General features: G+C 34.2%; 57 protein-coding genes, 4 pseudogenes, 1 riboswitch and 1 other annotated feature. Of the genes and pseudogenes, 19 read left to right on the plus strand and 42 right to left on the minus strand.

The features are described from left to right. From BM203_RS07110 to ulaG, 6 genes are all read right to left on the minus strand, one after another. A partial coding sequence (locus BM203_RS07110; RefSeq protein WP_143453051.1) for a TIM barrel protein occupies nucleotides 1-399 on the minus strand: 399 nt, incomplete at its 3' end. A gap of 87 nt (nucleotides 400-486) precedes the next feature. Further along, nucleotides 487-1,125 (minus strand): 3-dehydro-L-gulonate-6-phosphate decarboxylase, encoded by a 639-nt coding sequence (locus BM203_RS07115; protein WP_090093891.1) that lies wholly within the window; start codon nucleotides 1,123-1,125, stop codon nucleotides 487-489. Nucleotides 1,126-1,134: 9 nt separating this feature from the next. Beyond that, entirely contained in the window at nucleotides 1,135-1,440 is a 306-nt protein-coding gene (locus BM203_RS07120) for a PTS sugar transporter subunit IIB (protein ID WP_090093892.1), read from the minus strand. A gap of 15 nt (nucleotides 1,441-1,455) precedes the next feature. Then, complete coding sequence (locus BM203_RS07125) at nucleotides 1,456-2,946, minus strand: PTS ascorbate transporter subunit IIC (RefSeq protein ID WP_090093894.1); 1,491 nt, start codon at nucleotides 2,944-2,946, stop codon at nucleotides 1,456-1,458. 2 nt (nucleotides 2,947-2,948) lie between these two features. Next, on the minus strand, nucleotides 2,949-3,425 hold the full coding sequence (locus tag BM203_RS07130) for a PTS sugar transporter subunit IIA (protein ID WP_090093895.1): 477 nt from the start codon (nucleotides 3,423-3,425) through the stop codon (nucleotides 2,949-2,951). A gap of 24 nt (nucleotides 3,426-3,449) precedes the next feature. Beyond that, entirely contained in the window at nucleotides 3,450-4,523 is a 1,074-nt protein-coding gene (ulaG, locus tag BM203_RS07135) for an L-ascorbate 6-phosphate lactonase (RefSeq protein ID WP_090093897.1), read from the minus strand. A gap of 196 nt (nucleotides 4,524-4,719) precedes the next feature. On the opposite strand from ulaG, the gene BM203_RS07140 reads away from it, so the two are divergent. Then, nucleotides 4,720-5,481, plus strand: coding sequence for a DeoR/GlpR family DNA-binding transcription regulator (locus BM203_RS07140; protein ID WP_090093899.1), 762 nt, complete (start codon nucleotides 4,720-4,722; stop codon nucleotides 5,479-5,481). A 64-nt stretch (nucleotides 5,482-5,545) separates the two neighbouring features. On the opposite strand, the gene BM203_RS07145 is transcribed toward BM203_RS07140, so the two are convergent. After that, complete coding sequence (locus tag BM203_RS07145) at nucleotides 5,546-5,890, minus strand: hypothetical protein (protein ID WP_090093901.1); 345 nt, start codon at nucleotides 5,888-5,890, stop codon at nucleotides 5,546-5,548. A gap of 557 nt (nucleotides 5,891-6,447) precedes the next feature. On the opposite strand from BM203_RS07145, the gene BM203_RS07150 reads away from it, so the two are divergent. Then, entirely contained in the window at nucleotides 6,448-7,455 is a 1,008-nt protein-coding gene (locus BM203_RS07150) for an SLAP domain-containing protein (RefSeq protein ID WP_090093902.1), read from the plus strand. A 76-nt stretch (nucleotides 7,456-7,531) separates the two neighbouring features. Here BM203_RS07150 and BM203_RS07155 read toward each other — a convergent pair. From BM203_RS07155 to helD, 8 genes and pseudogenes are all read right to left on the minus strand, one after another. After that, nucleotides 7,532-8,245: pseudogene (locus tag BM203_RS07155) on the minus strand (IS3 family transposase); the annotation flags it as partial. Between the two features lie 163 nt (nucleotides 8,246-8,408). Next, nucleotides 8,409-8,579, minus strand: a complete 171-nt coding sequence (locus BM203_RS08615; RefSeq protein ID WP_228150124.1) for a hypothetical protein — start codon at nucleotides 8,577-8,579, stop codon at nucleotides 8,409-8,411. A 15-nt stretch (nucleotides 8,580-8,594) separates the two neighbouring features. Then, nucleotides 8,595-8,867, minus strand: a pseudogene (locus tag BM203_RS08730) (helix-turn-helix domain-containing protein); the annotation flags it as partial. A 138-nt stretch (nucleotides 8,868-9,005) separates the two neighbouring features. Beyond that, a complete protein-coding gene (efp, locus tag BM203_RS07165) occupies nucleotides 9,006-9,578 on the minus strand; it encodes an elongation factor P (RefSeq protein WP_090093905.1) in 573 nt (190 codons plus the stop codon). Nucleotides 9,579-9,783: 205 nt separating this feature from the next. Then, entirely contained in the window at nucleotides 9,784-10,770 is a 987-nt protein-coding gene (locus BM203_RS07170; protein WP_090093907.1) for an ornithine cyclodeaminase family protein, read from the minus strand. Nucleotides 10,771-10,801: 31 nt separating this feature from the next. Beyond that, nucleotides 10,802-11,716, minus strand: coding sequence for a type I pantothenate kinase (gene coaA / locus BM203_RS07175; protein ID WP_090093908.1), 915 nt, complete (start codon nucleotides 11,714-11,716; stop codon nucleotides 10,802-10,804). Nucleotides 11,717-11,864: 148 nt separating this feature from the next. After that, nucleotides 11,865-12,314, minus strand: a complete 450-nt coding sequence (locus BM203_RS07180) for a GNAT family N-acetyltransferase (protein WP_090093910.1) — start codon at nucleotides 12,312-12,314, stop codon at nucleotides 11,865-11,867. A gap of 9 nt (nucleotides 12,315-12,323) precedes the next feature. Beyond that, nucleotides 12,324-14,614, minus strand: a pseudogene (gene helD, locus BM203_RS07185) (RNA polymerase recycling motor HelD). A gap of 222 nt (nucleotides 14,615-14,836) precedes the next feature. On the opposite strand from helD, the gene BM203_RS07190 reads away from it, so the two are divergent. Both BM203_RS07190 and BM203_RS07195 read left to right on the plus strand, forming a co-directional pair. Next, nucleotides 14,837-15,424 carry a matrixin family metalloprotease gene (locus tag BM203_RS07190; RefSeq protein WP_208856624.1) on the plus strand — a complete coding sequence of 196 codons (588 nt, stop codon included), beginning with the start codon at nucleotides 14,837-14,839 and terminating at the stop codon, nucleotides 15,422-15,424. 22 nt (nucleotides 15,425-15,446) lie between these two features. Next, nucleotides 15,447-16,091, plus strand: coding sequence for a histidine phosphatase family protein (locus BM203_RS07195; protein WP_090093914.1), 645 nt, complete (start codon nucleotides 15,447-15,449; stop codon nucleotides 16,089-16,091). Nucleotides 16,092-16,149: 58 nt separating this feature from the next. On the opposite strand, the gene BM203_RS07200 is transcribed toward BM203_RS07195, so the two are convergent. The 9 genes and pseudogenes from BM203_RS07200 to BM203_RS07235 form a co-directional block, all read right to left on the minus strand. Next, nucleotides 16,150-16,854, minus strand: coding sequence for an ABC transporter ATP-binding protein (locus tag BM203_RS07200; protein WP_090093973.1), 705 nt, complete (start codon nucleotides 16,852-16,854; stop codon nucleotides 16,150-16,152). A gap of 6 nt (nucleotides 16,855-16,860) precedes the next feature. Beyond that, nucleotides 16,861-17,643 (minus strand): ABC transporter ATP-binding protein, encoded by a 783-nt coding sequence (locus tag BM203_RS07205; protein ID WP_090093916.1) that lies wholly within the window; start codon nucleotides 17,641-17,643, stop codon nucleotides 16,861-16,863. A 3-nt stretch (nucleotides 17,644-17,646) separates the two neighbouring features. Continuing rightward, on the minus strand, nucleotides 17,647-18,600 hold the full coding sequence (locus tag BM203_RS07210; protein ID WP_090093918.1) for a branched-chain amino acid ABC transporter permease: 954 nt from the start codon (nucleotides 18,598-18,600) through the stop codon (nucleotides 17,647-17,649). 8 nt (nucleotides 18,601-18,608) lie between these two features. Further along, entirely contained in the window at nucleotides 18,609-19,487 is an 879-nt protein-coding gene (locus BM203_RS07215; protein ID WP_090093920.1) for a branched-chain amino acid ABC transporter permease, read from the minus strand. Between the two features lie 30 nt (nucleotides 19,488-19,517). Beyond that, on the minus strand, nucleotides 19,518-20,705 hold the full coding sequence (locus BM203_RS07220; protein WP_090093921.1) for an ABC transporter substrate-binding protein: 1,188 nt from the start codon (nucleotides 20,703-20,705) through the stop codon (nucleotides 19,518-19,520). Between the two features lie 379 nt (nucleotides 20,706-21,084). Beyond that, nucleotides 21,085-21,678: a hypothetical protein gene (locus tag BM203_RS07225; protein WP_090093922.1), complete on the minus strand. Its 594-nt coding sequence runs from the start codon at nucleotides 21,676-21,678 to the stop codon at nucleotides 21,085-21,087. 176 nt (nucleotides 21,679-21,854) lie between these two features. Beyond that, a pseudogene (locus tag BM203_RS08735) lies at nucleotides 21,855-22,255 on the minus strand (P-loop NTPase family protein); the annotation flags it as partial. A gap of 83 nt (nucleotides 22,256-22,338) precedes the next feature. Next, on the minus strand, nucleotides 22,339-22,953 hold the full coding sequence (locus BM203_RS07230; RefSeq protein ID WP_090093924.1) for an ECF transporter S component: 615 nt from the start codon (nucleotides 22,951-22,953) through the stop codon (nucleotides 22,339-22,341). Between the two features lie 95 nt (nucleotides 22,954-23,048). Continuing rightward, nucleotides 23,049-23,840, minus strand: coding sequence for a DUF4931 domain-containing protein (locus BM203_RS07235; RefSeq protein WP_090093926.1), 792 nt, complete (start codon nucleotides 23,838-23,840; stop codon nucleotides 23,049-23,051). Between the two features lie 93 nt (nucleotides 23,841-23,933). Here BM203_RS07235 and BM203_RS07240 point away from each other — a divergent pair, with 93 nt between their 5' ends. Beyond that, nucleotides 23,934-25,145 carry a L,D-transpeptidase gene (locus BM203_RS07240; RefSeq protein WP_090093927.1) on the plus strand — a complete coding sequence of 404 codons (1,212 nt, stop codon included), beginning with the start codon at nucleotides 23,934-23,936 and terminating at the stop codon, nucleotides 25,143-25,145. Between the two features lie 59 nt (nucleotides 25,146-25,204). Here BM203_RS07240 and BM203_RS07245 read toward each other — a convergent pair whose 3' ends face one another. Further along, nucleotides 25,205-27,736 (minus strand): M1 family metallopeptidase, encoded by a 2,532-nt coding sequence (locus BM203_RS07245; RefSeq protein ID WP_090093929.1) that lies wholly within the window; start codon nucleotides 27,734-27,736, stop codon nucleotides 25,205-25,207. A gap of 191 nt (nucleotides 27,737-27,927) precedes the next feature. Here BM203_RS07245 and BM203_RS07250 point away from each other — a divergent pair, with 191 nt between their 5' ends. Further along, nucleotides 27,928-28,263, plus strand: a complete 336-nt coding sequence (locus BM203_RS07250) for an aggregation-promoting factor C-terminal-like domain-containing protein (RefSeq protein ID WP_090093974.1) — start codon at nucleotides 27,928-27,930, stop codon at nucleotides 28,261-28,263. A gap of 124 nt (nucleotides 28,264-28,387) precedes the next feature. Here the strand turns inward: BM203_RS07250 and BM203_RS07255 are convergent, their stop codons facing one another. The 12 genes from BM203_RS07255 to BM203_RS07310 form a co-directional block, all read right to left on the minus strand. Next, nucleotides 28,388-28,636, minus strand: a complete 249-nt coding sequence (locus tag BM203_RS07255) for a hypothetical protein (RefSeq protein ID WP_090093931.1) — start codon at nucleotides 28,634-28,636, stop codon at nucleotides 28,388-28,390. Nucleotides 28,637-28,754: 118 nt separating this feature from the next. Then, nucleotides 28,755-29,579, minus strand: a complete 825-nt coding sequence (locus tag BM203_RS07260) for an alpha/beta hydrolase (RefSeq protein WP_090093933.1) — start codon at nucleotides 29,577-29,579, stop codon at nucleotides 28,755-28,757. Beyond that, entirely contained in the window at nucleotides 29,566-30,336 is a 771-nt protein-coding gene (locus BM203_RS07265; RefSeq protein ID WP_090093935.1) for a YibE/F family protein, read from the minus strand. Before BM203_RS07265 ends, BM203_RS07260 begins: the two co-directional genes overlap by 14 nt. Continuing rightward, nucleotides 30,336-31,457 carry a YibE/F family protein gene (locus tag BM203_RS07270; protein WP_407656042.1) on the minus strand — a complete coding sequence of 374 codons (1,122 nt, stop codon included), beginning with the start codon at nucleotides 31,455-31,457 and terminating at the stop codon, nucleotides 30,336-30,338. The genes BM203_RS07265 and BM203_RS07270 overlap by 1 nt, the downstream gene beginning before the upstream one ends. Before the next feature lie 56 nt (nucleotides 31,458-31,513). Further along, nucleotides 31,514-32,242, minus strand: coding sequence for a transcriptional regulator (locus BM203_RS07275; protein ID WP_090093937.1), 729 nt, complete (start codon nucleotides 32,240-32,242; stop codon nucleotides 31,514-31,516). A gap of 29 nt (nucleotides 32,243-32,271) precedes the next feature. After that, on the minus strand, nucleotides 32,272-33,357 hold the full coding sequence (locus BM203_RS07280; RefSeq protein ID WP_090093939.1) for a D-alanine--D-alanine ligase family protein: 1,086 nt from the start codon (nucleotides 33,355-33,357) through the stop codon (nucleotides 32,272-32,274). 343 nt (nucleotides 33,358-33,700) lie between these two features. Beyond that, nucleotides 33,701-34,183 (minus strand): nucleoside 2-deoxyribosyltransferase, encoded by a 483-nt coding sequence (locus BM203_RS07285; RefSeq protein WP_165777867.1) that lies wholly within the window; start codon nucleotides 34,181-34,183, stop codon nucleotides 33,701-33,703. A 62-nt stretch (nucleotides 34,184-34,245) separates the two neighbouring features. Continuing rightward, nucleotides 34,246-35,076, minus strand: a complete 831-nt coding sequence (locus tag BM203_RS07290; RefSeq protein ID WP_090093943.1) for a hypothetical protein — start codon at nucleotides 35,074-35,076, stop codon at nucleotides 34,246-34,248. A gap of 11 nt (nucleotides 35,077-35,087) precedes the next feature. Next, nucleotides 35,088-35,774, minus strand: coding sequence for a TetR/AcrR family transcriptional regulator (locus BM203_RS07295; protein ID WP_090093945.1), 687 nt, complete (start codon nucleotides 35,772-35,774; stop codon nucleotides 35,088-35,090). Between the two features lie 131 nt (nucleotides 35,775-35,905). Next, nucleotides 35,906-36,886 (minus strand): ribose-phosphate diphosphokinase, encoded by a 981-nt coding sequence (locus BM203_RS07300; protein WP_090093946.1) that lies wholly within the window; start codon nucleotides 36,884-36,886, stop codon nucleotides 35,906-35,908. 121 nt (nucleotides 36,887-37,007) lie between these two features. Beyond that, on the minus strand, nucleotides 37,008-37,673 hold the full coding sequence (locus BM203_RS07305) for an alpha/beta fold hydrolase (RefSeq protein ID WP_090093948.1): 666 nt from the start codon (nucleotides 37,671-37,673) through the stop codon (nucleotides 37,008-37,010). Beyond that, complete coding sequence (locus BM203_RS07310) at nucleotides 37,670-38,515, minus strand: glycosyltransferase family A protein (RefSeq protein WP_090093949.1); 846 nt, start codon at nucleotides 38,513-38,515, stop codon at nucleotides 37,670-37,672. Before BM203_RS07310 ends, BM203_RS07305 begins: the two co-directional genes overlap by 4 nt. Before the next feature lie 209 nt (nucleotides 38,516-38,724). Here BM203_RS07310 and BM203_RS07315 point away from each other — a divergent pair, with 209 nt between their 5' ends. Then, on the plus strand, nucleotides 38,725-39,627 hold the full coding sequence (locus BM203_RS07315; protein WP_407656043.1) for a DUF1002 domain-containing protein: 903 nt from the start codon (nucleotides 38,725-38,727) through the stop codon (nucleotides 39,625-39,627). On the opposite strand, the gene BM203_RS07320 is transcribed toward BM203_RS07315, so the two are convergent. After that, on the minus strand, nucleotides 39,628-40,392 hold the full coding sequence (locus BM203_RS07320; RefSeq protein ID WP_090093952.1) for a ribonuclease H family protein: 765 nt from the start codon (nucleotides 40,390-40,392) through the stop codon (nucleotides 39,628-39,630). A 71-nt stretch (nucleotides 40,393-40,463) separates the two neighbouring features. On the opposite strand from BM203_RS07320, the gene BM203_RS07325 reads away from it, so the two are divergent. Together BM203_RS07325 and cls are read left to right on the plus strand one after the other, a co-directional pair. Continuing rightward, nucleotides 40,464-41,396, plus strand: a complete 933-nt coding sequence (locus BM203_RS07325; protein ID WP_090093954.1) for an alpha/beta hydrolase — start codon at nucleotides 40,464-40,466, stop codon at nucleotides 41,394-41,396. Between the two features lie 23 nt (nucleotides 41,397-41,419). Beyond that, nucleotides 41,420-42,877 carry a cardiolipin synthase gene (cls, locus tag BM203_RS07330; RefSeq protein ID WP_090093955.1) on the plus strand — a complete coding sequence of 486 codons (1,458 nt, stop codon included), beginning with the start codon at nucleotides 41,420-41,422 and terminating at the stop codon, nucleotides 42,875-42,877. A 32-nt stretch (nucleotides 42,878-42,909) separates the two neighbouring features. On the opposite strand, the gene BM203_RS07335 is transcribed toward cls, so the two are convergent. Then, on the minus strand, nucleotides 42,910-43,386 hold the full coding sequence (locus BM203_RS07335; protein ID WP_090093957.1) for a hypothetical protein: 477 nt from the start codon (nucleotides 43,384-43,386) through the stop codon (nucleotides 42,910-42,912). A 128-nt stretch (nucleotides 43,387-43,514) separates the two neighbouring features. Continuing rightward, nucleotides 43,515-43,753: a binding site (T-box leader), on the plus strand. Between the two features lie 57 nt (nucleotides 43,754-43,810). Between BM203_RS07335 and asnA the strand changes: the two genes are divergently transcribed. From asnA to BM203_RS07365, 6 genes are all read left to right on the plus strand, one after another. Next, nucleotides 43,811-44,824, plus strand: coding sequence for an aspartate--ammonia ligase (gene asnA, locus BM203_RS07340; protein WP_090093958.1), 1,014 nt, complete (start codon nucleotides 43,811-43,813; stop codon nucleotides 44,822-44,824). A 114-nt stretch (nucleotides 44,825-44,938) separates the two neighbouring features. Further along, nucleotides 44,939-45,643 (plus strand): NAD-dependent protein deacylase, encoded by a 705-nt coding sequence (locus BM203_RS07345; protein ID WP_090093960.1) that lies wholly within the window; start codon nucleotides 44,939-44,941, stop codon nucleotides 45,641-45,643. 124 nt (nucleotides 45,644-45,767) lie between these two features. Beyond that, nucleotides 45,768-46,532 carry a TerC family protein gene (locus BM203_RS07350; RefSeq protein WP_090093961.1) on the plus strand — a complete coding sequence of 255 codons (765 nt, stop codon included), beginning with the start codon at nucleotides 45,768-45,770 and terminating at the stop codon, nucleotides 46,530-46,532. Nucleotides 46,533-46,665: 133 nt separating this feature from the next. Further along, entirely contained in the window at nucleotides 46,666-47,307 is a 642-nt protein-coding gene (locus tag BM203_RS07355) for a DNA-3-methyladenine glycosylase (protein ID WP_090093963.1), read from the plus strand. Nucleotides 47,308-47,396: 89 nt separating this feature from the next. Next, a riboswitch (Lysine riboswitch) is annotated at nucleotides 47,397-47,573 on the plus strand. 111 nt (nucleotides 47,574-47,684) lie between these two features. Then, on the plus strand, nucleotides 47,685-49,304 hold the full coding sequence (locus BM203_RS07360; RefSeq protein ID WP_090093964.1) for an ABC transporter substrate-binding protein/permease: 1,620 nt from the start codon (nucleotides 47,685-47,687) through the stop codon (nucleotides 49,302-49,304). Next, on the plus strand, nucleotides 49,304-50,053 hold the full coding sequence (locus BM203_RS07365; protein WP_090093966.1) for an amino acid ABC transporter ATP-binding protein: 750 nt from the start codon (nucleotides 49,304-49,306) through the stop codon (nucleotides 50,051-50,053). The genes BM203_RS07360 and BM203_RS07365 overlap by 1 nt, the downstream gene beginning before the upstream one ends. Before the next feature lie 468 nt (nucleotides 50,054-50,521). Here BM203_RS07365 and BM203_RS08440 read toward each other — a convergent pair whose 3' ends face one another. Continuing rightward, complete coding sequence (locus BM203_RS08440) at nucleotides 50,522-50,677, minus strand: hypothetical protein (RefSeq protein ID WP_159428292.1); 156 nt, start codon at nucleotides 50,675-50,677, stop codon at nucleotides 50,522-50,524. Nucleotides 50,678-51,113: 436 nt separating this feature from the next. Further along, nucleotides 51,114-51,608 carry a thioredoxin family protein gene (locus BM203_RS07370; protein ID WP_090093968.1) on the minus strand — a complete coding sequence of 165 codons (495 nt, stop codon included), beginning with the start codon at nucleotides 51,606-51,608 and terminating at the stop codon, nucleotides 51,114-51,116. A gap of 110 nt (nucleotides 51,609-51,718) precedes the next feature. Here BM203_RS07370 and BM203_RS07375 point away from each other — a divergent pair, with 110 nt between their 5' ends. The 3 genes from BM203_RS07375 to BM203_RS08445 all read left to right on the plus strand — a co-directional run bounded on the left by BM203_RS07375 (nucleotide 51,719) and on the right by BM203_RS08445 (nucleotide 52,528). Beyond that, nucleotides 51,719-52,006: a hypothetical protein gene (locus BM203_RS07375; RefSeq protein WP_090093970.1), complete on the plus strand. Its 288-nt coding sequence runs from the start codon at nucleotides 51,719-51,721 to the stop codon at nucleotides 52,004-52,006. A gap of 84 nt (nucleotides 52,007-52,090) precedes the next feature. Then, nucleotides 52,091-52,225, plus strand: coding sequence for a hypothetical protein (locus tag BM203_RS08680; protein ID WP_265734461.1), 135 nt, complete (start codon nucleotides 52,091-52,093; stop codon nucleotides 52,223-52,225). 156 nt (nucleotides 52,226-52,381) lie between these two features. Then, a complete protein-coding gene (locus BM203_RS08445) occupies nucleotides 52,382-52,528 on the plus strand; it encodes a hypothetical protein (RefSeq protein ID WP_159428293.1) in 147 nt (48 codons plus the stop codon). Nucleotides 52,529-53,122: 594 nt separating this feature from the next. On the opposite strand, the gene BM203_RS08450 is transcribed toward BM203_RS08445, so the two are convergent. Then, on the minus strand, nucleotides 53,123-53,284 hold the full coding sequence (locus BM203_RS08450; RefSeq protein WP_159428294.1) for a hypothetical protein: 162 nt from the start codon (nucleotides 53,282-53,284) through the stop codon (nucleotides 53,123-53,125). Between BM203_RS08450 and BM203_RS08330 the strand changes: the two genes are divergently transcribed. After that, nucleotides 53,284-53,463, plus strand: coding sequence for a hypothetical protein (locus tag BM203_RS08330; RefSeq protein WP_133158296.1), 180 nt, complete (start codon nucleotides 53,284-53,286; stop codon nucleotides 53,461-53,463). The two genes, BM203_RS08450 and BM203_RS08330, sit on opposite strands and share 1 nt — an antisense overlap. Nucleotides 53,464-53,676 lie beyond the last annotated feature (213 nt).

Raw genomic sequence — 53,676 nt, forward strand, 5'->3', positions numbered from 1 at the left:
TACAAAATATTCACGCGAAGAAGCCGTCTTTTCTTCATAATAAACATCATAACCCGCCATTTGAATGTTATGAATGCCTAAGTCAACACACAAATCGATTGCCTTTTGCATCATCGTTAATGCCTGCTGGCGAATTTGGGGGTTGGCTGAACCCAAAGGAAAGCGGCGGTGACCAGAGAGCATTAAGTTATTAATGCGTGTCTTAGTAGCCCACATTAGGTCACGAAATTCCTGGCGTTGCTGGCGTGTCCAATCAAGCCGCGCCAACCGTTGATCACTTTCATCAATCGAAAATTCTAAAAAATTAAAACCTAAGTCATGTGTTAATTCAAACGTTTCCCGCCAGGATAGATCTTGTGGTAAAGCTTTTTCGTAAATTCCGAGTGCATTAGTTGTCATGATGCACATTCAACTCCTTTTTTAACTTGCTTAAATTAAAAAGGGTGTTAACGAACATCGCCGTTAACACCCTCCTTTTTTACTAAATTAACCCCAAATTTTATTAATTTCATCCTTAAATTTTTTGGCTTGTTCATGTGGATCGGCAGCTTCTCTAATATCACGTCCAGCAATAAATGTATAAACTGGTACTCCTGCAAATAGCTGTAGTACTTCTGGATGAACACCACCAGTAACTGAAACTTTAAAGCCCAGCTTGATTAAATTTTTAACATTAGCAACATCTTTTTCAGACCACTTTTGTCCTGCAAATTTAGCATCACGACTTTGGTGGTAGACAACTTGATGAATGCCATGATCAAGCCATTCTTGCATTCTATTTTCGTCTTCCCAACCTTCATATAATTCCACTTGGACTTCAATTTCTTTTTGTGCATTGCTCATAGTTGGTACTGTTGCCGCATTAATGCACGTCATCCAATCTGCACCAGCTTGCTTGCATGACTGACCACACTTAGTCCCAGCGTCAGCACACTTAACATCAGCTAATACAATTTTTTCAGGAGCCATTGCTCGCAAAGCAGAAACTGCACTTAAACCATCGCGATAAATTAAAATTGTACCAGTTTCAACGACATCAATTTCATCTTTTACTTGGCGTAAAACATTAATTGCTTGAGCAGTATTATCACAATCTAAAGCCACTTGTAATTTTGGTAAATCCATAATTGTCTCCTAATTCTTCTTAAACTTAGTAGGAATAGCTGAAGCCTTTATTTTTTCTTCAACCTCAGCAGCAGAAATAACATTCTTGATACCAATTACTTCACCACCACGTTTTTTTACTTCATCAAACATATTAATGAAGGGAACTGAAGTAAATACCACATCATAGTTGCGAGCAATTCCCTTAGCTTCAGAAACAGACGTATGATCAGCCTGTGTAATTTGATACCCCAACTTTTCCAATGTTTTCTTGACAGTTCTCATTAACATCAAACTAGTACCTGAACCGTTGGCACATGCCGTTAAAATTTTCATACTATACCTTTCTTTCTAATCTTTTTTATTTAAATTTTGCCATGCGGAATAATCCTCAGTAATTAAGAAGTACCCTTCTGGATCGGCCCGATATTGCAATTGCGGAATAGCCAACAGTAGCAAAATAATCACAACTACACCTATCAAACCTAGATATTTCATAATAACTGTAAAGAATGGCCAAACCGTTGCCCAATCAAACATTCCAAGATAACCACCATATTTGGCCATACCAATCCAAGTTGCTATCAGTGCCGACCCAGCCACTTGAATCAAACCAGAAATAAAAGGCATAATCATGGCACACTTATAGCCCCCTCGATTATTTGAATATAAGCCAATTACAGCGTTATCAAAGAATAAAGGAATAAACCCTGCAATGACTAAGGTTGGCGAGTGGAACAACAATAATAAAATAATCATAGTAAATTGACCTAGAGCACCGAACATAAAGCCAATTGTTTGTGCATTCTGTGAACCAAAGCCCAAGGTTGCAGCCACATCAATTCCTGGAACCGCACCTGGCAACCAACGATCAGAAATTCCTGTAAAGGATTCCGTTAATTCATTAACAAAAGTCCTAACTCCCAACTGTAAAATTGCTAAGTAAACAGAGAATTGCAGGGCAGTTTGCAAAATATAAAAAAGAAAACTTTGCCCTTTTTGCATAAAATGCGCCTTAATTAGATAATCAGGTCCTAAAACAACTAAAATGGCACCAATGAAGATCAACATTAAGATTGAAGTGGAAACCATGTTATCGTTAAAAATAGACATAAAGCTTGGCAATTTGATATCTTCTAAGCGCTTACTTTTATTTTTATTAGTTTTGATTGAGTGTTTTTCAATTATTTCTGAAATTTTTGCAAAGAAATAAATACCAAACATTTGCTGATGAGCAACAGCAAATCCAGCACCTTCAGTCAACTCTTGCGTAATGCCAACAGTCAAATTAGAGCCAACGGCCCAATATAAACCTAAAATCAGACTCATAATAGCTAAAATAGATAATCGGTTTAAATTTGGAAAACAAAATAGTATTAACCAAAAAGCAGTTGCTGCCTGCTGAACTTGGACATTACCCGTAGTAAAGACCGCCCGTAATTTTGTATATTTTGAAAATCTAACCAATAAAATATTAATTACATATGCAAATAATAGCAATAACATAGTATCGGCAAACGAGCGCCCAAAGCGTTGCATAATTCCTGCATTAACCGCATTTTGTCCAAAATATGGATCAATTATCATCGCATTTAAATGAAAACGTTCCTTTAAACCGACTAGAATCGGCCTAAAAGTATTAACTAGTCCACCTGAACCAGCTACCAAAATAAAGTAACCGACAGTTGCTTTTAAAAAGCCTGACAAAACGTCATACCATTTTTTATGTTCTAAAATATAACCAATTAGAACAATAAAACCTATCATAAAGGCTGGCTGATTTAAAATATTAGTAGCAAAATAGCTCCAAACAGCCAATAAAGCATTCAAAATATTCTGCATTTTTATTTGCTCTTTTCTTTATTTGAATCATGTTTTTGAATAACTTTGCGATAATCTGCTAAATTTTTTACCTGACACAAATCTTCAATCATTCCTTCTTCCATTAGTAGATTAGATAGATTAGCAATATTTTTCATATGTGTTGCATTATCTTTTGCTGCTAACATAAAAAATAATTGTGCATCTTTTTCAGAATCATTATGATCGAAGGAAACTTTTTCGGGGAATATTGTTAACCCAATTCCGGTTCCTAGAACATCCAAACTGTCTGCTTGTGAATGTGGCATAGCAACTCCAGGTACGATAACAATATATGGACCATATTGTTTAATATCAGCAATTACCTGGTCAATATATTTATCGGTTACCAGATTATTCTTTTTCATTATTTCCCCGGAAATTCGAATCGCTTCTTGCCAGTCTTTAGGATGCTGTGAACTAATATTGATTAGATTATTTTCTAAAAAATAAGGTAACATGATTTCCTCCTGCCATTAATACAATTATAATAATTCAGGGAATGGCAAGTCAGGATCATTTTTGAATGCATCATGGAAGCCGCGATCATACATATATTCATATTTATCTTTATCTTGTGGGAAATTAAATTCACCGCCTACTTGCCAAATATAAGGTTTAAATCCGTATTGCAAACGATATCGCTTTCTATCCCATAAAGCTAAAATATCTTTAGGATCACTATAAAAATTAGACCAAATATCATAGTGCATTGGAATAATAACTTGGGTATTCAACGCTTCAGCCATCCGTAAAACTTGTGAATCATCTAACTTATCTGTGATACCACGCGGATTTTCGCCATAAGCACATAAGGCAACATCAATTTTATTTTCATTACCATGTTTAACAAAAGTGTTAGAATAATGGGAGTCACCAGAATGATATAAATTTCCACCTGATGTTTTAACTAAATAGTTAACCGCTACCTTATCCATTTCAATCGGCATGGTGCCCGCTAATTTTACATTAGGGTCATCCTCAGTAACTAATTCGGTACGATCAAAAGCTTCCAAAGCTTTTATTGTTGCTGCGCCAACTTTAACTTCATCTCCTGGCTTAACAACAGTAATTTTTTCTTTAGGAATACCCCAGTCAATCCATTCATCTGCTACCCCTTGTGGGCCGATAAATTTTGCATTTGGGCAATATTTATTAACACAAGCAGCAGTATAGATATCTAAATGATCATGGTGAGTATGTGTAACGCAAAGCGCATCTAAATCTTTAATTGCAAATGGGTCAATTACATAAGGTTTATTACGCATATTGGGTTGCATAGTCTCTGCACCAGTCATTCTCATCATTTGATGACCCTGACGCATTTTGCCATCACCATGTGTGTGTTTACCAGTACCATTCCACATGTCAATAGCAACATTGGTACCCTCATGTGTTTTTAGCCATGTTCCCATGCAGCCTAACCACCAAATTGCAAAAGATTTTTCTGGTACCTCTTTATTTGCAATTTGTTCGTTTAAGAAAGTTCCCCATTCAGGAAAATTATTTTCCGCAAATACAGCTGGTGTAACATCATTAATATTTTTAGGTTGAGCCATTTTGTTCCTCCTGTAAGACAATCTTGGTTTGTTTTCACGGTAAATTATATTGTTTATTGGTATCGCTTTCAATCGTATTTTATGATATTTATCTTTTTTTATGATATTTTTTCAAATAAAAGTCGTTAATATTGATATTTTTTCATATTTTATGATAAAAATAGAGCGATAAAAAATTTATTGAGGAAATCTGCTAATGAAAAATTCATATCAAGAAATAAAAAATAGACGAAAACAAATTATTAATTTGCTCAATCATCAAAAGACGCTTTCTCTTAATGCACTTAGCGATAAATTAAATGTTTCAATAATGACCATGCGCAGAGATTGTAGTTATCTTGCTAATCAAGGTAAAGTTATACAAGACAAAGGACTGATAACTTTAGTTAAGCCAGAAGAAATACCATTAACAGATTCAGTCAGTTATATCAAACAATGCCTTGGCAAAGAAGCTGCAGCCCATATTGAAAAACATAGTTGGATTTTTATTAATTCAAGCACAACTGCCTTTGAAGCAATTCCTTATTTGCTTAAAAAAGATGTTAATATTTTGACTAACAACGGCTATGCCGGAAACTTAGATATTCGAAAAAGTAATAGTAAAATAATCTTAAGTGGTGGTAATATCAGCCGCAAACTGATTATGAGTGGTGAATGGGCCGTGGATGCCTTTTTGAAAATTTATGCGGATTGGGCAATAATTGGTTGTGCTGGAATAAGCTTAACTCGTGGTATTTCTACGCCATTTATGGAAGAAGCAAAGGTCAATAAAGCTATTATTAAGCAAGCTAAAAAGCTGATTGTTGTTGCAGATTATAGTAAATTTAATCAATTTTCTAATTTTACAATTGGACAGATATCAGATATTGATTTATTGATTACCGATACTTTTACACCTAAAAAAACAATAGAAAAATTTAGTAAAGCGGGAGTGCAAGTAATTCAAGTTAAACTATAAAAAAACGAGCATAAAAAGTCTTACCTTTTTATGCTCGTTTTTCAATTTGATTATTAAATAGCTATTATTCACTTAAAAACGCTAATATTTCTTGAATAGCATCATTCTTTTGACTTGATGACATTTTATCATCTTTAATAATTTCAATTGCATGCCGAACAACCGAAAGTAATTGCTGATCATTCTCATCATCGCTGGCTAAATAAGCAATTTTAAAATATGATTCTAAACTTTTAGTATTATTATCTCTTAAAGAACCTTCAATTAATTTTTTGAAGATAAGTTTCATATTGCGATTATTTTTTCGCTTTTCACGAACTTTTTCAAAATACGGTAAAAATAACGCAACACAAACTGCAGCAATTTCAGCAATTGCAGTAACCCACTCTGACAGTGGTCCAATTTCCATAATCTCACCTCTATATTTATTATACTAGGAATAATAAAGCTGGTAAATTTTTTATTTTAGGTATTAGCTAAAATTTAATTGCAGGACAAGAAGCTTTCGCCTCTGGATTAGCAGAACTCCGTCAAAAAATAAATATTTATTGCATTAATACTGAAAGTACGGCTAGTGATCATTTTTTGAACGAGGAACGCAAAAAATATAAGGTTGAAAGTATTCCAACATTAATAAAAATTAAAGATAAAAAATATTTTAAAGTGCTGAATCGTATGAAAGGGACTTTAAACTAATTTTTGACAAAGTATTATTAATGCATGTGCTTTTTTATGATTAGCTTGACCAAGAGCTATATTTATCTAAAATAATTTCAATTGATCTAATTGTGCAATTGGCTAGCCACGAAAAAAGGAAAGACTGAACTGACAGTCTTTCCTTTTGCTGTAGGGGGGAAAATTCATAAAGTGTTTTAACAAGCTTTTTTGTCTGGAAACGTACTACTTTGAAGTATAAACTATAATTTAGTAAATATATTATTTCTTTTTTATTATGAGGTATAAAAAATGAAAAAAAGTAAAAAATTAATAGTTAGTTTAGCGGCAGTTGCTTTGGCAACTGTGCCAGTAATTACCACTAGTCTTAATCAAGCTCATGCAGCACAAATCACTGACCAAACGCAAAATAAAATTGCAACAGACGGTACCTTAACATTAAACCACAATACCCGTATTTATAATAAAAAAGGTCAAAAATTATATTCTTACCAGAGAAGTAATGGGTTACTTAAAAAAGGTGCAACGGTTAGCTATGTTGATAAACCACAAACAATAGCTGATCCAGATACAGTAAGATATTCATTCCATGATGATGACTGGAATTGGTTCTATTTGCCATATAAGACAATCAAGGGACAAGAATATTACAGCATTGGTCATGGTGGTTATGTGAAAGCTGCAAATGTTGAAAAAATCAACGGTAATGATTTATATACAAATCAAGCTACAGGAACAATTAAGGCATTAAAATATTCTAGAAAACCAGGTCAAGAAGTAATTCTTGATAGCAATGGTAAGCAAACTAAAAGCTATATGAAAGTTGGTCAAAAAGTAACTTTGGATCGACAGTCTAATTATCATGATCTTGATAATAGTGATCCTGACAATAATGGTGGAACTACAGAATTGTATGGTGTTAAAGACCAAAAAGACCAGTATCTGTGGAGTAATGCTATTAATATTAATTGTAGACAAGCTTTACTTCCATACAGTAATTACATGCATGTCTATGTAACAAATGATACTAATATTTACAATAATAGTGGCGAACAATATATTCCTAAAACCAATTCAAATGAAATTATACTTGGTAATAAGAATGTTTCTGTTATTCCATCTAAAGAGCCGCAAATATTACTTAAAGGAACTATTGAAAGCGTAATCAAAGAAACTTATATTAAGCTTCCAAACGAGAGTAAACCTGAATTGTTTTATCAGTTGCAATCTAGTAATGATTCGGTAGATAAATTTATTAAGGCTTCTGATACTAAGTATATGTATGGTAAGCAGCTATAATAAACTTAAGTTTATTAGGATATAAATATCATATTAAGAAGCATTTGAAGCTAACCCCTAAAACTGGACGTTAGTTTTATATCATTTTACTTAAGGCTTGATTCCGATATTGAATCGGAGTTAAGCCTTTTAGTTTGTGCCGAATTCTATCTTCATTGTAATAACTTATCCATTCTTTCATCGCCTTAACCAATTGTTTCTTAGTATCAAAGTGATGTGTAAAATAATTCATTTCAACTTTCATAATGTGAAAGAAACTTTCCATAGCTGCATTATCATGACATGTAGCTCTTCGTGACATGCTTTGAAATACTTTATGTTTTCGTAAAGCATGTCGATATGGATTAGATTGATATTGAATTCCTTGATCACTATGGATTGTCATTCGATAATTTAATAGCTTTGGTCTTGCAGTAAACACTCCCCCTAATCCTTCTAGAACATATCTTGTTAATGGACGATCGGTGATCTTATAACTAATAATTTCCCCGCTGAATAAGTCCTTAAATGGCGATAAATATACACAACCATGGATAGTCATGTTCCCATATCTAAATTCACTAATATCAGTTACGACCTTTTGATATGGTCTATCAGTCTTAAACTTTTGATGGAACCGATTCTTAGCTTTCTTATTTTGTGGACCCTTTGAAGAATCATATTTACCGGCTCTCAGATTATATTTATTAGCTCCTAAATTGTTCTCACGCATTAAGCGTTGAATACGTTTATGGTTAACCATTAGGTGATAAGTCATCCTCAGAGTATCAGTTATAGGCCAGTATCCATAACTGGCATATGCTTCTTTATCATTTTGATAATTGAAACAAGTGCTTTATCACTGATTAGCTTCTTTTTTGGATGAGGATGGTACTCGAATGTACTTTTAGACAAACTTGTTTAGGGTAATATTTCTTTTAATTTAAAGCCAAATTCTTGCCTTAGTTCATTAACTATAGATCTTTCTTCAGCCGATGTCCGCGTTTCTGAACTAAGGCATCTAGTTTTTTTAGATATTCATTTTCTACATGTAATGCACGATTCTCTAAACGTAAACGTTCAAGTTCAGTTAACTCTTGAGAAGTATATTTATGCTTCTTTGCTTTAATTTTCTTTTTATGCATTAATGGTCGTCCTTGCTTAATAAATAAAGCATCAACACCGCCTTCATTTAATTTTCTTTGCCAATTCGCAATAGTGGAATGTTGTTTAATATTAAAATGATTGGCAGTAATTTGATAGCTGGCACTATGTTCTTTTCTCCAGTTTAAGACTTCTAATTTAAATTGACCACTATATCTTGTCTTAGAAAAGCTTTTTTCCAGGCCTCTGTTACCATACTGTTGATAATTATTGATCCAACCATCAATAGATCTACGTGATGTGATATGTAATTGCTCTTGAATTTCTTTTGTACTAAATCCTCATTGATACAAATCTACTGCTTCTAATTTTGTTTTTAGTAAATATTTAGACATAAGAAAACCCTCGAATTGGAATCTTTGTCCAATTCCGGGGGTTAACTTCATCAGTGTTGCGGTTTTTTGATTTTACTTATTTCCTTCAGCTCTTGACTTATATACACCTTCAGCCGTATTAATTACCAATTCTTCTCCATCTTTAATAAAATCAGGAACTTGCACAACTAGACCAGTTTCCATAGTTGCTGGTTTACCTGTACCAGTGACTGTGGCACCCTTAATTCCAGGCTCTGTATGTACTACCTTCATTACTACTGTTGCTGGAAGTTCGACCCCTAGAAGGTTACTATCGTTAGCAAATTCAAGTTGCACTTGAATATTAGGAATTAAGTAAAGCTTGTCGTCACCCAATTTTTCACTAGTAACTTCATACTGTTCGTAAGTTTCTGAATCCATAAAGGTATAAGTATCCCCTTCATTATACAAAAACTGGGCATTTTTCTTAGTAATATCAATTAATTCAACCTTTTCTGTCGGTCGCATTGTTTTATGAACTACTGCTCCACTTTCAATATTACGCAAATCCATTTGCATAACGGTATTTCCTTTACCTGGTTTATGATGGTTAGCTTTTAAGACCCGTATCAACTTACCATCCTGACTAAAAACCATACCCTTTTTCAAATTAATTGCCTGTACCAATTTTTTACTCCTTAAATGCTTAATTAGAAATGACTAAAAATAACTAAGTCCTCACTAGAGGCAATGTGAGTTTTTTAATCAATCATAAATAAATCTTATTCATCTAATTAATTATAGCAAACTTGTCCTTCTCGCTACAAAAATAGTTAAATTATGGCAGACATTAACTACTTTACTTTTTACTATTTTTATTTCTTTAATATAATCAATTTTGCTTACTACCAATTTTTTGCTCAACAGCTTTTTGATAAATTGTTTTAGCCGTCATTAAATCTTGCGCAGCTATTCCTACTGTTTCAAAGAAAATTACTTCTTGATCATTTTCACGTCCCACAAGTTCGCCACTAATTACACGGCCGATTTCGCCAGTAAGCTTGGCTTGCGAAATTAACCCCTTATTTAAAGGAATAATCAAGTCACCAGATTCCGCTAAAACTGCCGCTTGCGAATCAAAATAAATTTTATCAGCCCTAGTTACTAACTCCGCTGGAGTTTCCTCCATCTGTGGCTGATAAGAACCTACACCGCAAATAGTTGCGCCTGCTTTAATATAACTAGCATCATAAACCGGTGTAGTTGAAAGCGTCACTGAAATAATAACATCAGCTTCTTTAATTGCAGTATTAGCTGATTCAACCGCCATAATTTTAGTCTGATATTTAGCAAATTTTTGCTGCATTTCTTGTGCAAATCTTGTTGCTCTTACAAAATCTAAATCACTAACTTGAACTAACGCTGGCTTACAAATAAGCAACATTGCTTCTAACTGCGTAGCAGCTTGACCACCCGTCCCAATTAAGGCTCCCTTATGGCAATCTTTTTTAGCAAGGTATTTTAGAGCCACACCAGATGCAGCGCCCGTTCGTAATTGTGTCACATAATTACCATCCAAAATTGCATTAATTTCGCCAGTTTGAGTATCAATATTTAATACTTGGGCATTTATCGAGGGTCTACCCTTATTAATATTTTCGGGAAACATGTTCAGAACTTTTACACAAGCAGCATTATATGCTTCACAAAAAGCGGGCATACATAAAAAACTATCTTTACCGTTACTTTTAACAATTTGGGTTCTTAGCGGAACATCAACCTTACCTGCAGAAAAATATTCAAAGGCATCCTGTACTGCACTGATACAATCTTCTATTGAATAACACATTTCAATATCATTTTTTGTCAAAATTAACATTATTTTCTCCTTGATAATTAAACTTCATAAGCTAGATTTGTTTAAGATAAATTTGATCAATAATATGACCAGCTGTTTTATGTAAAATTAAGCCTGCACGCTGTTTAGTCGGAGCTATATATTCGCGCAAATTAACCAAATTGACCATCTGCCATGTATCTTGTGCCAGTTGCAAAGCATCTTGCCGTGGACCGTTGGCCATTTTGTAATAAAAATTATCTGGATTATTTTTATTGAGTTCTAACACCCGAATAAACCTCTGCATAAACCATTTTTCAATTAATTCTTCTTGTGCATCAACATAAATCGAAAAGTCGAAAAAATCACTGGTTACAATTTGACCATTAGTTGGTAATTGCAAAGTATTAATACCTTCAATAATCAGAATATTAGGTCGTTTTACATGACCATACTTACCTGGAACAATATCACTTAACTCTTGCGAATACAATGGGTAAGCTATTTCCTTTTTTCCACCTAATACATCTTGCAGAAAATCACTAAGTAGGTTCATATCATAGCTTTCGGGAAAACCCTTGCGTTCAAACAAATTACGTCTTTTTAATTCGCGATTAGAGTAAATAAAACCATCTGTCGTCATTAAGTGTACCTTTAAACTAGGATACGTTCGGCTTAAGAGCATCTGTAAAAGGCGAGCTATAGTGGATTTACCAACCGCAACTGATCCAGAAATACCAATAATAAACGGTGCAGCATCCACCTTTTGCAATAAAAATTCCCGTTGCTTTTGCTGTAAGGAACATTTTTCTTGATACATTAAATAAAGATATGAAACTAATGTACTATAAATTTCTTGAACATCAGTTAAATTGATAACGTCACCTAAGGATTTGATTTTTGTAAGTTCTTCCGGTGTGACTTGGACTTTGCTTTCAGGGGATAATGCCGCCCATTCGTCCCGCTTAAAACGTAAATAATTTTTCATTAATATGCTTCCCTAAATTTATTTTATTCTATTATAAATCAAAAATAGCACCCCATTCTAAAAGGCTAAAACATTAACTAAAATTGAATAGTCTTATAGAATAGTTTCTCTCCAAAATAAAAACTCGTATCAATATACGAGTTTTTATTTATAAATTGTAATACATCATAATATGTTTTACACCAGCTTCATCAAATACATCACCTTGTGCCTGATAGCCCAAAGAATCATAAAAAGGCTTAGCCTGCAGCTGTGCATGACAATATAATTGGCTTATCCCCTTTTGTCTTAAGTATTTATGTACTTGCGCCATCATTTCTGCACCAAGATGTTGCCCACGTAAATTACTATCAACAGCAACTCGACCTAGCATCCACTTATTATTTTCTACAAAAATACGACAAACCGCTAACGCCTTAGTTTGTTTTTGATTCAAAAGAAAAACATGAATTGCCTCTAGGTCCTGATCGTCAAGCTCGGGATCAATAATTTTTTGTTCACAAACAAATGTATCTGCGCGTAAACGTTCAATACAAAACATTTCACGTCCAGACATATCAGCAATTTTTTTAAATGAAAAATCTTTCCTATCTATCATTTATGCTACCTACTTTTCAATATAAGTATGTTGATCAACATCGAGCAAGGGACTTTTTTCACCCGTATAAATAATATCAAGCTTGTACATTGCCCGTGACGTTATTGTATAAACTAGTTGTGTTTCATCAAGCTTATGATAATTATTCTTTGAAGCATCCCACATAATTACGGCATCAAATTCTAAGCCCTTGGCCAGATAGGATGGAATGACTAACGTACCATCAACTAATCGCTGATTTGCTGTAGCAATCAAAACTGCTTTAGTTCCATTGGCTTTTAATTTTTGAGCAACAACTTGCGCACTAGCTAAATCTTTCGTAATAATTGCCGTAGTCAGTTTATCTATGTTATTTTGCTTAAGAATTTCGGTTAAGACATGGATAGCTTCACTATCTGACCTTTGCCACAGAGTAGGTTTTGGTCCTTGTCGATTAAACGATTCAATTTTCTCACCTTGACGCAGAACTTGCTTAGTAAAGTCCGTTAATTGTTTGGTTGATCGATATGACTTAGTCAGCTGCACCACAGTGGTTTTTTAGGATCAAATAAATTACTAATTTGTTTCAGCAAGGTGCTGCTCTCATCTTTAGTAAAAATAGCCTGATTCAGATCACCCAACATAGTAAATTTGGCCCGTGGGAAATTATATTTCAAATAACATAATTGGAAGGGAGTATAATCTTGAATCTCATCAATAAAAGCATAGCGCATTTCATAGTCAACATGTCGTCCCGTTAACAAATCATATAAGTAAAGATATGCTGAAACATCATTCATATGGATATAATGCTTAGTAAAACTTTCTTTTACACTTAGAATATGCTTAGACCAATCGGCTAAACTAATTCCCCACTTGGATAAATCAGTCATTTTAGGGACCGCCCGTAAGAAATTGAGATATTGTAAACGCATGTTAATAAAATTATTGCGCTTAATCTGCTGAAACACCGTATTTAAGGACTTAATTACAATTTTTCGGCTTAAGAATTTTTCTTCTTTTTCTTCTGATTCAAATTCTTGATCTGGATGATCGTATAATTGCATTAATTGTTCACGACTTAAATTTTGAATTTCTTCGGCCACCCAATTTTTCTTAGCTTCAGTATTAATCTTTCGATTAAGAAGCTTAATTAATTCTTCACGTGTTGCGTCAATTCGATTACTTAAATTATAATTTTCGTTGAATGAATAATAAAGTTCACCGATTTTTTCTTTATCAAAAAAAGGACGCTTTTGATTACGAAAATAGATATTTTTAAAAACGACCCCATGCTGATTAAGGTATTTAGCATAATGAGTCATCAGCTTAAAAAAGTGCGTCGAATCTTTCAAACGACTAATTGCCGAATCAGCAACCTGATCTTCAAACTGGTCAAATAAATTCTCTACCTCCATGCCTGGTAAGCGTCTAGCCACAAATTGCCAATAGGTCATTTGAACCATATTTTGCTCACCCATTTCGGGTAATACGTTTTTAATATAGTCATTGAACAACTGATTAGGGCTAAACATAATGACATCGCTACTTTTCAAATTACCACGATAACGATATAGCAAATAGGCAATTCTTTGTAAAATAGCTGATGTTTTACCTGAACCAGCTGCTCCTTGAACAAAAAGTAAATCCGCGCTAGTATTTCTGATAATTTTGTTTTGTTCGCGCTGAATTGTTGTAACAATTGATTTCATTTGCGTACTAGATTTTTCCCCTAGTACCTCTAAAAGCATCTGATCACCAATTGATTCATCGGTATCAAACATGTTGATAATCTTGCCGTTTTCAATCATAAACTGACGTTTTTTACTCATTTCAACTGTAATTTCACCTTCAGGTGACATGTAAGAAACCTGCCCCAACTTGCCATCATAATAAATTGAAGAAATTGGTGCACGCCAGTCATAAATCAAAAAATGGTTGTCCTTATCTGCAAATGAACTCAATCCAATATAAATAGTCTCTAATTGTTGGCCATTTTCTTTAAAATCTACGCGCGCAAAATAAGGTCGCTTCTCTAGCTTTTGCACAATTCCCAACTGTTTAGCCGCATGTTGCCAAGCGTTTTCACGTTCATCAAGCAATTGCTGCTGCTGATGAATAGACAAGGCTGTTTCCATTGACGTAGAATAACCATCATAATCTAATTTTACATCATCATAAAAGTGAGAATTAAGTTCCTTAGCTTCTCCCGCAGCAGATTTTATTGATGAAGACAATTCAGACTTTTTAGCTCTAATCATTTTTAAAATTTGTTTGAGATGATTTTGTTCAAACTCTTTATCATCCATCGCATTTGTCATAAGGTCACCTATTTTCTCAAAACTTGCATATTATTTTAACATGAAATCGGATTAATATATAATTCTTTAGTTTATTTGTAAAAAATATGAAAAATCATGAAAGTTAATCTAATTATGTTTATAATTTGATTAATAGCATTGGCATTTTTTATTTAAAGTAAATTGGAGTTGAGTAATATGAAAAGTTTTAACTATTTTCTAGTCAAATTAACTTGTGCGCTCATGACTGTGATAATTTTGCGCAATTTTATTTTTGATGAAAGTTTATCGATTATTAAATGCAATAGCCAGGTTGTTTATGCGCGAAAGTCAAAGCAGACTAGTAAAAATAGTAAAACTAAAGCCGTTACCGGCAATCACTGGCGTTGGCAAAAGCCTAGAGCCAAAGTTTACATCGATTTAAATGATAATCCAGACATGATTTCTGCCACTAATGATGCAATTAGTGCATGGAATAGAACTAGAGTCTTTACATTCAGTAAAACTAAAAATAAGAAAAAGGCCGACATTACAATTAGTCAGGTCTATCATCCCTATACTAATTATGCTGGTTTTACCACCTTTCAATATTATCTTAAAACTGGCTTTTTATATGAGGCAGCTGTTAACTTAAATATCTACTATTTACAAAATTTTTCTAATTACTATTACAATTATGAGCGGATCGTCAATACGGTTGAGCACGAACTAGGTCATGCAATTGGTCTTAAACATAACAATATAAAAAAATCAGTGATGTATCCTGCTCAATCACTTTATCCCATCGAGCCAATTGATATTGCCAATGCCAAAAAACTCTATCATAAATAATTAAAAGTACAAGGAAAGAATCATGAAAAGAATCTACATTATACGCCACGGTCAAACTTATATAAATCGTTATAATAAAATGCAGGGATGGTGTGATACACCGCTAACCGAAACAGGTATTGCAACAGCGGAACATGTAGGTGAAATACTTCAAAATATCCCCTTTGATATTGCCTTATCTAGTGATTTAAAACGAGCTAATGATACCTGCGATTTTATTATTAAGCACAATATTAACCGCGACGAAATTCAACATCTAGCAACACCCTTATTTCGTGAACAATTTTATGGCTATTTCGAAGGCATGGATACAGATATGGCTTGGCAAATGATTGGTGGTCCACATGGTTATCAGAATCATTATGACATTTTTAAAAACGAATCGATTGACACCATTAAAGATTGGATTAAGGAAGCTGATCCCTTTCACGAAGCAGAAAATGCTAAAGAATATTGGTCAAGACTTGATCAGGGCTTTAAACTAATCCATCAACTTGATGGTGCAGAAAATATTTTACTGGTTACCCATGGTTTTACAATTCGCAGTATTGCCGCACGCTTTGGGGATTATGATATTAGTGTCGGACCACGCAACGCATCAATTACCATCATGCATATGACTGATTCAAATCAAAAAGTTATTTCATATAATAAAATGAAAATCTAAAAAGCCAGGGACCTAATTGCCCTGGTTTTTTAGATTATTGGGCTATTTGCAAAAATAACTAGCCGCCAAAGTAAACTTTTTGTACTTCAGGATTAGTAAGTAGTTCCTGCCCCGTTCCAGACAACTGAATCGTGCCCGTAGCCAAAACATACCCGCGATCAGCAATCGCTAAAGCTTGCTTAGCATTTTGCTCGATCAATAAAATTGTCGTTCCTTTCTCATTTAATTCCTTAATAATTGCAAAAATTTTTTGAATAAACAAAGGGGATAACCCCATTGAAGGTTCATCTAGTAAGAGTAGCTTAGGCTTAACCATTAACGCGCGCCCAATTGCTAACATCTGCTGCTCGCCACCAGATAATGTTGCTGCATCTTGATTACGTCTTTTTTTCAAAATAGGAAACTTTTGAAAAATTTCAGCATAACTATGTTCAATTTCGGCGCGATTTTTTTGTAAGAAAGCACCCAGCTGTAAATTTTCCATTACGGTCATGCCAGCAAAAATATGACGACCTTCCGCAACTTGTGAAATACCAGCTTGGACAATTTGGGGGGCTTTATTACGTTGAATTTCATTTCCTTGATAAATAATTCCCCCACTTTTGGGCTTTAACAAACCAGAAATAGTCTTAACTATGGTCGTTTTTCCTGCACCATTTGCCCCAATCAGGGTCACAATTTCACCTTGATTAATATTAAAGCTAACTCCTTTAACAGCTTGAATGACACCATAGTTTACAGATAAGTTTTGAACTTCTAACATTGCCATCTAATCAGCACCTTCTCCCAAATATGCCTTAATCACTTGAGGATTTGCTTTAATTTGCGCCGGCTCTCCAGATGCTAAAACTTTTCCTTGATCAAGCACATAAATTCTTTGTGCTAAATTCATTACCAATGACATATCATGTTCAATTAACAATACAGTAATTTTGAACTGCTCTTGGATATATTTAATCAAATCGGTTAAATCTGCTGTTTCTTCTGGATTCATTCCAGCTGCTGGCTCATCTAAAAAGAGAATTTGGGGATGTGTTGCCAGAGCACGAACTATTTCTAGACGCCGTTGTATCCCATAAGGTAAATTTTTAGCTAACGTTTGTTCCTCAGCGGATAAGTTAAAAATTTCCAATAATTGGTGCGCTTCACTCTTCATTTCTTGTTCGGTTCTGTAAAAACTAGGCAAGCGTAAAACAGCTGTCATGAACCCTTCTTTATACTTACTAGTCATCGCTGTTAAAACATTTTCCATTACTGATAAATTTTTAAATAGTCTAATATTTTGAAAAGTACGCGACAAGCCTAAATCAGCAATTTGCATTGCATTTTTATGAGTCAAATCATATTTTTGCTTATTAGTTTGTAAATCTATAACGCCACTAGTTGCTGGAACCATACCCGTCAATAAATTAAATAAGGTGGTCTTACCGGCACCATTAGGTCCAATTAGCGCAACCAATTCATGTTCATTCAGATAAAGCGATACATCATCAACAGCTGTTAATCCGCCAAATTTACGAACCACATGCTCAACTTGCAATAAGTGTTCCATGCCCTAGTCCCTCTCTTTCTTATTAGTCGGTATAATTTTTTTAAAAGAAAATTCCCAGTTACCTAAAAGTCCAGATGGCTTAAAGAGCATAATTAAAATAAGGGCAATAGCATAAATAACCATCCGAAGTGCACCAAAATTTTGTAAAACTGTATCCAAAATTCCTAAAACAATCGCGGCTAAAAATGTTCCCGTCATACTGCCTACACCACCTAGAACAACGATTACTAGAATTGAAATAGATTCCATAATACCAAAATTAGAAGGAGAAATTGTTTGAACGTATGCAGCTTGCATACTGCCAGCAATCGCTGCTGTAGCTCCGCCTAGAATAAAGGCTTCCACTTTCCACTTTGTTGTATTAATTCCCATTGCTTCGGCAGCAAGTTCATCTTCACGTACCGCTTTAATTGCTCGACCATTTCGCGAACGAATGAAGTTTAATAAAACAATTGTTGTTAAACAAACCATGATATAAACGGTTGGCCATGAACTTAGTGGGGGAATATTGAACATCCCAGCTGAACCACCAGTAATTTTCAAATTATTAATTATATTACGAATAATTTCCGCCACACCTAAAGTAGCGATTGCTAAATAATCACCTTTGAGTCGAATAAAAGTTGCTGTACCTACAATTAGGGCAATGATACTTGCTAATACTATTCCCACGATAAGCGAGATAATAAAACCCAATTCACTGTCAAAATGTTGCGTAATAATTGCAGTAGTATAAGCACCAATTGCCATAAAGCCGGCGTGCCCCAGTGAAAATTGCCCACTAAAACCAATAATTAAGTTAAGTCCAGTCGCTAAGATAATATTAATACCAATCATTACCAGCATATTCTCAATAAAACTATCAATCACGCCAACCATAATTAAGATATTAATTAAGTAAAAACCGGCAATTATCATTATTAGCCATGATAATATATATTTCCAATTTGCTTTCATCTTGCCACCTAGACCTTTTCTTTAATATTTTTGCCAAAAATACCTGCTGGTAAAAAGAGCAAAATTATAATCAATACTAGGTACACAACTGCATCCTTATACGCAGACAGTCCAACTGATTGGAAAAGTGTTTCTAAAATTCCGATTAAAAAGCCACCGAAAGCTGCCCCTGGAACTGAACCTATCCCACCTAAAACAGCAGCTACAAAGGCTTTAATGCCCGGTGTCATTCCCATAAGCGGATCAATTGAATTATAGTACATTCCAATTAAAATTCCGGCTGCGCCTGCTAATGCTGATCCTAACGCAAAAGTAAACGAAATTGTCTGGTTAACATTGATACCAACTAGTTCAGCTGCATCTGGATCAACCGAAACAGCCCGCATTGCGCGACCCATTTTAGTTTTTTTAATAATTAGTTGCAATAAGACCATTAAAATTAAAGCAATACCTAAAATTAAAATCTGAATATTAGAGATTAAAATACCTCCCATACTGTAGTTAACCTGTGCAATTACTTGTGGAAAACTACGTGCGTTTGAACCCACTAAATACGACATTCCATTTTCAAGTAAAAAGGAAACCCCAATAGCTGTAATCAAAACTGCTATACGTGGTGATTTACGTAATGGTCGATAAGCAAAATACTCAATCAATACCCCTGAAAGTGCACTAATTACCATTGCTGCCAAAAGAGCAGTTATAAAATTAAAGTGCCAGATATTAATTACAAAGTAGGCTGTAAATGCGCCAAGCATATAAATATCGCCGTGAGCAAAATTAATTAATTTAATAATCCCGTAGACCATACTGTACCCTAAAGCCAACAAGGCATAGATTGATCCTAGTGATAGTGCATTGATAATTTGTTGAAGAAAAGTTTGCAAACTAATCACTCCTTTAACTTTGCTTTAATCTTACTTAACACTAAATGAATTACTTACTTTTCCTTTAGTCATCTCTTCAATTGCAATTGGCATTTCTGGATCGTGTGTCTTATTAATTGTAATCTTGCCTGTAACGCCATTGAAATCTTTTATATTAGCTAATCCTTTAGTCAGCTTAGTCGAATCATCAGCTTTTTGCTCTTCAATAGCCGTCTTAATCATATAAACCGCATCATAGGCTAAAGCTGAAAAAGCTGAGGTCCCCACCTTGTAACGCTGCTTAAAGGCAGTCATAAATTTCACTGCGACTGGATTTTTTGCCGCTAAGCGGGTTGAAAACGGTGTAGTGTAATAGATATTAGTTGCATTTTGCGCACCAGCAATTTGCGCAAGCTTAGGGTCTACCATTCCATCGCCCCCAATAATTGGTACCTTAATCCCCATTTGCCGGGCTTGTTTAATGATTAAACCAACTTCAGTATAGTAGCCTGGAACATAAATAGCATCGATGCCTTTAGCCTTAAAAGAAGTTAACACTGCATTAAAGTCTTTATCGCCGGCTGAATAAGTTTGACTATCAACTATCTTTCCTTTATATGTTGCTTTAAAAGCTTTGGCTAAGCCTGTACCATAATCACTTGAATTATCTGCATAGATTGCTACTTTCTTCGCTTTTAATTTATTTGTCACAAACTTGGCAGCATTTTCACCTTGGATATTATTTTGAAAACAAGTCCGAAATACATAAGGCTGGACTTTACCATTTTTTTGTAAGGTAAAACTTGGATCAGTTGCAGATGGACTAATAAAAGGAACTGCCGCCTTAGTAATATTAGGAATTTGTGCTGTACCAGCATTAGTGGTTGCTGGGCCAACAATTGCTGCTACCTTATCTTTAGTAGCCAATTGAGTCCCTACAGAAGCAGACGTAGCAATTGAAGATTTATTATCGTGAATAATTAGCTTAATTTTTTTCTTATGCCCATTAACATCAATTCCGCCAGCTTTGTTTATCTCAGAAGCAGCTAATTGAATACCCTGCTTTTCTGCATTTCCATAGCCAGCAGCTGCACCGGACAGTTCCATATTGACACCAATTTTAATTGTCTCCTTATCTTGGTGAGTTCCATTACTGTTATTGTTTTTGGCAATACTACAACCTGTTAGCATCATGGCTGCTATCGTTGTCAAACCCAGTATTCTTTTGAATTTTTTCATTTTTTCTCCTTTTTATTGACTATTAGCCATCAAAAAACCTCATTCATCGAACTGAATGAGGCTTAATTAATTTGTTAGTCAAGCCTCATTCATAAAATGCAAACAAGGACTTAACAAACTTAAACTACACTAGTAATTTCTTTTGAATTAAGTCCTACAGCAAATAATCAACACGGCTACTAAGTTTACGATGGCAATTACTCCAATGTTTGATTGAATATTAAAATATTTAGTTTTCATTAAAGTAACCTCCAATAATTTTAATTTAATATTTAGAATTATAAGTAATAATTATTATATTGTCAAGTTATTTTTAAATATTAAATTATTTTTTGCTATCTAAAAAGGTAACATGATATGTTACCTTTTTAGATACGCTTTATTTATACTCTACTACCACTTTTTTATATAGCTTGACGGTCAAAAGATAATATAACAAGTATAAAAGGCCAAAAATTATAAATGGTATCCAGATATTATGATACGGATCTGGTAATAAGCTGCGAAAAAGTTGTAAACCAAACAAAACGTCGATTATTCCCAAACCAGCTGGCAATAAAAATAAAGTCCCAATTTCATAATTAATTGACTGTTTAAGTAGTTGCTTTCTAATTCCAATTTTATTCAACATTTGATAACGGGCCTTATCCTTACTAACTCCATTCAAAACCTTAAACATTAAAGTCGAAGCAAGCATAGTTAAAAAAGCAATCCCCAAGAAAAAGCCCATAAATTCAAACCCACTAGTTAAATTAATTAGTAGCTGATAATTATTTGGTTTACTTTTATCATAAATCGCAGAATACTTTGGGTTTTCATGTAACTGTAATTTTTGAATTCGCAATAATATTGGATAAGCATAATCAAAATCTTTAACATTCAGTAAAGTTATAAATCTACGCTTACCTTGTAGCCTTTGCCATTTAGTTGGTGAAACCACGCGAACTGCTTTCCCGCTGCCATTAATTAACATATCTTTTAGATTATTAGCAGCAGTACCCGTATACGCTAATTCATGTATTGGAAATTTTTGTACTTTATATAGCGGCTGTTCATTTTTTAGATAAAACTTGAGCTCCTTAAGCGACTTATCTTTAAACTGAATTTATTTAAAATAAAGATATCGCTTTGTTTCCTTTTTCGAGATTATCAACCCTTAACTAATTGATTACCAATTCTCCCATCCTTAATAAATAAAATACGACTAGCAAAACTAGCAGCAAATGGGGCATGCGTGGCCCTTGCAGTAGTCACTTAATCATTTTGGTTTAAGTCGGCTATAGTCTCAAGTAATTCTCTGGCACTTTTTGTGTCTGGTGCGCCCTTTGGTTCATCAGCTAATAAAATCGCCGAATTATGTACTTAAGCCCGAGCTGTTGCTACTCGCTACTTTTGATCACCAGATATTTCTACTGGATATTTAGCTAAAATTGAACTGATCTTCAATCTGGTAGCAATCATTTAACCAAAAGATTAATATGCTTAACCGTCATCCCCTGCAGAAATAGTAGTAAGGCAATATTTTCTTCATTGGTCAAATTTTCTAATAATTAATAAGAAAACCCCCGAATTGGAATCTTTGTCCAATTCCGGGGGTTAACTTCAACTCTTTTTAAAAAATATTTTTAAAGCATTAACTAAGCCGATGTAAAACTTTTAATAGCGGTGAAACAACTATTGGCGTTACAATGGCCGTAAAAATCATTTCAACTAACCCATTCAGACCTAATGCAAGAAACAGCACCTTAATTAATGGTATATTATGGTCGAAATTCCCCAGATAACCAATGAGTTGTGTAGAATTGTGCATGAAAATAATACTAGTCAATAAAATAACCATAATTGTATTAGTTAAAGAAGCTATAGCACCCGCGCCTATATAACTGAATTCTTTAATTCTACTAGATTTTTGTGCAAATACCTGCCCAATCATACCCGAAAACAATCCAGCCAATACACTAGGAAGCACTGCAATAATCGGATTACGAAATAGCATCAAACTGACCATATCCCCCGGTTGAGTAATAGCTAAATAAAGCCGAAGCCCGCCCCAAAATAAGCCAAAGATGGCACCAGCTCTGGGGCCCATTAATAAAGAATAAATAGCAACTGTTAACGGGACAGTAGTTATTGCTGGCAAGGCTGGCAATATCCTAATATAACCAATATTGGGTACAAAAGTTTGAAGCAAAAAAATTGCTACAAATAGAGCAGTAATTGCTAAATTTCTGGTTTGTTTTCTCTGCATTTTTTCTCCTCAAAATAATCATGTTATCCATAATTTACTTAATTTACCAACAATAATCACATATTTTATTATATTTAGTAAAAACTACGCTTTATCTAATGTGACCGATTCCTAATAAAAAAATTTTTCAATTTTGCTGCTTCTTCGGTCAGTTTTTCATTATCATCTACTTGGGATAATTTGTATCCAACAAAATAAGGCGATGTGACAAAGCGTGGAATTAATTTAGCACATATACCATTATCATTTCGGGGATAAAAAAACAAATTATAAGATTTACACCGTCCATTTGCTAATTCAGTTAAGAGATATTTTGCTGCTATTTGAATCCAATCAGCCCATAAATCAATTGCTGCTAAACTAAGTAAATTTATATTTATTTCAATATATCCTTGCACTGGCTGCGTGGCAATATTCACTTCTACATGACTACTAGCAAATAATGAGATGCCACTAAAATTACTTGCTGAAATATACTTATAACCATTTTTATGCTTTAGTCCCACAATTTGCATGTGGGGATGAACCAATGAACCACCAGCAGCAGGACCAAAATTTTTATACCATAAAACTGAGCTAAACTGTTGTTTATTCATATCGCGAAAACATTCTAAAGCAAAATTCAGCAGTTTTCGGTTATACTTATACGAATAAGTTGTAATGTCACCGCAATGATCGCCAGATTCAATGATAATTGTCTGCGTTGTATCTTGAAGAGTCGGAAATTTATTATGTAGCCAAATCATTTCACCTTTTTGAACATAGATATCTTTTAAATTATCTACTTGGCAAAATGGACAACTATCATTAATTACCGTCGTTTTGTAAGAATTAGGTTTCCCTTGAGCAAGTTTGAAATCAAAGACTAAGGGCTCAGTATCTTTCATTATTCCCTCCTAATGTTTTACTACTGCTACAATAGATGATAAAATGTATTTGCGACTACTTTTAAAAATTACGTTTATATAGTGAGTGAATTTATGCAATCAAGAAGAAAACTAAAAAAACACAATAATCGCAATAATCTTTACTTAGTCCTGGCGGGATTTATACTAATCTTTGCCGTTATTTTTGGAGTTATTTCATATAACAACCATATTGCCGCACAAGAGCAAGCCAAAAAGTTTGCTACGACTCATTTTAATCCAAATGTAAATATCTATGGCGTAAAAGTTGGTAAGTTAACCATTAACAAAGCTACTAAAAAAATAAATAAACAAGCAAACAATGTCATTGTATTAGAAAAAGGCAAAGTTTCCACTGAGCGAGACCCAAATATTGATACAATTAACAAACAACAAGTAACAAATTTTTTTAAAAAGCAACATACTACTATGCCGAGCAAACAGAACTATATATTTGCCAATAATGAGTTAGATGCTGCTAACAAAAAAATGCAAACGGTAAGTGACACTATTGTCAATTATAAAGTTGCCAATAAGATATATAAATTAGAAGCCAAAAAACTAATTAATCAGGCCGTCTTTAAACAAGGGAAGTATACTTTTACTAATTCTGAAAACTTAGTAGCTGAACTAAATAAAATTGACCGCGCTGTTTCAACAATTCACCAAAAATATACCTTTGCTGTTCCAACCAGGAATCAAGTATCTGGTAAAAAAATTACAGTGAAAAATCAAAGTTATGGTTGGGGAATCTATGTAAAGAAAGCCCAGTCTGCTGTTGAGCAGGCATTTTTAAACGGAACAAAAACTTTAGATGGAAAAGATTATATTTATGGCTTAGGATACAGCACGTATGGTTTAGGATACGGTAAAACTAATCATGGCATTGGTAATAACTATATTGTAGTTTCCTTAAAAAAACAAGAACTATGGGTTGTAAAAAATGGTAAGCTTGCCGTTCATTTAAACGACATTGTTACTGGAACTAAAGTTGGCAACAAATCAAATGTAACACCTGAAGGGGTCTGGTACATTCATTACAAGCAATCTCCTGCAACTTTACGTGGTCGTAACAACGATGGCTCTAAATATGCTTCTCCAGTTAAGTATTGGATGCCATTCACCTTAAGTGGTTGCGGCTTTCATGACGCCAGTTGGCGTAGCGACTGGAGTAAAAGAGCATACTTACGTGGTGGATCACATGGTTGTGTTAATATTAAGCCTAGTGAAGTCAAATATGTATGGAGCAATATAAGCAAACACGAACCAGTTATCATTTACAATTAAATTTAATAATAAAAAAGCATTATCAAATTGATAATGCTTTTTTACATCCAGCTAATTATTTAAGATAGCACCGTTTTAATTGCCTTATTCACAGCACTTTGTTGTTGTTCTACCAAATTAACCCTAGTGGCAATTACTTTAGTATCCATTTGAATCTCACGACCTAAACCTGGTTGATTAATTTTAGGCTCAAAAAATTCAGTAAATTCTTGCAATCTATTTGCAGTATGGAAAATTCTAGCAGTAACCGTAATATAAGTAGTAAATTCCATATCACCACCAACCGTCTTTTCCAGCCATGACCATTCTTTACGCAACCAGTCCCAAGCAGCCTGCTGTCCTTTAGCATTAGCTAAAATATTAAAGTACCAAGAACGTAAATCTTGTGGTTTAATAACATCCGCATTTTTAAAATCTGCCACTATCTTGTTGATATCTGTTATGTCTTGCGAAGCTGTAATAGCGGCTAGTAAATCTGCCTTATAATAAGGATCAACTGCTACTTGATACTCATTAATCAAGTGGTCAACTAAATCCTGCTTGCGATAATTTTTAACTTCATTAACTAAAACATATGGTCGAATAGACGCTGCAATTTTAACTAAATCATTTTTATTATTAGCAAAAATTTGATGTCCGCCTTCAATAACCTGCGCATTTTCAGCATATAAGCCAGCTGATAGGGCTAAGGGGCGAATTAACGAGTCATCGCCTACATCATTATTTGATTGCCAACCTAAACGAGCAATTTGCTTTTCAGATAAAAGATTATAAAAAGCTTTTAAATTCTGCTCTTCGTTAGAACCCGGTTTAGTAAACTTACGTAATTCACGGGCTGTATTAAATAAAGCATTAATAACAATATAAGATTTTGAAGTAGCAAATTTAGGTAATAATGGCACAATTTCAGCATAAGAAATCTGGCCCCCTTCAGCTAAAAGACCTAAATCTTGTAATAACTGCAATTGATCTACTGTAGTTAACTGTTCAAGATTTGCCATGATATCGGCCATTAATTTTTCATCATAATTAACGATAAAGTGGGAACTATTACCGACATTAAGCCGCAAAGCATGACCAGCTTCTGCACGTAGTTGTTTATAATCACCCAAGTCAAGTTCTGTTTGCGTCATAATTTGTGGTGCTTTGAAATTTGCATTTATTGGAATTGCCCATGTTCGACCAACTTCTTTACCTTCGCCGATAAAAAATTGCTTTTGTTGCAAAATCAAATGTCCATTTTCATCAACATGTGCATTGACAACTGGATAGCCAGGCTGATCAAGCCATGTATGCATAATCTTGCCAATATCTAAATCAGTCACCGTTGATAAGGCATTCCATAAGTCATCACCGGTTGCATTACTATATTTATGTTGGTCAAAGTAATACTTAAGTCCCTTGCGTAAAGCATCATCACCTAATAGAGCTCTAACCATTACCAGCATGCGGGAGCCCTTAGCATAAACAATGGCTCCATCAAACAATGAATCGATATCAGCGGGATGCTCAACTTGAACATGGACCGATTGGACACCATCGGTTGCATCTCGTTTCAACGCTGCTGGAACTTCTGAAATTTGATATGCGTTATCCCAGATTTGCCAATCAGGCTCTAAGGCATCTATTGAAACATATTCCATCATGTTTGCAAAACTTTCATTAAGCCACAAATCGTCCCACCATCTCATTGTGACCAAATCACCAAACCATTGGTGTGCTAACTCATGAGCAATAACCGTTGCCACATAAGACTTTTGCTCAACTGTAGCATTATCTGGATCAAGTAAAACAGCTGCTTCTCGATAAGTAATTAGTCCCCAATTTTCCATTGCACCAGCTGAAAAGTCTGGCAAAGCTAATTGCCATGAATGGGGTAGTGGGTATTTAGTCTGGTAAAAATCTTCATAAAATTCAATTGCACGTTTAGCAATATCCACAGCAAAATCCAATTCTTTAGCCTGGTGTGCCTTAGTAGCAAAAACACCAACTTCAACACCATCTTTGGTCTTCGTCAATTTAGATTGTAATTCACCAAAGGCAAAAGCAACTAAATAGCTGGACATTTTGACAGATTTTTCAAAGTAATGCACACCATTTTCGACTTTTATTTCTGGCATGTTAGCTAGTGTGGTCTCACCTTCGTGTTCATCATACTTAAGTGCTAAAGAAAAAGTTGCTTTAGCTTCTGGTTCATCCACACAGGGAAATGCTTGACGCGCAGCTGTAGTTTCGAATTGGGTACCTATAATTTGTTTCTTTACACCATCAATCATGTAGTAGGACGGATAAATTCCCATCATTGTATCTGTTAGCGGTGCAGTATAAACAATTTCAATCTTGACGCTACCTTTTTTACCTAAGTCAATCTTTATTGCTTCGTCTTTATCACTTACTGTAAATGGAACTTCAACACCATCACACTTAACTGAAGAGACCTCCATATACTTTTGGTTGATTAAAACAGTATCTTCGATTACTTCACCGGTTATTGTTGACGTACCAGCAATTGTTTTCTTTTCTCGATTAACATCAATGAATAAATCGTAATGATCAGGATGAAAAGTTTCATAAAAATGTTTCGTTGTCATAATTTACCTCCTAGAAAAAAGCTTATTACTAAATTTTACCAAAATCACATCTGAATATCATTAAAACTGGATTGTAAGGCAGGCGTGTTCTTTCTGTAACAGCAATGAAATATTTATTAGGTATAGTATCTGTAGTATTAAATAGACTACTTAGTGAGGTATAAGACAAATTGATTAAAGGTAAAAAATTCATGCTTAAACTAATTACAGCCTTAGCCTTAGCGGTTAACTGCACTGCAATTATTGAATTAGTTCATAAAGACACTGCTATACAAACTGTAGCAGCCGCACAAAAATTATCTAAAAAAGAAAGGGCAGCTAAAAACTGGATTGCCCGCCACGAATCAGGTGGTAATTACAATGCACGTAATGGAGTTTGTTACGGTAAATACCAGCTTAATTTAGCATATTTAGGTGGTAACTATTCCCCTAAAAATCAAGAGCGTATTGCCGATAATTATGTATATAATCGTTATGGATCATGGGTTAATGCGAAAAGATTTTGGCTTATCCATCATTGGTATTAAAAAATTTCATATTAATTTGTCCTAAGTAAAAAAGCAGGTTAGTCAGTTACTAACCTGCTTTTTAATTTGCTTTTTCAAACTAAAAGTTGCACTATACTAATTTAAGTACAACTTCCTAATATACTTAAGTTCTATCATATAATAAACGAGTCTTGCACGAACTTTTAAGCCAGCCTGCAAAAAAGGCAAAACCAAAAATCACTAATGCTATAACCGCAGTAAAAATAATTAGATTATCACTATTTGTTAGGGCAATTAACTGGTCGGTTTGAACCAATTGATTTGACTCATTAACTTGATCACATAATCCAAAGAACAACATGAATAAACTGGTCAAAGTTAGTAAGCCATTAATTGCGGTTAATCTTTTCATTTTTATTAGCTTCAAAAAATCATGTCCTTTCTTTCGATTTAAGTATATAATTATATGCTTTTATGAATTAAATTCAAGACATTATTAAAAAAAGTTAATATTTTTAATGCTTTCTGAATTATTTATTTAGCCACTCACTATTTAACCATTCTTGCGCCAAATTAAACCAATGAGCTGCATGCGAATTATCTTGCCATTCGCGACCTCTTGTCACCATATCTGTGCGGGCTAGAGAAAAACCATGTCCACCTTTATTAAAAAGGTGAACTTCACACGGCACTTTTTCCTTTTGTAGTGCCGTTGCATATTCTAATGTGTTAGTCACTAAAACGATTGGATCATCCCAAGCATGAAAAATGAAGGTAGCTGGTGTCCTAGAAGTCACCCCTAGAGCACTATTTAGTACAAATTGATCTGCTGGTACTTTATTAGTTGCATTTTTTGGGATAGCAAAACCAATTTTATGCAGATTAATCAAAGGATAACCTAAAATAGTTTTATTGGGTAAAACAATTTTGGCAGTAAAATTAAAGCGATTTTGGTATTCCAGCGAATTAGCCATACTGTTAGCAAAACTTGCCACATGACCACCAGCAGAAAAGCCAATTGTTACAATTTTGTCGGCATCAATTTGATATTCTGCTGCGTGATCACGAAAATATTTTACTGTGGTTAAAACATCCAAGCCAGCATCTGGATAAATATCACCTGCATCTTGAATCAGGTTATAATCCATCACAACACTGTTAAACCCGCAATTATTAAAAGCTAAGGCAATTGGCTCACCTTCACGCTTTGATAGGTGATCAAAACTCCCACCTGGAATCACAATTGCCAATGGATGCCGCGGCTTGATTAAATCACCAATTGAATCCAAAATATATGGATGAATTTTAAACTTGCGTCCATTAAAATTTGTTAAAATTATTTCATTTGTTTTCATTTTTTGCCTCACGTTTTACCATACTTTTTGCTAAAAAGCTTGTTGTTAATGGTACCGTTAATATTACACCAATTAAGGAATACACAATAATCAGGGCTTCATTAACTAGCATTTTCTCATTAAAAATTTCACCTAGAGTATAATTTAATCGAATATACCATAAAAATAAAGAAAGGCAGCTACCAAACATGCCAAACAAAATGGTATTTATTGCTGTGCCTAAAACATCATTACCGATTTTTGTCCCACTTGACCTTAATTCATCATATGTAATCTTAGGATTATGCTTTTTAATTTCCAATAATCCAGAACTAATTGCAACAGCTGCTTCTGCTACTGCACCTAAAGTTGAAAAAATAGCAACGGCAACAGCAATGAGTGGATAACTTAAACCCGGCATCTGTGATAAACCTACTAGAATTTCTCCTGCTTCAGGACCAAGTCCTGCTGTCTGTGCAATATATTCAAAACCTAAAATTACTACACTGACTAATAAGCAAACAACCATTGACGAGTAAAATGAATTTTTAGCAACTTGATAATCATGCGTGCCTAAAAAAATGATAGTCACTAATTTGAGTGGAATAAAAATCAAAATAAGTAATGGAATATTGATACCCCAGGAAATAAGAACTGCTAATAAAATTAATAATAACGTATTAATTAATACACTAAAGAAGCTCCTGATTCCTGTCTCGCCACCGATAATCGTCATCAAAATCGCTAAAACTATTATCAAAGCAGTTAATGTACTCATTACTTATGCCACACTTCCCACCTGTTTTTATCTAAAAATAACAAACTACAGCCTGTTGCAAAAACAACCGTTAACACGATACCAATGGCTGAAATCACACTTTGAGTAACACCTAAAGATAACGTAAAACCAAAAGTTGAGCCAAAACTATTATTATCACGTAAATAAATAATTGTTAAAGGTAGGGCTTCTGACATAAAAATTAAAACTAAAACATTAATTAGCGGTCCCATAATTTCCTGACCCATGGTCCGCCCACTCCTAATTAACTGTTTAGTTGTAATGTCCTTTTTAGTTTGAATCAGCTCATATAAACTAGAAACAATGTCAGTGGCCTCGTCCATTACTGCTCCCAAAATGCCTAATAAAGTCTGGGCCAAAAAAATGCCGCGAGGATCTTGCGTAGCATAGTCACCAGTCTCATATTTGATTTCTGACTCTCCTGTTAAACGCATGATGATATAACATAGTGCAAAAGAAATAAAAACGCCTAATAAAGTAGCTAACCAGGTCACTAACATTTTGCGGTTATATCCTTGCACAATTAATAAACTGAAAAAGGAAAACACAATATCTGCTACAGCAAATAGCAAGACAATATACGCACCATTTAATTTAATATTCAGCATAATAACAAAATAGAAAAGTAGCCAACTCAAGAGCATTGACAAAATTAGTCCCAGTGCCTTTTTACCAGAAACTGCTACAAGTAAGGTAGTCATCACTGTTATAGCCAAGACAACTACCCAGTCTCGCTTAGGATTTTGAATTGCTGGATCATTCTTTTTAATATTGACAAAAACTCGCTGTTTTGGACGATACTTTTGGGTTACAAGCTGTGATGGATAATAAAAGTTAGTTGTTGTATACGTTTGATTTTGATGTTTACCAGATAGAATTTTCAAATGCAAGACTTGCTTTCTAGTTTCATCTTTATTATCGTATACGTCTTTACTTTTTTCGACTAAAGTATCTGTGATTTTTTCATCGGTAATTATTGCAACGTCATTTTTAGTATAAATATTAGTGGCAAAATAAATACTAGCCGTCAATATCAGACCAATAAGCATCACTATTACCGCTACCAAGTAGCGTTGCTTAATTTTTTTCAAAATCAACATCCTAACCTACATAATTCACTATAATTTCTTATGATCAATATTAGCTAATCTTTATTTTATAGATTAAGAAATCTTTGCCACCAATGTCTAGTCTCTGTCTCAGGTTGCATATCAATTAGCGTTCGGTGCTCATTAACACTAGCTGTTTTTTGAGAATTTTCTTGAGCTTTAGCTAAAATTTCATCATGAAGCTGCTCAGACGTTTTCTTTTCATCATGAACAATTTGTTGGCGCTTTTGCTTAGCTGTAAATAACTGTGCTTTGGGTTGGCTTTCTTCATCAGTTACTATCCCAGAAATATCTGCCAAACCCTCGAACTTTTCAGTTTGACCATTTTGTTTTTGTAATAGTTCTTGGTTTTGAGCTTCAATCCGGTTGAGCTGCTCTTGTAAATTTTCCAGTGCCGTATTCTGTTGGCTAATAGTTTGCTGAAAGGCATCAATTAATTTCATCACTTGTGCAGATGTCATTATCTCTTGCTTGCCTTTTTTAGTCTGGTTTGTCTTTTTGATTTCTTTTGAACTAACTGCAAAAACTTGCTGCGCTGCTTCGTATAAAGTTAAACCATTTTTTTGAGCTAATCGATGAAAATCTTGTAAATCTTGAACATCTTGCTTACTATATAGCCGCGCATTCTGCTTAGTTCTAGCATAATAATTTGCTTGGCCAGTAACCTTTTCAACAATTAAAGAATACTTTCTTAAAGTTGCTACACTAACTTGTAATTCCTTAGCAGTTGCTGCCGGTGCGGTTAATTCTTCAAAATCATGCTTATTACCACTCATAAAGTATTACTCCCTCTAGCACAATCAAATTAATCTATTTTATGTAGTAAGCTTTTTTTATGCTCATATCTTTTTTGGGCTTCGGTAATCAATTTCGTAATTAATTCGGTATAAGGAATACCTGCAACTTCAAATAATTTAGGATACATACTAATATTAGTAAAACCAGGTAAAGAATTAACCTCTGTCAAAATAACTTTTTGATCACTCTTGCGCAATGTTGAATCGATTCTTGCCATACCACTACATTCCGTTACTTGATAGACTTTTAAAGCATTAGCTCTAATCTCAGCTATAGTTTCTTCAGGCAAGTCGGCTGGAATTTGTAAACTAGTTGTTGAATTAGCATCATACTTATTTTCATAACTATAAAAAGTTCCCTCAGCATTAATAATTTGACCAACTCCTGAAACTATTGGATGATCATTTCCAAGCACAGCAGTTTCAACCTCTGTACCATGAATGGTTTCTTCTATTAAAACTTTATCATCATAGCGAAAAGCATCAGCTAGAGCAGCATCAAATTCTTGCTTATTAGTTACATGGTGTACACCAACAGATGAACCTTGATTAGCTGGTTTAACAAATAAATCATGCCCTAATTTGGCACTAACTTGATTATAATCACGTTTGGTATTTTGCTCATCTTCATATTCAAAACGTTTAATTGAAATCCATTCAGCCACACAAACGCCTACACGTTGTGCTAAAATTTTGGTAAATTCTTTATCCATAGTTACTGCTGCAGCTAAAACATCATCCCCAACAAATGGTTTATCAATAACCCTAAATAAACCTTGTAAACTACCATCTTCACCTAAATTACCATGTACAATGGGAAAAAATACATCTAATTCTGGAAAATTCGCTAGTTCACTTAAGTTAGAAATATTCGCTACTTGATGCGGACTTTTAATCTTATATTCTGCATTTGCTAAAACTTTTAATGATTCTTGCTCACTTGCAATATAGCCCTCATTAGTTATCCATATAGGATGAACATCAAATTTGCTTTTGTCAATTGCCTTATAAATGTTATGCCCTGACATAATTGAAACTTCATACTCAGAAGAATTACCACCAAAAATAAGACCAACTTGTGTTTTCCTAGTCATTGCTTCTACCTCTTATCATTTTTTCTAACTTTTTTATTATACGGCAATAACTAGCTGAATAATGGTAATTTAGTTAATTTTTATAAATGTTTTTGTCTCATCCAAAAATTACCACCAAAACTTAAAATTAATTATTTTCGTCTTAGTTACTTAATCAATTCACCCTAACTTATAAAATTAAAAGTATACTTCATGAATTAACACTAATATCAATTAGTTATTTTTTAAATCTTAATTATTAAGATTAGGCCATATCTTTATTAGGCCACAATAAAAATCCCATCTTCATTGAAACATAAAATTCACTTATTATGTTTATCGCCAAAGATAGGATTATTTAATATTAAAACTTATTCAAAACGGCTGTAATTTCTGCTAATAAGGCAGCTTCATTAGTAACAATAGTACCATTTAATTTAATTAAACCAGTAGTATATAAGTTAACATAATGAAATTGATTTTCTGCCACTTGCTTTAACGCCGCTAACTTTTGATTATTTTCGCTTCCCTGCTGCCGTGTATCAGTATATAGACCAATAATCGGGATTTCTTTAGCATAGGCAACACCTATTTCACTTGCCACACCATTATCAATACTATTACCATCAAGAATTGCTACCAGTAAATCACTCTTAATCAATCTTTCTGTATCTGCTTGAGCAATCATCTTTGAATCAGCATAAGCTTGTTTATTGTTTATTGCATTATTTTCTTGTGGTAAATATAAATCAATTGCAGTATCTAATTGCCGAATTTTTTCTGCCAAGTAGGCGTTGTAATTAATTTCTGCTTGCGAAAACAGTGCATTAGCTAAATAAACTTTCATCATTAACTCCTATAATACAAAAAACACCTAAATATTTTTGTAAGATAGTTTAAACATTACTTTTAATTATTAGGTGAACTAATTTCCCACGGAATAGCACTTAAAATATACAAGACTACACCAGCAATCACATAATCTAAAAATATGCTACTTCCAATTTCTAATATACAGCCCAAAACTGCTATCTCATCAACATTAAAAATAATTGGAATCATAGCTAATATACCAGATATTAAAATTAGCCAAAAGCCAGCCCACATTCCAGCAGCTGTAATAGTATGAACTAAAGTCTTAGAATTCATCACCATTAACATATCATTAATTAGTGAACGTAAACTGATAATTATCATTATAAACAGCGTAATGTTTACAACCAATATTACAAAAGCAATGTTTCCGCCCAAAGTAACTAAATCTAAATTGAAAGCATCTATTACATCATATGGAGCATTCTTTCCTTGTCTTTTGAGTCTTTTTTGTACTAATTGGGCATCGCTGGATGCCTCTTGATCTATATTTGATTCAATATCATGCAAAATTTGTTGTGCCAACTTGATATTATTAAATTTAAACCATGGAACACCTATGGCATAATCAATAATATGATCGGCAATGGGCTGCGTTTGCTTAGTAGTTAATAAATTAGAATTTACATCTTTATTAGCACCAATCACTTTAGCTAGCTCGTTAAAATGATTGTTAACGTGTCGAACAATAACTGCTTCATTATTATTAGTTCTCAGCTGTCCCTTCATAAAAAAAGGATTAAGAAAAGTTACTGTAGTCATAACTAATGTCACAACTAATAAAATACAAAAAGATGAGACCCTTTTGTACTCAAGATTTTGTTCTGGATTTACTCTACGCAAACTATTTTGTGCGCCATTTGCCATGCTATTCCTTTCTAACAAACAATATCTTTATCATCATCAAACATAGTATCAATTGCATGGTGAATTTCTTTAATGTCAGTTGAAGCAATAATTTCATGGCCTTTTTTTAATGCCTGATTAATTTCATCCGGTGTACAGTGTAGAAAACTATACATCAATGAACTAGTGGCATAATCTGCTAATTGTTCAGCAGAAAGATTAAACTGTGTATTATTATTATAGTAAAGTCGGCCAATCCCAGTTATAACAAAGGCAATACCATACTCAACTTCATGTGGGTTAAAATAGTCTTCATCAAAAATTTGGTTTTCTCTGACCCATTCTTCAATCATACTGCTCCAATTATCAAGCGTGTCATTACTGCTAAATACTTCATTAATAATACGCTTTAAACCTTCATCATAAATGCCTAGCATTGCAATTGTATACAAAAATGCTTTAGTACGCGCACCCACCGTGCCGTCACTTGTCTGATTAAATCTGTTAACTTGTTTATCCAAAGTGTTTAATATATTACGGACCACATCATCGGTCAACTTAACTTTATGGGGGTAATATGATTGCAAAAGTGATTTAGAAATTCCAGATTTCTCTGCAATCATTTGAAAAGAAACATTTTCCATTCCATTTTTTCTTATTAAATAGAATGTATTTTTCAAGATAATTCGTCTTCTTTTATAATTTTTCCGTCGTGCCATCATAGTTTCTCCGTTTTCTATACATTATATTATTATTATATCAATGATATAAAATAAATAAACAAAAAAGAAAACAAAGGCCTTTAATTAGTACTAATACTTTGTTACCACATTACCCCCAGAATATTAAATTACTTTAGTTCACTTTCGCTTAATAGGTGCATTGAACGATCATTGTAGGCATAATTAATTCCACGCGCTAATAACAAATCAACCGATATTCTAATCATACGATCTGGATAATGTTGATGCTTAATAGTATCCGTAACTACAATTTGTTCAATAGGTAATCCATTTAGAATTTCAGTTGCATTTTGTGAAAGTAAGGCATGCGTTGAAGCAACATATACTTTCTTAGCGCCTGCAGCCATAACTGATTTAGTTGACGATGAAATCCTTGAACCTGTATCAATTAAATCATCAACAATAATACACTTCTTATTTTTAACATCACCGATTATGTCATGAACATCTGCATCGTAACGGGCGCGTCTTTGGTCAACAATAGCAATTGGGGCATCAAACATTTGACCAAAATTTCGAGCCAGCTTAGCCCCAGAATGATCTGGAGAAACCACGACTATATCATCATCTTCCTTAGTTGCAATACCATTATCAATGAAATACTGCGCTAATAGTGGAATTGCATGCAAATGATCAACAGGCACATTATAAAAGCCCTGTATTTGAGAAGCATGTAAATCTAATGCAATTAAATGATCTAATCCTGTAATTTGTAACAAATTGGCAATCAATTTTGCTGTAATTGGTTCACGTGACCGTGTCTTTGTATCAGAGCGTGAATATGCTAAATATGGAACGACTACATTTATTCTATGAGCTGATGCACGGTGAAGTGCATCCAAAACAATTTCTAATTCCATAAAGTTTTCATTTACTGGGTCCTGAATTGATTGGATAACAAAAACGTCACATCCTCTAACACTTTCACCAATATTAACTTGAATTTCACCATCACTAAAATGCTGCACCGCTGTTTCAATCAACGGTTTTTTCAAAATTGTAGCAATTTTTTCATTTAAAGCTGGATTCCCACTTAAACCGATTAATTTCATTGGATGCATTAATTGAAGAATTTCTTCTTTATTCATAACTACCTCTTTATCAAAAATACCATCTTTTCAGTCTATTATAACCAAAAAAGTTCCTAGTGCCTAGAAATTGACGGAAATTAAAAAAGCTGGAGATATCCTTCCAGCAAATTGTATAATTTTAATTTTCGTCTCTAAAGAAATTTTTCATTAAATCAAGTAGTTTAAAGCTCTTAACAGCATAACTATTATGCTTTTGTCTTGGCATTATCAGTAATTGCCCTTGAGGGATAAGCTGACTATACCAACGGACATGATCAACTTTAACCCAGTCCTTCTCACCAACAACACAATAGGTTGGAATAGTGATTGCTTTTAAAGCATCAACTGAAAGGTAGCTTTCGGTTAATTCAACTCGACTATCCCGATTTAATTGCAAGAAGCGTAGGCAACCTTCAGTTAAATAATGATAAGGTCGAATACCATTACCATTGACAAATACTCCGGCAACCATTAATTTCTTAAAGGCGCTTGAATCTTGACTAGCAAGCATCATTGCCACCAATCCACCCGCATCAAAGCCAAAGCAATAACAGCCCTTAATTCCCATTTTTTTAATGAAAGTAGCAATATCTGCAACTTCTGTTTGATAGTGCTGCGCTATTTCTCCCTCGCTCAATCCATGTCCCCGCATATCAAGCACATACACTGTGTAATAGAGGGCAAGCGGAGCAATAATTTGTGCAAACATTCCACCATCAAAATGGTGACCATGTAGTAATAATAACGGTTCACCCTGACCTAGTTTATTGTAGTATAAATTATTGCCATTAACTTCTGCTATCATTGACGATTCCTTTCACTAGCTTCAACTAGTTTCTGCTTAGAATTATCTTCTTTTTTATGTTCCTGCCATAAGCTACGAATAATAATTTTGGTGATAATATAATTTGCCTTAAAATTATCAGGAATCATCTTTAAATTAAAATTGTGTACCATACTATCCTTGCGTTGCCAATAATGATATAGTGGCCGACTAGTGCAATAAAATCCATCTGTTAAAGCTAGATATTCCACATTGAAAATTTGGTCTTCCATAAATGCTAAATTCTCCATAAAGCATAAATGATTTTGCCGTACAACAGAAATTTTATATCCTTTATTCCAAGTATAACCTTTAACTGGTGTACCTAAAATATGATTATCAAACAACGATCCTAAAGGATTATTAATCAGTTGATAGCTTTTTAATTTTGTTTTTATACCTTTTATAACTTTTTTGGTAACCGGCTTAGATCCTATCTTATTCTCGTAATCTAGCCAAAATCCACATGAGACCATAGCTACTTCTGGATGTTTATGAAACGCTTGTATAAAAAAATCGGTATAGCCAGAATCAACCCAATCGTCACCGTCATGAAAAGTAAAATATGGTGTGTCAACATGAGCAAGACCAACATTGCGCGCATCAGATAAGCCACTATTTGGTTTATTAATAATTTGGATATAACGAAACTTCGTTTGATAGCTTTCTACTATCTTTTTTGTATTGTCCGTTGAGCCATCATTAACAATTAACAACTTAAAGTTCATATTATCTTGTTTAGCTAGGTGATCTAGTGCCCGACTAATATATTTTTCAACGTTGTAAATTGGCATAATGACTGTTAACTCAGGTTGCTGAATCATAGCACCCCTCCCTCATAAATTATTATACCATCTTAATATTTTTAAAATTTTAAAAATACTATAAACTAAACGTTAAAAAAGTAATAACGTTATTTATTATCTTAAATGATTTAGTATAATATGTGCAGCAAAAGGAGTTAATAAATCTTATGAAAAAAGTAAAATCAATTCTAATAATTACTGTCCTATTATTTGGAGGTCTATTGGGAATGAATCTGCCTAAACAAATTGTTCAAGCAGACGACTCCCCCGTTATTTGTCTAGGAACTTCTCTTACCGATAACCAACGCCAAGGCACAATAAAGGCTTTGAGTAATCCTTTAAATGACAACAGCTATCACACCATAACTATTACTGGTCAAGATTTAGTTCAATATCTTAATCCTTCTGGTGCAAATTTCACTAACACTTCAGGCGTTTGGTCAAGTGCAATGATTCAAAAAACCGCTCAAGGTAGCGGCATTAATGTCCATATTCTTGACTATCAAGGTCATAATAATATTACAACGATTACAGCTAATCAATATAAAAATGCTGCTCTAACTGCTGGAATTACGGATGCCAATATTTATGTTACTAGTGCTGTTCCAATTGATGGTTCTGGGGCTTTAGCTGGCGTTTACTCCGCTTATAGTAAAAATGGGAAAAATTTAAATCAAAGCCAAGTTAACGCTGCACAAGATGAAATGGGTACTTTAAGTAAAATAACCAAGGAAAATCAAAATAAAAAAGGCTATAGTGATGCCCAATTAAATAATGCAGTTGCTGGCGCCAAACAAGAAATGGGGAAAATTGGCAACAATGTTTCTGATAGTCAAATTCATGACATTGTTAACAATCAAATTAATATTAATCACCTAGGTGATGTTATTAACAATAACCAAAAAGAGCAAATTATCAATATTTTAATTAAAATCCGTGACTCTGGTGCTTTAAAAGATCATCATTTTAAAGATCAAGCTGATGCTCTTTCCAAAAATATTGAAAAAAATGCTAAAGGTATCTTTGATAAAATCAATACTACCGAAAATCGAAACTTATTTGAACAAATCTGGGATGCGATTACTAGCTTCTTTAGTGGACTTGTAGCAGGTTTCTCTAATTCTAAGTAATTACATTTGATCCATAAACTTGTTTAAAGTATGATCAACAAATTCATTACCACGATTTTTGGCATGCCCTTTGGTCCACTTAAATTCGGCTTGAGTGAACTCACTAAGTAGTTGATCTAATTTTTGCCATTCTTCGACATTAGCAATTTCCCCTTTACTACTCTTGTGCCAGCCCCGTTTTTTCCAATTTTGGAGCCAGCCTTGTGTAATCGGATTTAAAACATATTGTGAATCAAGTATAAATAATAGAGGTTGTTGGTTAAATTTTAATTCCAACAACTTTTTTAGTGCCTCAATTAAGGCCGTTAATTCCATTTTATTATTGGTTGCACCTAATTCACCATTGCTATCATAAAATGATTGCTTTTTACCTGCTTGCTGCCATTCAATTAAATATGCCCAAGCCGCCTTATCAGTTGCGTGTACATGACCACCTTTATAAGTTCCAGTATTACGTGTACCGCCATCGGTATAGATTTTGGCAAAATATTTTTTATTTGTTTTTGAGGTACCTCTTTCTTTATTTAAGGGCTTTATCTTACTTGCCTTTTGAATTTTAGCAATTGCTTGTCTTAATGAGTCTTCATCTTTTTGCAGTAGCTTCTTAGCTGTTGCTTGATTAAAGCCCAAATAATTTGTCGCATCAGTAATTTGTTCAAACGCCTTATATTCGGCATTAGAATAGCCAATAACTTGTTTTTCTGCTTCTTTCCAAGTGCGATAAACCCCTGGCTGACGACCTTTTTTTACAGCATAAAATTTCATATGTTCCTCACTCACTAAAAATTGTTGTCAATGTTAAAATATTAGTAGCACTAATTTTAAGGTGGTTATTTATGTTCTTTAATACCAAAAAATATACTGAAATTGCTGAAAAAAACCGTAAACGCAATCTGTCTAAAGACCCTAGTATGTTTAATATGGTTTCGTTAGCAATTCTAGCTACCATTGGCCCTACTCGCTTTTTTTTGCGCCTACATAAAAGAAAAATTGAAGATAAGTCAAAAATTGAAAGCAAAAAAGGAGAATTCATCCAAGAACCTGTAATTTACTTTCATGGCTTTCGTGGTGGGGACTACACCACCAATGTTATGATTAAGCAAGCACTAAAAGAGAAAAAAAATTCTGACTACCTAAAGGTTACTGCTGATTTATGGGGAAATTTTAAACTAGAGGGGACATGGACAGGTGATCAAAAGCCAATCGTTCAAGTGGTTTTTCGCCAACGAATTGTTGGTGTCTATGCTATTGATTACTATTTACGTCTTATTCTACCTTTTTTAGCTAATCGATACCACTTTACACATTATTCAGCAATCGCTCATTCATTAGCCTGTCCTTGTATAATACGCACAGAGATGCGTAAGGCTCATAAAACAAATTTCCCGCATTTAAACAAATGTGCCTTAATCGCTGGTCCCTTTGACGGTGTAACCTATATGGGAGATATTCCTAACGTTAACGGTTTTAATAAAAAAGGTAGACCTACAATGATGAATTTACACTATTGCTATTTTTTATTTAGGCGAAAGCGATTTAATCCGAATATTTCCGTCTTGAACATTTACGGAAATGTTTTAGATAATACCAATAGTGATAAATTTATTTCTGTTACTTCTGCCAAAAGTATTCGCTATGTTTTAGCACCATTGGTCAAATCCTACCATGAAGTAGAAATTCGCGGCGAAAAATATGCCGAACATAGTTGGATGCATGATAATCCGTTTGTCATTGACATTGTCAATAAATTTATCAACTTCAAAATATAAAATTTAATTTTCGGAGGATTTACGTGATTGTAATACAAGATATACTACGAATCATTATCACTACTAATATTATCTTATCCTTTTATATTGTATTTCACCGTCGGCGGTCGGTTTCAACTACGTGGGCTTGGCTAATTATTTTATTAGTTTTTCCAGTGATTGGTCTCATTCTCTATGGCTTCTTTGGTCGCGGCATTTCGCAAGAGAACATTTTTGCCATTAACAAACAACACCATATTGGGTTACGCAATGTTCAAAAATCAATTACTAAAGCACCTAAAAAGACCAGTCCTGCTGATACCTCTGACAAAGCCAGAATGGTTATTCACTTTTTCAATCATAACGGTGAAGCGCCACTTAGTAAAAATAATCATGTCAAACTCTACACAGATGGCCAAGCGCTGTTTGATGACATGATGCACGACATTCAGTATGCACAACAATCCGTTAACGTTGAATTTTATACCTTTTATAATGATCAAATTGGTAACGAAATTCTTAACTTGCTAATCAAAAAAGCAAAAGAAGGCATTGCTGTACGCGTCCTTTATGATGCCTGGGGATCTTTAGGTGCTAGTAAAACTTGGTTTGATCAACTCCGCCAAGCAGGCGGTGAGGTCTTACCTTTCATCACTTCACGTAATATGATTACGCGTTCTCGCATCAATTATCATTTACACCGTAAGATTGTAGTAGTTGATGGCAAAACATCTTGGACGGGTGGTTTTAATATTGGCGACCAGTATTTAAGCCGTAACAAAAAGTTCGGTTACTGGCGCGATAGTCATGTAAGAATTGTTGGTTCAGCCTCGCTACTTTTACAAGAGCGTTTTGTCATGGATTGGAATGCCTCAATTCAAAAAGAAAGTCAATTAATTACTTTTAATACCATGCTTTTTCCTAACTTAGATGAGAATGAAATCCATCCTGGTGATGTACCAATGCAAATCGTCGCAGATGGGCCTGACCGAGATATCGCTAATATGCGTAATGGCATAATGCGCTTAATGTCGCTAGCTAAGAAAAGAGTTTGGCTACAAACACCTTATTTAATTCCTGATGATGCCATGATGGCTACTTTGCAAACTATTGCTATGTCAGGCGTTGATCTACGAATTATGATTCCCTGCAAACCAGACCACCCTTTTATTTATCGCGCTACACAATGGTACGCTAACGAACTAACTCGTTTCGGTATTAAAGTATATATCTACAATAAAGGTTTTATCCACGCTAAAACAATTGTAGTCGACGATGACTTTGCTACTGTTGGTTCAATGAACCAAGATTATCGTTCTTATGACCTAAACTTTGAAGACGTTGCTGTTTTTTATGACAAAAATTTTGCCCATGAAATAGCTCAATCATTTATAGCGGACATGGAGCATTCTACCCTACTTACGCCACAAATAATTGCTAAGCAGGGGCGCTTACTGCGAACACTACAGTATTTTTCACGAATGCTTTCACCAATTTTATAGATACCCTGAAATATTAATCACATTAAATGTTCTTAAATTATATCTTGTATTTCAATTCTAATATCATGGTTGACATGACTCTTAATTGTACCCACTATTTTCGCTATGCTCTGGGCAAAACGTAAATAATATTGACGATTTTGATTTGTAGTAAGAATACAAATCACTTGTTTTTTCTTGGGATTAGGTACCCTAATTAGGGTAATCAAATCAATATCCGCATATGAAATTGTTCGTTTAAAATAACCCGCTACTACAACTTTCTTTGCGCCAAAGCCAGTAAAGCCATCAATGATACCTATCAAGATAAAACTGGCCAAAAAAACAGTCAGACCCTGATCATTTTTTTCAATTAATTGCCAAGAAAAGCCAAGCCAAATAAAAATTAGCGACCAGATAATTGAAGAGAATCGATATTGTCCCTTTAAATCAATATTTGCTTGCCAATACCAGCTATAACAAGCATAGCCCAGCATAATCGCTTCTAAAATTAAGTAAAAACCAGCCATAAAAACTCTCCTCAAAATATTTACTCTTCGTCTATTATAACAGACTACGATTTTTTAGTAGTTTTAGCAGACAATTTTGAACTATTGGCTTGCATTTTATTTAAAAATATTATTAAATAGGCATTAAATTAAATGCGATGAAAAAGACGAGTAAATAATTTATTTCTCACAGTGAGTTGGTATTAGTGCAAAGCCAGCAGACCCTGAATTATTGAAAAACCCTTTTAGCAGCACACTGAACAACTCAAGTAGGTGGTGCCGTCTCCAGTACGTTATCAAGCTGGTGAAGCATGATTGTGCTTCATGAGTGGTTCGCAAATAGCGGACAATTTAGGTGGTACCGCGGAAAAAGCCTTTCGTCCTTGTTTTTATTAGCTGAGGCAGAGGGCTTTTTCTTTGACCTCAAATCAGGAGGTTAACAATTATGACTTTAATTATTCCCCAAAATTATCAGCCTACTTTAACAATTCGTGATACTGAGGCGGCAATTGTTTTTATCCGTGAACGTTTTCAAGTTTTACTAGGGCAAAAACTTAATTTACAGAGAATGTCCGCACCTTTGTTTGTTGAAAAAAATACCGGACTCAATGATAACTTAAATGGAATCGAACGTCCGGTTGATTTTGACGTAAAAGCTTTTCCTAAAGACGATACCATTGAAATCGTCCATTCTTTAGCTAAATGGAAACGACTGGCCCTTAAAAAATATCATTTTGGTATGCATGAAGGCCTCTATACAAACATGAACGCCATTCGGCGCGATGAAGACCTTGATAACTTTCATTCGATCTACGTTGATCAATGGGATTGGGAAAAAATTATTGCCGAAGATGAACGAACAATTACAACTTTGACTGAAACAGTTGCGCAAATTTTTAGTGCAATTAAGCAAGTTGAAACTGAATGTGCTGCACGCTATCCTGCTTCAACTTATCATTTGCCAGATGATGTATTTTTTATTACTACTCAAGAACTAGAGGATAGATGGCCAGACTTGAGTCCAGAAGAACGAGAGAATAAGATTGCTGAGCAAAAGAAGGCCGTCTTTCTTATGAAAATTGGTGACAACCTGGCTCGTAGTGGTAAGCCTCATGATGGTCGCGCCCCTGATTATGACGACTGGCAATTAAATGGTGACTTGATTTTTTGGTATGAACCCCTCAAGCAAAAACTAGAAATTTCTTCAATGGGAATTAGGGTTAGCCCGCAAAGCTTACACAAACAGCTCATCCAAGCTAATTGCCTTGCACGTGAGCAATTGAACTTTCATCAAATGTTGCTCAACGGCGAGCTACCATTTACCATTGGTGGCGGAATTGGTCAATCACGCCTTTGTATGCTTTTATTGGGTAAAGCTCACATTGGCGAAGTACAAGCCAGTATTTGGCCAAAGGAAATGCTAGAAAAATGTCAAGCCCATAACATTCAAATTCTTTAACTATCAACCGACCTCCAACTTAGCTAATGCTACAGGAGGTCTATTTTAGTAACACGATAATTAAGCTATTAGCATAAATTATCTACTGCATAAATATTGCCCAGGGGAAAAATTATGATTGTAACTAAGCAAATAAAAACTTTAAAAACCGAAATTGAACAAGCAAATTATGTTACCTTTTTGACTGGTGCCGGTGTATCTACACCCTCTGGCATTCCAGATTATCGCTCTAAAAATGGTATTTATAATGATAGCATTGAAAAGCCAGAAACTATTTTAAGTGCTGAAACACTGTATCACCGCCCAGAATTGTTCTATCATTTTGTCTTAAATAACATGTATTTTCCCGACGCTAAACCAAATATTATTCATCAAAAAATTGCCGAAATTTGTAATAATAAAGGCCATTTAATTACCCAAAATGTCGATAGTCTAGATTTAAAAGCTGGCAATCAACAGGTCACCCAGTTTCATGGTAATCTCTATCAGTTATATTGCACAAAATGCCAACAAACTGTTAAGTATTCTACCTATGCTCAATCATATCTGCACCATAACTGTGGTGGTATTATTCGCCCCCAAATTGTGTTATATGGTGAAAATATCAATTCTCAAAACTTAACTACTTCTATTCAAGCTATCCAAAAGGCTGATCTAGTAATTATTTGCGGTACTAGCTTTGTGGTCTATCCTTTCGCTCAATTATTAGCTTACTGTCAAACCAATGCTAAAATATGGGCAATTAATAAAACAGCAATTCCGTTAGCCGGGATTGCGGCTATTACTGGCGATGCACTAGATGTTTTCAAACAAATTTAAACAGACATATTTCTTATGGTAAAATATTAGGCAATAGCTTGATTAATGGATTATTATAAGTTATTGCTTAGCTCAATTTATTATTCAAAAGCTGCTAGTACTTTCAGAAAAGAGATTTTTACAAATGTCAATTATTAAAATGTATGCGCCATTCTTTGATGCCAATAACTGGCTTCACGTTTTAACTAATGTCAATGACTGGCTAGTCATTCTTACCCTAATTTTGATGGAATGTTTATTATCAGTTGATAATGCTGTTGTACTTGCAGCCCAAACCAAATCTTTACCAGACAAAAAGCAACAAGAAAAGTCTTTATTTTATGGTATGTGGGGCGCTTATATTTTTCGCTTTATTGTCATTGGAATTGGCACGTACCTAATTAATTTTTGGGAAATTAAATTAGCTGGTAGTATTTATCTTTTTTACCTTTGCTTCAAGTTCTTCTATGATCGACGCCACCATTCAGCAGATAAAGAAGGCGGTCAAGTGCCAAAAACTACCCAGCATCATCAAAGTAATAAGCGTTTCCTGTCACCTTTTTGGCGAGCAGTTATATCAATCGAAGCAATGGATATCGTCTTTTCAATAGATTCAGTTCTAGCAGCCCTTGCTGTTTCAAGTAATCCTGTAGTTGTTTTAATTGGTGGGATGATTGGTATTTTATGCATGCGAGGTGTAGCTGAAGTTATTATTAAGTTAATGGATATAATTCCTGAGTTGCAACCAATGGCATATATTTTAATTGGTATTATTGCTTTAAAATTACTTGTCTCACTTCCACCACTTCATTATGAGTTACCAAACTCTATTTTCGCCGCTTTAGTCTTTGGCATTTTGTTAATTACCATTGCTTTTCATTTTTTGCACTCCAATAACCATTCTCATTAAGCATAATTTATAAGTTACCATTCTTTTTTAGGCACAATTCAATAATTGTGTCTTTTATCTTCTATGCAACAAGTAAGCTTTATAATTACTTACATAAATTATAATTTTACTTAATAACTATTCGAGAGTAATCATGGACTATTCAACTTATTTTACTAAATCAACAACTGAAAAAATAAGTATCGATTTGCTTGGTCGACCCTTAATCTTTGATAATGGGCAACAAATTTTAGGTGGTTATATTGTGGAAACTGAAGCTTATTTAGGAAAAAGAGATCGTGCTGCTCATTCATACCAAGGTCGCAGAACTGCTGCTAATGAAGGATTATATCGCAGAGGAGGCACAATTTATATCTATGCCCAACGCCAATATTTCTTCTTCGACATTGCTACCCAAAAAGCTGGTGAACCTCAAGGCATCTTAATTAGAGCTATCGAACCTGCTTGGGGTATCAAGCAAATGATAACTAATCGCTCAGGTAAAAGTGGCCCCTTATTAACTAATGGGCCGGCTAAAATGATGCAAGCCTTCGGCATTCATAATAAAGACTGGAACTTACATTTTCTAAGCAAGTCTCCTTTTACTATTGATTTAAATGACAACCACAAAAATTACGCCCGTAAGATTATTGCCAGTCCGCGCATTGGTATTAACCAATCAAGCCCTGCTTGGGCCAGCAAACCTTTGAGATACTACGTTAGCGGTAATCCTTATGTTTCTAGAATGAAAATAAAAGATTATCAGCCAAACAATGGCTGGAAATTATTATCTTAATATAAAAAAATTGTTATAGACATTTTAAACACAACTATTGACAAAGTCCTATTTTTAGCCTATTATCGCATATAAAGTTAAATAATTTCCAATGCAATAGAGGTTGCGATAATTACAAACTTAGCTGGAGTGAACGAACACTAAGAAAGCTATCGTAAGAATTATCGCCGAAACAAAAATTTTGTTCGTTTCAATTTTTTTGTTGGGCTGCAAGATAATATCTTGCAGACTGTCCTAGTTAATTACTAGGGAGCGCTATATGATTTGTCTAAATAAAATTAGATTAGACCTCGTTGTTTTTGAAGTACAACGAGGTTTTTAATTACGCTTTTTATTGTATTGGCTTTATTTGAGAAAAGTTTTCGGAGGTTTTCAAAATGAAGTCAAGATATAAATGGATTACTGCTGTTATGATAGCAATAATCAGCATGACCTTTGGTTTGAATTGTAATTCAAATAGCGTCAGTGCTAAAAAAGATAGTAATGTACTTAAAGTAGCAATGGAAGCTAACTATCAACCTTATAATTGGACCCAAACTAATGCTGCAAATGGTGCTGTCCCAATTGATGGATCGCAACATACTTTTGCTAATGGTTATGACGTTAAAATTGCCAAAATTATTGGTAAAAAAATGCATCGAAAAGTGGTTGTGCTTAAAACTGAATGGGATGGACTGCTACCAGCTTTAACCAGTGGTAAGGCGGATTTAATCATTGCTGGTATGAGTCCAACTGCTGAAAGGGCTAAAGCCATTAACTTTTCTCAACCATATCGCCGCGGAACATTTGTTGTTATTACCAAACCAAATAGTAAGTTTGCCCACGCTAAAAAGCTAACTGATTTTAAAGGCGCGAAGTTAACTGCTCAACAAGGAACATCCCATTATGGGTTAATTAAAGAATTACCTGGTGCCAAAAGACAAACCGCAATGCGCGACTTTGCCGCAATGCGCCAAAGCCTAATTTCAGGAACAATTGATGGGTACTTAGCAGAAGATACCGAAGCAATTTCTTTTAAATTAGTTGATCCTGACATTAAGGCAATTCCAATTAGTAAGATACCGGGCTTTCACGTTTCTAAAGAAGAATCGGAAACATCAATTGGGATCGCTAAGCCCAACAAATTATTACTTAAACAAGTCAATCAAATATTAGCTACTATTCCAACCGCTACAAGAAACAAAATGATGACCGCTGCCATTAAAGAACAGCCTAAGGCTGATGACAACAAAAAAGGTCAATCAGAAAACTGGTTTATTTCCATGTGGAAACAATATGGTAGTATGCTAGTAAGTGGTATTGGCATGACCTTGCTTCTTGCATCTGTTGGTACAATTGCAGGTTTCTTTATTGGTCTAGCTGTTGGTATTATTAGAACTATTCCTACCCCAACTACAACTGGGAAAAAATTATTACTTAAAGTTAGCAACTGGCTATTATCAGTTTATATTGAAGTGTTCCGCGGGACACCAATGATGGTGCAAGCTGCGGTAATCTACTACGGTATTGCTCAATTTTGGCATCTTAATATCAATCGGACCATTGCGGCTTTAATTATTGTTTCAATTAATACTGGCGCCTATTTAGCAGAAATTATTCGCGGAGGGATTATTTCCACACCAGCTGGACAGTTTGAAGCTGCTAGTGCTTTGGGCATGACTCATAATCAACGAATGTGGCATATTATTTTACCGCAAGCAATTAAAAATTGTTTACCATCAATTACTAATGAATTTATCGTCAACATTAAAGACACTTCAGTTTTGAGTATCATTTCGGTCTCAGAATTGTTCTTTGTGGGAACAACTGTTGCTAGTCAGACTTTCAAGTTTTTCCCAACTTACCTCACAATTTCTGCTATTTACCTAATTTTGACTTTCACTATTACCAGAATCTTCAATTTAATTGAGAAACATTTACAAGGTAATAAAAATTACAATTTAATGGCCAATCAAGTACAAGTTGGTACAACCAATGACATGGAGGTTAAAAAATAATGACCGCAACAAGTGAAACAATTTTGAGTCTAAGACATTTGCAAAAATCTTTTGGTGAACACCAAGTTTTACGTGACATTTCTCTTGATATAAAAAAAGGTGAAATTGCTACTATCATTGGCCCTTCTGGCGGTGGTAAATCAACTACTTTACGTTGTATTAACCTCTTAGAAGAACCAACGTCTGGTGAAATTACTTTTCACGGTGAAAATGTTCTTGCTTCTTCTTATAACCGCAACATCTATCGTGCTAAGGTAGGGATGGTATTTCAACAATTTGACTTATTTGAAAATAAAAATGTCCTTGCTAACTGCATGGTTGGTCAAGAATTAGTTCTTAAACGCGCTAAAGAAGAAGCACGTCAAATTGCCCTGCAGAACTTGGAAAAAGTTGGTATGGCGCAATATATTAATGCTCGCCCGAGTCAACTTTCAGGGGGACAACAACAACGTGTAGCTATTGCCCGGGCAATATCGATGGATCCAGAAATCTTGTTATTTGATGAACCGACTAGTGCACTTGACCCAGAAATGGTCGGTGAAGTTCTAAGTGTAATGCAAAATTTAGCCAATACGGGATTAACAATGATTATTGTAACCCATGAGATGGCATTCGCGCGGGACATATCTGATCAGATTTTCTTTATTAGTGACGGTATTATTGCCGAGCAAGGCAAGCCAGATCAATTATTTAATCATCCACAAAATGAAAAAACCACGAAGTTTTTAAGTAACTTCCAGAATAATTAAATCAGTGACCAAAAAATCATGTTTTAGCAAAAAAACATGATTTTTTTTATTCAGTTTACAACCTTGGGCCTTTGAATTTGACAACTAAATTTTCCTTTGTAGCAAACAGATTGACTATCCAAAGCAAATATATGATTCTTATAACTCTTTGTGCATAGTTTGCGCCGAATTTTGAAGTTCTTATTAAGAATGCCGCTTATGCCATGCTTTAATTTGTTCAAGTCGCTTCTTGAAGCGCTCCTAATGACCCTGAATTATAGGTAACATAATATTCTATTAAGCGAAGTAGGTAAAAAAGCCCGAAGGATTAGGTCTAATTTGAGCTTTAAACATAAGTTTGTGAAATTTAATCTGTATAGCATATAAAAAGCCCAAATTATTGGGCTTTTTATTTTAGCTATTTTTTTGATTTCACAATTAGACCAATCAAAAAAGCGCAAGAAAATCTTGCTCTTTTCCCTCGCAATTTTACTTAAAAATTTTAAGTATTTCTTTAAGTAAATCTTTCAACTTATCAAGTAAGTTTGCCAATTTATCTAAAGCAAGTCCAAGTTCCCGCAAAGCCGGTGCTAAATTAGTAAGTAATATGCAATTAAGAGATAATAAAACCACGTATTTTAGCATTACGCCCACCTCCTCTCATGGAAGTTAATCGGACTTCCTGAGATTGCGCACTAAAAAACGTGTATTACCATTTTACCATGCTATAATTACTCATAAGAGATAATAAACTACGATTTTAGTAGTAAAATGTGCAAGCGACTTAATCAATCGCAAGCCGTCTGAGCGATCCCAAAAAGATCGCTTTTTTGTTTCTTTTTTTAAAAGAAAATCGTGGCCAAAAAGGCCACGACCAGACGATAAAAAATAAGCATTAGTCCCGCCGACTCTTGCTTATTTTTATCGTTGCTAATTTCAATTAAATATCCAACAATCTAAGCTTTAGCTTGTATCAAAAACGGTATCGCTTATACGGCCGTATAAGCAATCATGATTTTACCTAAGGCTAAAGTCAGAAGGCTGTATATCTAGTCAAAAATGGGGTAAAAAAGCACATGTATCAATAATACTTTGTCAAAAATTGGTTTAAAGTCCCTTTCATACGATCCAGCACTTTAAAATGTTTTTTATCTTTAATTTTTATTAATGTCGGAACACTTTCAACCTTATATTTTTTTCGTTCCTCTTTCAAAAAATTATCACTATCGGTATTTTCAGTATTAATGTAATAAATATTTATTCCCCTTTTTTTACTGAGCTCTGCTAATCCTGGGACGAAAGCTCTGCAATAAGGACAAGAAGCTTTACCCCAAAATACATAAATGAATTTTTTACCAAGTAATTTATTTATTTTTTTAGGGGAAATTTTAATAAAAGTTTTGGTCTCTCTTTGATACTCTGCCTTTTGATATTGCAATACTGAATCACTATTATCTCTATACTCAATGTACTCAGTATCATTTAATCCTGCAGCTTTTACATTTTGAAAATCAAAATTAAGCATAAACAAGCCTAATTGCATCAAAACAACTACATTGATAACTGCCTTTTTCATAATTATTCCCCCTTTATATAATTATTTTATGTGATTTGAGTTGACTTTATTATAAACTTGTGATATTACTTAATTGATAAAAATTTTAAAACTTTAATTTAGTAACTTTAATGTCATCAGCTGTTATGTCTATCTCAATGTTTGCAGCACCAGTTGCCCAAGTATCTGCAGCAACAACTACCCCTGCTCAATCAACAGCAACGAGCAATCAGCTATCTAAAGCAGAAACTGAAACTCTTAATGCTGCTATCAAAGGATATCTGATTACTTATTCAGATTCATCCGGCGTTACCCAAGTCAAAATTGTAGATAAAGATTATCTAGCACAATCTTTAAAGCAAACTAATCTTAAAGTAACTGTAGAAGATGTACAATCTGTATTAGATAAAGTTAATTAATATGCTAAAAATCATCCAGACGAATTTACTTATGAAAATCCACTTTTAAGAAAAGTTAAGCATCATACAGCTTGTTCAAACACAATGTTTCTTGGAGGAACAGGTACTAGTGTAGCGTGGGCGGTTGGAGCTGCCGCTGCAGGAGCTATCGGTCTTGGAGCAGCATTAGTTGGTGTTGGGCTAAGTACCATTTGGGCAATTGGAGGACTGTTCTGCTAAAGAGAGGAACACGTAATGAAAAAACTAGCTAATAAATATTATTTAACGATAATGTTTTTCCTGATAACATCAATCACTACCCTCAGTCCGATTTTCATTCGTTCAAGGTCTGGCAGAATTTGGAGGCTATGGTTTATTATATTTTCTACATTTACAATGTTTGCTAACGAATATTTAGCTAATAATGCTAAAGTTAACATTAGTAAAAGAAAGTTGAAAGTTACAGCCGGTATTGTATCGTTAATTATTATTTTGGCAGTTTTTTTATTCTTTGGATTTTGGACTGATTGGAGTTACCTTTAAAGTTGTCTAAAAGCATACAAAAAAAAGCACTGGGATTAATTCCTAGTGCTTTTTTATATAATACTTTAAGTTCTATTTTTCGAAAATTGCTACTAAAAACAGTATGGGGAAAGCTAATAAAATGAAAAAGCAAATAACTTCTATACCAAATACGAAGCTTATCACCATCTCTACACTACTCAACACAATTTTTACGGTTTCGCGTTTCGGTCTTATTTTAGTCATAATCTGTAGCTATAATTAATCACACTCTTTTGAATTAATAGAAAAAAGCATTGAACTTATGATTCAAGGCTTTTCGTGCATCTTACTTAAACAATTTTAATAACTTATCCAAAATATCACTTAACATATTCAGGACGTGTTCTGTCTTGTTTAAAATTAGATACAACATGATGAAGATTACAAGTTACGGCTTGTACGAAAAACAGAGTGTGTGCAAGTTAGCTACTTGCAAGACGTCTGGGGCGATCCAAAAGGATCGCTTTTTTGTTTCTTTTTTAAAAGAAAATTGGGTCCCAAAGGACACGACCAGACTATAAAAAATAAGCATTAGTCCCGCCGACTCTTGTTTATTTTTTTCGTCATGAAATTTTAGACATTACGCAGTTTTGCCAAAATTGAATTAAGCAGAAATTGCGCCAGCTTTTTCTGCTTCGCCCCCTGTGGCGCATTTAAGAGACGCACAGCGGGAAGTAACCGTAAGCCACCCCCTCCTTCTCTTGCCCTAACTGAACTAGCGCATAAATACGGCATTGAACGTGAACCAGGGCTTAACCAATCAATTAAAAAAAGCCCACAAAGACCAGCAGGTTATGCGTGACGTTGACCAAATTCAAACCTTAACTCTGCAACAAAAAAATAAAAGAGTTGCATTAGCAGTTGAATTAAGTGATCAAAAAATCGTTAGCCAAGAATTAGACCACCAAATCTAGCACATGCTCAAAAATACTTAATCTAAAGTTGTAGAGCATATTAGGCACATTTTTACCAACAAAAACCCGATTCAAGTCACCTTGAACACCACTAAGTTCATCAATACGTTTTGACCATTGTCGGGATCACCCCCACACACGTGGGGAACACTCTATGATTTATATTACCAAGCAGGAATGCCAAGGATCACCCCCACATACGTGGGGAACACA

Source organism: Lactobacillus bombicola, assembly GCF_900112665.1.
GTDB classification, from domain to species: Bacteria; Bacillota; Bacilli; order Lactobacillales; family Lactobacillaceae; genus Lactobacillus; species Lactobacillus bombicola.

What these genes read in the sequence shown, in the direction of transcription:
- BM203_RS07115 (WP_090093891.1), bottom strand. Translation starts at nt 1,125, where the DNA reads ATGGATTTACCAAAATTACAAGTGGCTTTAGATTGTGATAATACTGCT.
- BM203_RS07120 (WP_090093892.1), bottom strand. Translation starts at nt 1,440, where the DNA reads ATGAAAATTTTAACGGCATGTGCCAACGGTTCAGGTACTAGTTTGATG.
- BM203_RS07125 (WP_090093894.1), bottom strand. Translation starts at nt 2,946, where the DNA reads ATGCAGAATATTTTGAATGCTTTATTGGCTGTTTGGAGCTATTTTGCT.
- BM203_RS07130 (WP_090093895.1), bottom strand. Translation starts at nt 3,425, where the DNA reads ATGTTACCTTATTTTTTAGAAAATAATCTAATCAATATTAGTTCACAG.
- ulaG (WP_090093897.1), bottom strand. Translation starts at nt 4,523, where the DNA reads ATGGCTCAACCTAAAAATATTAATGATGTTACACCAGCTGTATTTGCG.
- BM203_RS07140 (WP_090093899.1), top strand. Translation starts at nt 4,720, where the DNA reads ATGAAAAATTCATATCAAGAAATAAAAAATAGACGAAAACAAATTATT.
- BM203_RS07145 (WP_090093901.1), bottom strand. Translation starts at nt 5,890, where the DNA reads ATGGAAATTGGACCACTGTCAGAGTGGGTTACTGCAATTGCTGAAATT.
- BM203_RS07150 (WP_090093902.1), top strand. Translation starts at nt 6,448, where the DNA reads ATGAAAAAAAGTAAAAAATTAATAGTTAGTTTAGCGGCAGTTGCTTTG.
- BM203_RS08615 (WP_228150124.1), bottom strand. Translation starts at nt 8,579, where the DNA reads ATGCATAAAAAGAAAATTAAAGCAAAGAAGCATAAATATACTTCTCAA.
- BM203_RS07170 (WP_090093907.1), bottom strand. Translation starts at nt 10,770, where the DNA reads ATGTTAATTTTGACAAAAAATGATATTGAAATGTGTTATTCAATAGAA.
- coaA (WP_090093908.1), bottom strand. Translation starts at nt 11,716, where the DNA reads ATGAAAAATTATTTACGTTTTAAGCGGGACGAATGGGCGGCATTATCC.
- BM203_RS07180 (WP_090093910.1), bottom strand. Translation starts at nt 12,314, where the DNA reads ATGATAGATAGGAAAGATTTTTCATTTAAAAAAATTGCTGATATGTCT.
- BM203_RS07190 (WP_208856624.1), top strand. Translation starts at nt 14,837, where the DNA reads ATGACTGTGATAATTTTGCGCAATTTTATTTTTGATGAAAGTTTATCG.
- BM203_RS07195 (WP_090093914.1), top strand. Translation starts at nt 15,447, where the DNA reads ATGAAAAGAATCTACATTATACGCCACGGTCAAACTTATATAAATCGT.
- BM203_RS07200 (WP_090093973.1), bottom strand. Translation starts at nt 16,854, where the DNA reads ATGTTAGAAGTTCAAAACTTATCTGTAAACTATGGTGTCATTCAAGCT.
- BM203_RS07205 (WP_090093916.1), bottom strand. Translation starts at nt 17,643, where the DNA reads ATGGAACACTTATTGCAAGTTGAGCATGTGGTTCGTAAATTTGGCGGA.
- BM203_RS07210 (WP_090093918.1), bottom strand. Translation starts at nt 18,600, where the DNA reads ATGAAAGCAAATTGGAAATATATATTATCATGGCTAATAATGATAATT.
- BM203_RS07220 (WP_090093921.1), bottom strand. Translation starts at nt 20,705, where the DNA reads ATGAAAAAATTCAAAAGAATACTGGGTTTGACAACGATAGCAGCCATG.
- BM203_RS07225 (WP_090093922.1), bottom strand. Translation starts at nt 21,678, where the DNA reads ATGTTAATTAATGGCAGCGGGAAAGCAGTTCGCGTGGTTTCACCAACT.
- BM203_RS07230 (WP_090093924.1), bottom strand. Translation starts at nt 22,953, where the DNA reads ATGCAGAGAAAACAAACCAGAAATTTAGCAATTACTGCTCTATTTGTA.
- BM203_RS07235 (WP_090093926.1), bottom strand. Translation starts at nt 23,840, where the DNA reads ATGAAAGATACTGAGCCCTTAGTCTTTGATTTCAAACTTGCTCAAGGG.
- BM203_RS07240 (WP_090093927.1), top strand. Translation starts at nt 23,934, where the DNA reads ATGCAATCAAGAAGAAAACTAAAAAAACACAATAATCGCAATAATCTT.
- BM203_RS07245 (WP_090093929.1), bottom strand. Translation starts at nt 27,736, where the DNA reads ATGACAACGAAACATTTTTATGAAACTTTTCATCCTGATCATTACGAT.
- BM203_RS07250 (WP_090093974.1), top strand. Translation starts at nt 27,928, where the DNA reads ATGCTTAAACTAATTACAGCCTTAGCCTTAGCGGTTAACTGCACTGCA.
- BM203_RS07255 (WP_090093931.1), bottom strand. Translation starts at nt 28,636, where the DNA reads ATGAAAAGATTAACCGCAATTAATGGCTTACTAACTTTGACCAGTTTA.
- BM203_RS07260 (WP_090093933.1), bottom strand. Translation starts at nt 29,579, where the DNA reads ATGAAAACAAATGAAATAATTTTAACAAATTTTAATGGACGCAAGTTT.
- BM203_RS07265 (WP_090093935.1), bottom strand. Translation starts at nt 30,336, where the DNA reads ATGAGTACATTAACTGCTTTGATAATAGTTTTAGCGATTTTGATGACG.
- BM203_RS07270 (WP_407656042.1), bottom strand. Translation starts at nt 31,457, where the DNA reads ATGTTGATTTTGAAAAAAATTAAGCAACGCTACTTGGTAGCGGTAATA.
- BM203_RS07275 (WP_090093937.1), bottom strand. Translation starts at nt 32,242, where the DNA reads ATGAGTGGTAATAAGCATGATTTTGAAGAATTAACCGCACCGGCAGCA.
- BM203_RS07280 (WP_090093939.1), bottom strand. Translation starts at nt 33,357, where the DNA reads ATGACTAGGAAAACACAAGTTGGTCTTATTTTTGGTGGTAATTCTTCT.
- BM203_RS07285 (WP_165777867.1), bottom strand. Translation starts at nt 34,183, where the DNA reads ATGAAAGTTTATTTAGCTAATGCACTGTTTTCGCAAGCAGAAATTAAT.
- BM203_RS07290 (WP_090093943.1), bottom strand. Translation starts at nt 35,076, where the DNA reads ATGGCAAATGGCGCACAAAATAGTTTGCGTAGAGTAAATCCAGAACAA.
- BM203_RS07295 (WP_090093945.1), bottom strand. Translation starts at nt 35,774, where the DNA reads ATGGCACGACGGAAAAATTATAAAAGAAGACGAATTATCTTGAAAAAT.
- BM203_RS07300 (WP_090093946.1), bottom strand. Translation starts at nt 36,886, where the DNA reads ATGAATAAAGAAGAAATTCTTCAATTAATGCATCCAATGAAATTAATC.
- BM203_RS07305 (WP_090093948.1), bottom strand. Translation starts at nt 37,673, where the DNA reads ATGATAGCAGAAGTTAATGGCAATAATTTATACTACAATAAACTAGGT.
- BM203_RS07310 (WP_090093949.1), bottom strand. Translation starts at nt 38,515, where the DNA reads ATGATTCAGCAACCTGAGTTAACAGTCATTATGCCAATTTACAACGTT.
- BM203_RS07315 (WP_407656043.1), top strand. Translation starts at nt 38,725, where the DNA reads ATGAATCTGCCTAAACAAATTGTTCAAGCAGACGACTCCCCCGTTATT.
- BM203_RS07320 (WP_090093952.1), bottom strand. Translation starts at nt 40,392, where the DNA reads ATGAAATTTTATGCTGTAAAAAAAGGTCGTCAGCCAGGGGTTTATCGC.
- BM203_RS07325 (WP_090093954.1), top strand. Translation starts at nt 40,464, where the DNA reads ATGTTCTTTAATACCAAAAAATATACTGAAATTGCTGAAAAAAACCGT.
- BM203_RS07335 (WP_090093957.1), bottom strand. Translation starts at nt 43,386, where the DNA reads ATGGCTGGTTTTTACTTAATTTTAGAAGCGATTATGCTGGGCTATGCT.
- asnA (WP_090093958.1), top strand. Translation starts at nt 43,811, where the DNA reads ATGACTTTAATTATTCCCCAAAATTATCAGCCTACTTTAACAATTCGT.
- BM203_RS07345 (WP_090093960.1), top strand. Translation starts at nt 44,939, where the DNA reads ATGATTGTAACTAAGCAAATAAAAACTTTAAAAACCGAAATTGAACAA.
- BM203_RS07350 (WP_090093961.1), top strand. Translation starts at nt 45,768, where the DNA reads ATGTCAATTATTAAAATGTATGCGCCATTCTTTGATGCCAATAACTGG.
- BM203_RS07355 (WP_090093963.1), top strand. Translation starts at nt 46,666, where the DNA reads ATGGACTATTCAACTTATTTTACTAAATCAACAACTGAAAAAATAAGT.
- BM203_RS07360 (WP_090093964.1), top strand. Translation starts at nt 47,685, where the DNA reads ATGAAGTCAAGATATAAATGGATTACTGCTGTTATGATAGCAATAATC.
- BM203_RS07365 (WP_090093966.1), top strand. Translation starts at nt 49,304, where the DNA reads ATGACCGCAACAAGTGAAACAATTTTGAGTCTAAGACATTTGCAAAAA.
- BM203_RS08440 (WP_159428292.1), bottom strand. Translation starts at nt 50,677, where the DNA reads ATGCTAAAATACGTGGTTTTATTATCTCTTAATTGCATATTACTTACT.
- BM203_RS07370 (WP_090093968.1), bottom strand. Translation starts at nt 51,608, where the DNA reads ATGAAAAAGGCAGTTATCAATGTAGTTGTTTTGATGCAATTAGGCTTG.
- BM203_RS07375 (WP_090093970.1), top strand. Translation starts at nt 51,719, where the DNA reads ATGTCATCAGCTGTTATGTCTATCTCAATGTTTGCAGCACCAGTTGCC.
- BM203_RS08680 (WP_265734461.1), top strand. Translation starts at nt 52,091, where the DNA reads ATGTTTCTTGGAGGAACAGGTACTAGTGTAGCGTGGGCGGTTGGAGCT.
- BM203_RS08445 (WP_159428293.1), top strand. Translation starts at nt 52,382, where the DNA reads ATGTTTGCTAACGAATATTTAGCTAATAATGCTAAAGTTAACATTAGT.
- BM203_RS08450 (WP_159428294.1), bottom strand. Translation starts at nt 53,284, where the DNA reads ATGCCGTATTTATGCGCTAGTTCAGTTAGGGCAAGAGAAGGAGGGGGT.